Genomic DNA, 53991 nt, shown 5'->3' on the forward strand with positions numbered 1-53991 from the left:
GCCCAACTGCTCATACCCCACGGCTATCATGCTGGATTCAAACAGTGAATCCTTCAGCCGATTTGTGCAACAAAGCCCCGCCGGCCACCAAGAGGCTCTACGCCTCGCAGCGAACCTCGGCTGGAAAAAAGATAAACATTCTGCGGAACAGATCGAAAAGACACTGGAGTGGATCTATACAATTGACGCTTTCGCCTGCCACTTCCTCACCGACCTCTTTTCAGCAGGACACATGCGCACACCTCGCAAGGCGCTGTACGAGATGCGCTCCGACTTTGCACGTTCCGGATACCCGGCGCAGGTAACTGGATACCTTGCGAAAGTCATGCATGATGAAGACAGCAAAAATGGACTGCTCGTCACCAACGCAAAAAATATGGAGTGGAAAGCTTACGGCGACAAAAAACTTCTCGACACAGACGACAGGACCAACGACCACATAGCACAAAAAGCCGTTCAGGCTTCTGCCAACGATATCTGGACAGCCTTTGAAAGCCATGAAGAGCCTACTCACTATGAAGCTCTCTCTTTGATTCCAGACCTTGGCGACGTTGAAAACCCACTGAATAAACAGAACAACGCGGCGCTCTTCGTGCCTCGGCCCGACCGAGTCGTCGATTGTCGGAAACCGATGTTGGATACCCACAGTTACCACTGGGACAATGATTGGTGGATTGAGCAGGTGGTCAGGAACTTTGGCCTCTGAAAGGCTGGTTCCGCAACGGACGGTGTTTGTTCAAGTCCCCAATGTCCCGCGGAGCCTGGTTCATGATTTTGCTCGCCATAGTGCGCGACCGCCACATGATGCCATCAGATAAGCGTCCGGCGCTTATCTGAAAAGTGCGCCACACGCCCGGGAACGTGTTCACGAGCCCCGGCTTGAATGGGGTCTGGTCAACTCATGTCACGGGCTTTTCGAGTAGGAGTAAAGTGGTAATCGCGAACGCGTCGAATTGCCAAAACCCGTAGGTTTCTGTCAAACCCAATAACGACCGTTTTTGCCACTGGCCTTGAACCGCTTTGCATGTTGTCGTGATCCTCCAGAGCGCCGCCATGTGCCGGTCGGAACATGCTGCGGTAAGACTGTTTGCCGTGACATAATGCGATTTCGCGTGCCAGAGCGATGCGGCAACAGGGCAATCCGACCCGAAATTGAACCGTCTCGCACAAATTGTTGCCCGCTGGGTCCCATCCCCCCACCGCACGCATCGCCCACCATCCCTCTGGACCGCCCCGCGCAGCGCCCCTAACGTGGCGGCGATGCTGCGCTATGCTCTCAAACGTCTGGCCTCGCTCGCCGTCTCGCTGCTGGTGGCGAGCCTGGTGATCTTTCTGGTGGTCGAGGTCGCCCCCGGGGACCCGGCCTCCTACATGCTGGGTATCAATGCCCAGCCCGAGACCGTCGCCGCGCTGCGGACCGAACTTGGGCTCGACGTACCGAAATACCAGCGTTACCTCGACTGGGTGACGGGCATGGCGACGGGCGATTTCGGCACCTCCTACACCTATCGCGCGCCGGTTTCGCAGATGATCTCAGACCGGCTCTGGGTGTCGCTGCCGCTGGCGCTTTATGCGCTGACGCTGTCGACGCTGATCGCGTTTCCCGCCGGGATCTACGCCGCCGCGCGGCGCGGGCGATTGGGCGACATGGGCGTGATGGCCGCGACCCAGCTGGGCGTCGCAGTGCCGAACTTCTGGTTCGCAATGCTGCTGGTGCTGCTTTTTGCCATCAACCTGCGCTGGTTCAGCGCCGGGGGCTTTCCGGGCTGGGACGATCCCTTGCAGGGGATCAAGGCCCTGACCCTGCCCGCCATCGCGCTCGCCCTGCCCCAGGCCGCGATCCTGGCCCGCGTCATGCGCTCTTCGCTGCTCGACATCCTGGGCGAGGATTTCATCCGCACCGCCCGCGCCAAGGGTCTGTCGCGCCGCCAGGCGCTGTGGCGGCACGGGCTGCGCAACGCGCTGATCCCGGTGCTGACCATCATCGGCCTGCAATTCTCGTTCCTGCTGGCGGGGGCGATCATCATCGAGCAGGTGTTCTTCCTGCCGGGCCTCGGACGGCTGATCTTCCAGTCGATCACCCAGCGCGACCTGATCGTGGTCGAATCCGTGGTGATGCTGCTCGTCTTCGCGGTGATCGTGGTGAATTTCGCCGTCGACCTGGCCTATGCCGCCGTCGACCCGCGCCTGAGAACCCGCTCATGAACCGTTCTCTGATCCTCGGTCTCGCCCTGACGCTGCTCTTCGTCGGCGCCGCTTTGGTGTCGTTCCTCTGGACCCCGGGCGACGTCGAGGCGATCAACATCGCCAGCCGCCTGCAGCCGCCCAATGCCGACAACCTCCTCGGCACCGATCACTTCGGCCGCGACATCCTCAGCATGATCATGGTCGGCGCGCGCACCTCCATCGCGGTCGCGCTGGTGGCGGTCGGCATCGGCATGGGCGCGGGCGTGCCGCTGGGCCTGACCGCTGCCGCGCGCAAGGGCGGCTGGCTGGACGAACTCATCATGCGCGGCAACGACCTGATCTTCGCCTTCCCCAGCCTCGTCATCGCGATTCTGATCACCGCCGTCTTCGGCCCCTCCGCGCTAAACGCGATCATCGCCATCGGCATCTTCAACATCCCCGTTTTCGCCCGCCTCAGCCGTGGCGCGGCGCTCTCGCTCTGGCAGCGCGACTTCATCCTCGCCGCCCGCGTCGCCGGCAAATCCGGCGCCCGCATCAGCGCCGAGCACATCCTGCCCAACATCGCCAACCTGCTGATCGTGCAAGGCACGATCCAGTTCTCGCTGGGTATTCTGGCCGAGGCCGGCCTCAGCTACGTGGGCCTCGGCGCACAGCCGCCCGTCCCGTCCTGGGGTCGGATGCTCGCGGATGCCCAGACCATGGTGGCACTCGCCCCGCATGTGGCCATCATCCCGGGCCTCGCCATCGTCGGCATGGTGCTCGGCCTCAACCTGCTGGGCGATGGCCTGCGCGACGCGCTCGACCCGCGCCTCAGAATCCTGCGCACATGACTTCATCTGGTCACAAATATCCCGGGGGAGGCCGCAGGCCGGGGGCAGAGCCCCCTCTTCTCGCCCTCGACGGCCTCGGCGTCGCGATCCACGGCAAGCCGATCCTCAAGGACCTCTCCCTCACCCTCCAGCCCAGCGAGATCCTGGCCATGACCGGTGAATCCGGCTCCGGCAAGTCGATGACCGCACTCGCCGCCATGGGGCTTTTGCCGCACAGCGCCCAGATCACCGGCCGGATCTCCCTGGGCGACACCCTCCTGACCGACCTCTCCGAACCGCAGCTCTGCGACATCCGCGGGCGGCAGATCGGTATGATCTTCCAGGAACCGATGACCGCCCTCAACCCGGTCCAGACCATCGGCCACCAGGTGACCGAGACGATCCTGATCCACCGCGCGATGACGCCCGCAAGGGCGGAAGAGCGGGCCCGCGACGTGCTGGCACGGGTCGGCCTGCCGCCGGACCGGTTCCCGCTCACACGTTACCCGCACGAACTCAGCGGCGGCCAGCGCCAGCGCGTCTGCATCGCCATGGCCATCGCCCTGCGCCCGCGCCTGCTCATCGCCGACGAACCGACCACCGCGCTCGACGTCACCACCCAGGCGCAGATCCTCGAGCTCATCCGCACGCTCGTCCGCGAAGAGAACATGGCGCTCCTGATGATCACCCACGACCTCGCCGTGGTCTCGGGCATGGCCGACCGTATCGCGGTGATGAAGGCGGGCGAGATCGTCGAGCAAGGCCCAACCGCCCAGCTCTTCGCAAAGATGCGCCACCCCTACACCCGCGCTCTCTTCGAGGCGTCGCGCCACCGCGCCGACCTGCACGGCCTCACCCCCGGTGCGCCGCTGCTCGCGCTGCGCGACGTCACCCGCGACTACCCGCTGCCCAAGACCCGGCTCTTTCAGCCACGCCAGAACTTCCGCGCCGTCGACGGCGTCAGCTTCGACATCCGCGAAGGCGAACGCGTCGGGCTGGTGGGGGAATCGGGTTGCGGCAAGTCCACCCTCACCCGTGCCATCCTGGGGCTCGAGCCGGTGCAATCCGGCTCCATCACCCTGAACGGCGCGCCGGTCTATACGGGCGGCCATCCCAACCTCGACGTGCGGCGGCAGATGCAGGTGGTGTTCCAGGACCCCTACGGCAGCTTCAACCCCCGCCACCGCGTGGCGCGGCTGATCACCGAACCGTTCCATCTGCTGCCCGATCCGCCCAAAGGCCAGGCCCGCGACAACGCCATCTCCGAGGCGCTGACCGCCGTCGGCCTGCACCCCGACGACGCCGGCAAATACATCCACGCCTTCTCGGGCGGCCAGCGCCAGCGCATCGCCATCGCCCGCGCCCTGATCATCCGCCCCCGGTTGATCCTCTTCGACGAGGCGGTCTCGGCGCTCGACGTGCGGGTGCGGGCGCAGATCCTCGACCTGATGGCCGATCTCAGCCGCCAATACGGGCTGACCTATCTCTTCATCAGCCACGACCTGTCGGTCGTCCGCTCGATCACCGACCGCGTGCTGGTGATGCGCGCGGGGCGGATCGTCGAGCACGGCCCCACCGACGCTGTCTTTGATGCGCCGCAGGACCCGTATACCCGGGAACTGATCCGCGCCGCCCCGAAACTGCCCGACCTGAAAGGAGAGACCGATGCTGCCCGACCTGCCCTTTGACCCCGGCCATGTGCTGATCGGCGGTGCCTGGCGCGCCACGTCCGCGAAGCTGCCGCTCGACAACCCCTCGACCGGCGCGCCTCTCTGCGAGATCGCCCGCGGCGGCGGGGCCGAGATCGACGCCGCCATTGCCGCCGCCCAGGCCGCCCGCGCGGGTGATTGGGGCCGGATGACCGCCGCCGAGAGGGGCCGCATCCTTCTGCGGCTCTCGCAGCTCGTGCTCGACAACGCCGACCTGCTGACCACGCTCGAATCCCTCGACGTCGGCAAACCGCTGGCGCAGTCGCGCGCCGACGCGCTGGCGCTGGCCCGGTACTGCGAATTCTACGGCGGCGCGGCGGACAAGCTGCATGGGCAGACCATCCCCTATCTCGACGGCTACACCGTCTATACCCTGCGCGAACCGCATGGGGTGACCGGCCATATCGTGCCCTGGAACTACCCGATGCAGATCATCGGGCGCTCGGTCGGCGCGGCTTTGGCCACCGGCAACGCCTGCGTCCTGAAACCAGCCGAGGACGCCTGCCTGACCGCTTTGATGTTTGCCTTTCTCGCCCAAGAGGCCGGCCTGCCCGACGGCGCGCTGAACGTGGTCCCCGGCCTCGGGTCCGAGGCGGGCGCGGCGCTCTCCGCCCATCCCGGCATCGACCACATCAGCTTTACCGGCTCGGTCGCCACCGGATCGGCGGTGCAGGCCGCCGCCGCCCCCAACGTGGTGCCGGTGACGCTCGAGCTGGGCGGCAAATCCCCGCAACTGGTCTTTGACGACGCCGATATCGACGCGGCCCTGCCCTTCCTGGTGAACGCCGGGCTGCAGAACGCCGGGCAGACCTGTTCGGCGGCCTCGCGGATCCTGGTGCAGCGCGGCGTGCTGGACGAGGTCACGCAGCGCATGGCCGCCGCCTATGCCGCGAAACGCGTCGGCCCGGCCACCGGCGACGCCGACATCGGCCCGCTCATCAACGCCCGCCAGAAGACCCGGGTCGAGGGCTATCTGGCCCGCGCCGAGGGCCTGCCGCTGATCGCCGCCGCCGAGCTGCCCGCGGACCTGCCCGAGGGCGGGCATTACGTCCGCCCCAGCCTCTACGGCCCCGTGCCCCCCGATCATCCCCTGGCGCAGGACGAGATCTTCGGCCCCGTGCAGGTGATCATCCCCTTCGACACCGAGGCCGAGGCCCTGGCCATCGCCAACGGCACCGATTACGGCCTTGTCGCCAGCGTCTGGACCCGCGACGGCGCGCGCCAGATGCGGCTGGCGCGCGCGCTGCGCTCGGGTCAGGTGTTTCTCAACAATTACGGCGCCGGCGGCGGGGTCGAACTGCCCTTCGGCGGCACCGGCAAATCGGGCTTTGGCCGCGAAAAGGGGTTCGAGGCGCTCTACGGTTTCTCCACCCTCAAGACCGTGGCGGCCTTTCATGGATAAGGAAATGGGCATGATATTCGAAAACAGGTTCGCGGGCCGACGCGCGGTGGTGACCGGCGGCGCGTCCGGCATCGGCAAGGGCATCGCCGACCGGCTGGCCGCCGAAGGGGCGGACGTCATCGTCTGGGATCTCGCCGATACCGCCACCCGCCGGATCGACGTCACCGACGCCGACGCCGTCACCGCCGCCATGGCCGAGGACGCGCCCGATATTCTGGTCTGTTCCGCCGGGATCACCGGGCCCAACACCACCGTCGCCGACTATCCGCTGGACGCCTGGCACAAGGTCTTCACGCTCAACGTCCACGGCCTGTTCTATTGCAACCGCGCGGCGGCCTCGGTCATGCCCGCAAAGGGCTGGGGCCGCATCGTCAACATCGCCTCGGTCGCCGGCAAAGAGGGCAACCCCAACGCCTCGGCCTATTCCGCCTCCAAGGCCGCCGTGATCGGCCTGACCAAGTCGCTGGGCAAGGAACTGGCCACCACCGGCGTCACCGTCAACGCCGTCGCCCCGGCGGCCGTCGAGACCGCGATCTTCGAGCAGATGAGCGCCGAGCACATCGCCTATATGAAGTCGAAAATCCCCATGAACCGCTTCGGCAGCATCGAGGAAATCACCGCAATGGTCTGCTGGCTGGCCTCGGACGAGGCCAGCTTCGCCACCGGCGCTGTGTTCGATCAATCCGGCGGGCGGGCAACCTACTGACGACACGTCTTGATCACGTGACGGTTGCAGGACTAAGCTGGATCAGGGCGGTGTTCGCGCGCCGCCGCGCCAGGCAAAAGGACCCCGCGCCATGAGCAAACCCGCCGCTTTCGTCATGCTTCTGGCCCTGGCGGCGCTCTGCGCCGGGGTCTTCGGGGCGCTGCACAATCAGCTCAGCTATTCTGTCGGGGCCAGCTACTTCCATGACTTCAAGTTCGCGCAGTTCGGCATCGCCGAGGCGTCGCAGAACCGGATCGGCGCGGCCTGGGTCGGCTGGCGCGCAAGCTGGTGGATGGGGCTTTTGATCGGCCTTCCCGCCTTCGGGCTGGGGCTGGTGATGATCGGCAAACCGTCGCATCTGGTCGCCGCCGGGATCGGCGCCATCGGCGCGGTGCTGTTCGTGACGCTGCTCTTTGCGATGGGCGGGCTGATGCTGGGCATGTTCGGCAGCGGCACGTCCTTCGCCGCCGCGCATGACATTCCCGCCGGGGTCACCGACCGCGACAGCTTCCTGCGCGCGGCCTTCATGCACGAGGGCGCTTATATCGGTGGGCTGGTGGGCCTCTTGGCCGCGCTGGCCACCATGTGGCGCGCTGGTAAGGTCGAGCGCCGCATGTCCGGTGCCCCGGCATGAGACTGCCCGGCAAGATCGCCATCGTCACCGGCGCGGGCTCGGGGTTCGGCGCCGGGATCGCCCGACGCTTTGCCGCCGAGGGCGCGCAGGTCATGGTCGCCGACATCAACGCCGAGGCCGCCCGCAGCGTCGCCACCCAGATCGGCGGCCTGGCGCAGCCTGTCGATGTCGCCGACGGCGACAGCGTCGCCGCGATGATCGCCACCGCCGAGGAAAGCCTCGGCCCGGTCGACATCCTGGTGAACAACGCCGGCGTGACCCATCTGCCCGGCCCGATGGAGACAATTTCCGAGGACGATTTCGACCGCGTCTTCGCGGTGAACTGCAAATCGGTCTACCTCGGCGCGCGGGCTCTGGTGCCGCTGCTGAAGGAACGCGGGCGCGGCGCGATCCTCAACATCGCCTCGACCGCGGGCGTCTCGCCGCGCCCGAACCTGAACTGGTACAACGCTTCCAAGGGCTGGATGATCACCGCGACCCGGGCCATGGCCGTCGAACTGGCCCCGCACGGCATCCGCGTAAACGCGCTGAACCCGGTGGCGGGCGAGACGCCTCTGCTGAAATCCTTCATGGGCGAGGACACGCCCGAGATGCGCGCCAAGTTCCTCGCCACCATCCCCCTGGGCCGCTTCTCGACGCCCGAGGATCTGGCCAATGCCGCGCTCTATCTCTGCTCCGACGAGGCCTCGATGATCACCGGCGTCTGCATGGAAGTCGACGGCGGCCGCTGCATCTGACCATGCCGCCCGCACTGCCGCCATATCTTTTGGGCCCCCCGGCCCACCCTCCCGCCGCCGCGGGCGCGCGCCAGCGCGCCCGCCCCCCGGCGACGCGCGAAAGCGCGGCGCAACCATGATCCCCGGCCCGCGAAATCTCATCACCGACGTGGCCGGTCTGCGGGTCGGCAACGCCCAGGATCAAACCCTCCGCTCCGGCACCACCGTGCTGGTGGGCAACGCCCCTTTCACGGCCTCCTACGCCGTCATGGGCGGCGCGCCCGGCACCCGCGAAACCGACCTCCTGGAACCCGACAAGAGCGTGCCGGGCGTCGATGCGCTGGTGCTCTCGGGTGGCAGCGCCTTCGGCCTCGCCGCAGCACAAGGCGTGATGGAGGCGCTGCACGAACAGGGGCGCGGCTTTTCCGTGGGCCGGGCGCGCGTGCCCATCGTGCCCGCGGCCATCGTCTTCGATCTGCTCAACGGCGGCGACAAGGACTGGACGGAAAACCCCTATCCCGCCCTGGGCCGCGCGGCCCTGGCCGGGGCGGCAGAGGACTTCGCCCTGGGCAGCGTCGGCGCGGGCACGGGGGCGCTGGCCGCGATGCACAAGGGCGGGCTGGGATCGGCCTCCCTGGTATTGGCGAGCGGCCACACGGTCGGCGCGCTTGTCGCCGCCAACCCGGTCGGCAGCGTGACCACGCCCTCCGGTCGTCACTTCTGGGCCGCGCCGTTCGAGGTCGGGGACGAATTCGGCGGTTTGGGCCCGGACCCGGCGCGCGGCCTGCAGCCGTTGCCGCCCAGCCGCAAAACCAGCGCCATGCACGGGCCGACGAATACCGCCGTCGCCATTGTCGCGACCGACGCGGACCTCAGCAAGGCGCAGTGCAAGAGGCTGGCGCTGGTCGCGCATGACGGCATCGCGCGGGCCGTGGTGCCCGCGCATCTGCCCAGCGACGGCGATCTGGTCTTTGCGCTCTCGACCTCGGTCCGTCCCGCCGACCCCGTGGCGGTCGCCCAGATCGGCCACGCCGCCAGCCTCTGCCTCGCGCGCGCCATCGCCCGCGCCGTGTGGGAGGCGACGCCGCAGGAGGGCGATCTGCTCCCGACATTGCGTGGCGAGTTGGGGTTGTACTGAACCGAGCCTCAGCGCAGGATCGGCGGTTTCGACGGGTCCGACCCGGGGGCGACGCGGTCTGCCTCCTGCGGCACTTCGGGTTCGGGCAGGTCGAAGCGCAGGCCGACCCGCGCCAGCCGCGCCGCCATCGGGTCGCTGTCGCGCAGGAACACCACGTCGAGCGCGCCCGCCTCGATCCCCGAGAACACCAGCGCCTCGTTCACCGCGCCCGCCAGCGCGGCTTCGGCGCCGGGCAGCGTGCCCGCGATGCCCAGCAGATGCCCGCGCCCGCCGCCCTCGTAAACCGCGCCGGCCAGCCAGGCGCTGCGCGCCAGCCCCGCAGCGCTGGCCAATTTCGCGTCGAGCGCGGTCAGCAGCACGTCGGGCAGACCACGCGGGGCAGTCACCTCGGCGACCCGCGCCTCGGCCTCGGCCGGGCCGTGGCCCAGCGTCTGGGCCAGCCAGTCCACCGCCTCGGCCGGAATCAGGATCGACGACGGCGCGACCTCGAGGTTGACGCCCAGCCCGACGCCCTGCCCGGCCAGCATCGACGCCACCGCCCGGCCCGACAGCGCCAGGTAGGGGGCCGCGCGCCCGGTGAAGGCGGCCAGCCGCTCCTCGCGGTCGAAGACCAGCACGAAACGCGCGTCGCCAAGGTCGAAGACCTCGGGATCGGCGCGGTCGCCCTCGGCCTCGCGGGTCAGCAGCAGGAACAGCTCGGACCCGGCCAGACGTTCGTAAAAGCGCAGGCGCGCGGCGTCGTTTTCGGGCGCGGCCTCCATCGCGGCATGGGCGGCGTCGAGCGGGGTTGTCTCAGTCATTCAGCACCTCTTGCACCCGCTGGCGCAGAACCGGCAGCAGCTCGGCCTCGAACCAGGGGTTTTTCTTCAGCCAAGCGGTATTGCGCCAGGACGGATGCGGCAAGGGCAGCCGGTCGGGCAGAAAGTCGCGCCAGGCGCGCACGGTGTCGGTGACATTGGCACGTGTCCGCAGGTGGTATTTCATCGCATAGCCGCCGATCGCCAGCGTCAGGCGCAGATCGGGCAGCGTGGGCAGGATCCGGTCGTGCCATGTCTGGCGGCAGATCGCGGGAGGCGGCAGGTCGCTGCCCGCCGCGTCATAGCCCGGAAAGCAGAAGGCCATCGGCACGATGGCGACGCGCGCGCGGTCATAGAACGTGGCCTCGTCCAGCCCGAGCCATTCGCGCAGCCTGTCACCCGAGGGGTCGGAGAAGGGCCGCTGCTTTTCATGCACCCGCAGCCCCGGGGCTTGCCCGGCGATCAGCAGGCGCGCGCCGGGTTGGAACCAGACCACGGGGCGGGGCCGGTGCGCGGTTGCGGTGGCGGCGAAGCGGTCGGCGCAGAGCCTGCATGACCGTATGTCCTGAGCGAGGTTCGTCATCCCCGCGCAATGTGGGGCGGCGGGGGCGGATTGACCAGTGCCGGGGGATATTTCGACGATATTAGAAATATGCTTTGCGTGATGTGGATATTTTGATATTTCTAAAAATATGAAAATCGAATCGATAGACGATATCGCCCTGGCGCAGGTGGCCTCGAAATTCGCGGCGCTGGGATCGGAACAGCGGCTTGCGGTGCTGCGCACGCTGGTCCGGGCAGGGCCCGAAGGGCTGAACATGGGCGCGCTGGGGGCGCGTTCGGGCATCGCCGGATCGACCCTGACGCATCATTTGAAAATCCTCGCGCAGGCCGGGCTGGTCACCCAGGCACGGCAGGGCCGCAGCATCATCTGCGCCGCCGTCGCCCATGACGCGGTGTCCGACCTGTCGCAATTCCTGCTGAGGAATTGCTGCGCCGACAGCGCCCATCCCGACAAAAGGCACGACCATGGCTGACACGACAACGACCCTGCCGCGCCTGCCGCGGATCGGACGCGCCTGGTGGGCGACGCTGGCGCTGCTGGGGCTCGTCGCGGCGCTGGACGCGGCGCAGTTTCTGCCGACCGTGATCTTTACCGCCACGGCGCTGTGGCACACCGCGCCGTTCATCCTCTTCGCCGTTCTGGCGGTGGCCTATCTCAAGGCCAGCGGGGCCGAGACGCTGCTGGCGCGGGCCTTTGAGGGGCACCCGGCGCGGATGATCGTCATGGCGGCGCTGCTGGGCGGGCTGTCGCCGTTTTGCTCGTGCGAGGTGATCCCCTTCATCGCCGCGCTGCTGGCCGTGGGCGCGCCGCTGAGCGCGGTGATGGCGTTCTGGCTGGCCTCGCCGCTGATGGACCCGGCTATGTTCCTGATCACCGGCGGCACGCTGGGGTTCGACTTTGCGGTGGCCAAGACCCTGGCCGCGGTGGCGATCGGCATGGCGGGGGGCTTCGGAACCTGGGCCTTTGCGGCGTCGCCGGTGTTCCGCGATCCGCTGCGCGCACAGCCGCAGGTCGGCGGATGCTGCGGGACGAAAAAGCCGTTCTCCGGCGCGCCGGTCTGGGCGTTCTGGGGCGATCCCGCCCGGCGCGGGGCGTTCCGCGAGACGGCGCTGACGAACGGGCTCTTCCTACTGAAGTGGCTGACGCTGGCCTATGTGATCGAAGCGCTGATGGTGACCTATGTGCCGGCAGAGGCCATCGCCTCGGTGCTAGGCGGCACGGGCGTGTGGCCGATCGTTCTGGGCGCGCTGGTGGGCGCGCCGGCCTATCTGAACGGCTATGCGGCGGTGCCCCTGGTGGATGCGCTGCTGGCGCAGGGCATGGCCCCGGGTGCTGCGATGAGCTTTGTCGTAGCGGGCGGTGTCAGCTGCATCCCGGCGGCTGTGGCGGTCTGGGCGCTGGTCAAGCCGCGGGTCTTCGCGGCCTATCTGGGCTTTGCGCTGGCCGGCGCGCTGGCGGCCGGGCTGATGTGGGGGCTTTGGGTCTGAGCCGGTTTCGCCGCCTTCGGCGGCAACCCGGGCGAGGGGCGCTGCCCCTCGCGCTCCCCGGGATATTTATGACCAGATGAAGGGGAGGCGGGCGCGCCTCTGGTTTTGACGGGTCACGAGGCGACCTGTTCGCGCAGGATCGAGGCGGTGAGCGAGACCATCAGGTAGATGCCCGAAAAGATCAGGAAGGCCAGGATCGTGTTTTCGAAGCTGCGCGGATAGCTGGCGTCTTCGGAGGCGACCGGCACCACCGACGTGGTCAGGTAGCGGGCCTGGCTGTCGGCGTCGCGGCGAGCCTGTTCGAGCCGTTCCAGCGCGCTTTGCAGCATCAGGTCGCGGGTCGCCAGATCGGCCTGCGCCAGCTGGATCTGTACCGCCAGTTCGGCCAGCGAATTCTGTCCGCTGGTGGCGGAGGTCATCTGGGTGTTGAGCTCGGCCAGGAGCGCCTCGAGCCGGCGGATGTCGCCCTCGACGCCCTGCACGCGGCTTTGGTTGGGGCGGGCGTTATCCAAAAGCGCCTGCAACTGCAGGCGTTTTTCCTGCAGCTCAAGTTCGCGGCTGTTGATCTGGCCGCGCAGGGCGGCGATGCGCGCCTCGGGGTCGACGATGGAGCCTTCCTGCTGCAGGCGGACCAGCCGTTCCTGCGCGTCCTGCCGGGCGAGCTGCGCCTCGGCCAGGCCCTGTTCGGCATCCGACACCGCGTTCGAGCGTTTGCGCAGCGACAGGTTGTCGACCCGCTCTTCGGCATAGCCGATCAGGGCGCGGCTGAAATCGGCGGCGACCTGCGGATCGGCGGCGCGGATCTCCATCCGGATGACGCCCTCGGTCGGGTCGTAGCCGATGTCGATGTTCCGCTTGTAGAGCTTGTAGGCCTCTTCGTTCGAGGGATCGTCGCCCAGCCGCTGGATCGGGTCGATGAAATCCTGCGTGTAATGCGCCTTGAAGCCTTCGTCCTCGTCCAGCCGCAGCATCGCGTCCTTGGACATCAGATAGCTTTGCACCGCGATGGCGTCCTGGTTGGTGGCGAATTGCGTGCCCGAAAAGAGGCTGCCCATCGCGCCGCCCTGGTTTTCGGCCTTGAGGATCAGGAATTCGGACTTGGTGGCGTACATCGGCGTCGCTACGGCGTAAAAATAATACCCCGCGATCAGCGTCGGCAGCAGCACGAAGGCCACCAGCCGGGTGAAAAGCAGCGCCATCTTCTTGCGGCGGCGCTGGGCCAGCTCGCGCTGGATCTGCATGATCTCGGCGGCGCGGCGTTCTGCCGGGCTGGCGGTTTCGGTCGAGGGCAGGGTCTGGCGGTCCGCGCCTGCCGGAACGGTCTGGGGCAGCTGCACCTTCGGTTCGGGCTGTTTCGGCTGGCCCTGATCGGCCCCCGCGCCGGGTACCACCAGTTCAAGCATGTTGGTGCGCTGGAACGGGTCGATCCCGCGGGCGCGCAGCAGCCGCACCGCGTCGAAATCCGAGGTCGGGGCGAGCCCGTGCTTTTGCGCCACCCGCCGCGCCATGCGCAGCTGGCGGCCGGTCAGACCCTCCTTTCGGATCGCCTCCATGTCCACCTCGCCGGCCACCTGCGCGGCAGAGCTGACCTGCCCGTCGCGCGGGGCTGCGGGGCGGGCCTGCGGGGGCGCGCTGGCCGCCACCGCGCGGACGGGGCGTGCGCTGGGCGTGGGGCCGGGCACGCCCTCGGGCTCGACCGTGCCCGAGCGGCGGATGCGGAACTTCTTAGCCTTGGGTTTCGTAGTCATAGAGCTGTTTCGCTTCTTCCAAGGTTTCAAACATGTGCAGCCTGCCGTCCATCAGGACAGCCGCCTTGCGGGCGAATTTTTCCAGAATCTGCGGCTGGTGCGACACGATGATGATCGTGGTCGTGCGCAGCCGTTCGGCCAGGATATCCCCGGCCTTGCGGTTGAATTCGACATCGGTCGAGTTCGGCATGCCCTCGTCGATGAGATACATGTCGAAATCCAGCGCCAGCATCAGCGAAAAGGTGAACCGCGCGCGCATGCCCGAGCTGTAGGTCCCCAGCGGCTGGTCGAAATACTCGCCCAGCCCGCAGAGCCAGCGGCAGAACGACTCGACGTAATCGGGATCGAGCCCGTAAAGCCGCGCGATGTAGCGCGCGTTTTCCTTGGCCGAGATCTTGCTGACCACGCCGCCCATGTAGCCCAGCGGGAACGAGATCCGGCAGTTGCGCCGGATCTCGCCCTCGTCGGGTTTTTCCAGCCCGGCCATCATGCGGATGAGGGTGGTCTTGCCGGTGCCGTTGGGGGCCAGAATGCCCAGCGACTCGCCGATATCCACGCGCAACGACACACGGTCCAGGATCACCTTGCGGTGCGATCCCGTCCAGAAGGACTTGCTGACCATGTCGAACTCTAGCATGAGCGGCTCCGGCGCGCGGGTGCCAGCGGGATATCCCGGGCTGGCGTAAAGGCTTATTAGGCGCGGAATTTGTTTACATTATGGCCCGTTTTGGAAACAAAAGACAATGTTCGAGGTCGCTGTTCGCGTCGGGCGACTAGGGCCGCAAGCGGTGCCGCAGGGCCTGCAGGGCTAAGACCAGATTGCACGGCGTTTAAGGCCAGACTAAGGTTCTCGCATGGCCATTCCCGTCCAGGCATTCCAGCTCGACCCGCGCGGTCAGGGCACCTTGCAATCGCGCATCCAGCAGATGGTCGCCGAAGGCATCCTGTCGGGCCGGTTCAGGCGCGGCGAAAAGCTGCCCTCGACCCGGGGTCTGGCGCAGCATCTGGGCGTCAGCCGGATCACCGTGACGTTGGCCTATACCGAGCTTCTGGCCAACGATTACCTGCAATCGAAGGGGCGGTCGGGCTATTACGTGTCGGATAACGCGCCCGAGCCGCCCGCCTTCGACCCCCAGACCGCGCGCGAGGATCGCGTCGACTGGTCCCGGGCCATCGGGCAGAAATTCACCGGCGGGGCCACGCCGGTCAAGCCGCAGGACTGGGCCAGCTTCCGCTTTCCGTTCATCTACGGCCAGACCGACCCCGAGCTTTTCGACCACGCCAACTGGCGGCTTTGCGCCTTGCAGGCGCTGGGGGCGCGGGATTTCGGGGCGTTGACGCGGGATTACTACGATCAGGACGACCCCGAGCTGCTGTCCTTCATCGCGCGCCACACCCTGCCCCGGCGCGGCATCCACGCCCGGCCCGACGAGATCCTGATCACCCTGGGCGCGCAGAACGCGCTATGGCTGACCGCGCAGGTGCTGCTGACCCAGCGCCGCCGCGCCGCGATCGAGGATCCCTGCTATCACGCCCTGCGCGATATCCTGACCCAGTCGCGCTGCCACCTGTCGCCGGTGGCGGTGGACGAGGACGGGATCCCGCCCGACCGGATCCCCGACCGCACCGACGTGATCTTCGCCACCCCCAGCCACCAATGCCCGACCTCGGCGACCATGCCGCTCGACCGGCGTCAGGCTTTGCTGAATCGTGCCCGGGCACTGGATGCGCTGATCGTCGAGGACGACTACGAATTCGAGATGGCCTATCTCAAGCCGCCGATGCCGGCGCTGAAATCGCTCGATACCGACGGGCGGGTGATCTATGTCGGCAGCTTTTCCAAATCGCTCTTTCCGGGGCTGCGGCTGGGCTATCTCGTCGGTTCCGCCCCGTTCATCCGCGAGGCGCGCGCGCTGCGCGCCTCGGTGCTGCGCCACCCGCCGGGGCATATCCAGCGCACGGCGGCCTATTTCCTCAGCCTCGGCCATTACGACGCTCTGATCCGGCGCACCGCGCGGGCGCTGACAGACCGCCGACGGGTGATGGAAGAGGCCATCGCGGCGCACGGTCTGACCATCGCCGGGCGCGGCGCGCATGGCGGGTCGAGCTTCTGGATGCAGGCGCCTGAGGGGGTGGACACCGAACACCTGGCCGAAACCCTGCGCGCCGAGGGCGTTCTGATCGAACCGGGGCGGCCCTTCTTCAGCGGCGCGCAGCCCTCGGGGCGCTATTACCGGCTGGCCTACAGCTCGATCCCGATGGCGCGGATCGCGCCCGGCGTCGAACGCATCGCCGCCGCCATCGCCCGGGCGCAAAGCGCGCTTGCACCTGCCCCGGCGGGCGGCTAACCGTTCGGCCCATGCGGATCATCCGGGATTATCAATACGTCGAACCCTTGGACCGGGGCGCCAGCGCCGCCATCGGCAATTTCGACGGCGTGCATCTGGGCCACCAGGCCGTGATCGACCTGGCGCGCAACGAGGCCCGCGGCGCGCCGCTGGGCGTGCTGACCTTCGAGCCGCATCCGCGCCAGTATTTCGCCCCCGACGCCCCGCCCTTCCGCCTGATGGGCCCCGAGGCGCGCGCCTCGCGGCTGCGCAAGCTGGGGGTCGAAAAGCTTTATGAGCTGAACTTCAACGCCGCTCTCGCCGCGCTGACGCCCGAGGCCTTCGCCCGCCGGGTGATCTTTGACGGGCTGGGGCTGACCAACGTGGTCGTAGGCGCGGATTTCTGTTTCGGCAAGGACCGCGCGGGCAACGTGGACGCGCTGCAACGGCTGGGGGCCGAGCTGGGCTTTCGCGTCACCGTGGCCGATCTGCTGAAAGGCGAGACCGGGCAGGTGTCCTCGACCGCGATCCGCACCGCGCTGAGCGAGGGCCGCCCCCGCGACGCCGCCGCCCAGCTGGGCCACTGGCACCGGATCGAAGGCCCGGTGATCGGCGGCGAACAGCGCGGGCGCGACCTGGGCTATCCCACCGCGAACATGTCCATCGACGGGCTGCACCCGCCCAAACACGGCGTCTATGCGGTGCTGGTCGATGTCGCCACCGGCCCCCATAAAGGCACCTACAAGGGCGCGGCCAGCATCGGCGTGCGGCCCATGTTCGGCGAAAACACCGCCAATATCGAAACCTTCCTCTTCGATTTCACCGGCGATCTTTATGGCAGCATCCTGTCCGTCGCGCTGGTCGATTACCTGCGCCCCGAGCTGAAGTTCGACAGCCTCGAGGCGCTGATCGCCCAGATGGACGCCGATTGCGCCCGCGCCCGCCAGATCCTCGCCGCGTCATGACCGATCCGATCGACCGCTCCGGCCTCGCCCCCCGCTTCTGGGAGCGCAAGAAACTGGCCGATCTCAGCCCTGCCGAATGGGAGGCGCTCTGCGACGGTTGCGGCAAATGCTGCCTCAACAAGCTCGAGGACGAGGACACCGGCCATGTCGAACTGACCCGCGTCGCCTGCCGGCTCTTCGACGACACCACCTGCCGCTGCGCGCAATACGACATCCGCCACCAGTTCGTGCCGGAATGCATCGTGCTGAAACCGTCGAACATCGACAGCCACGCCTACTGGATGCCCCGCACCTGCGCCTACCGCCTGCTGTGGGAGGGCAAGCCGCTCTACGACTGGCACCCGCTGATCTCGGGCACTCCGGAAACGGTGCACGAGGCGGGCGTGTCGATGCGCCACCGCACGGTGGCGGAATTCGAGGTCGGCGAAGACGACTGGGAAGACCACATCATAGAGGAACCCTTGTAATGCATTTCGCCAGCGACAATTCCGGCCCGGTCCCGCAGCAGGTTCTCGATGCTTTGCACGAGGCCAATACCGGCCACGTCATGGCCTACGGCGCCGACCCGCTGACCGACGAGGTGACCGGCCTGATCCGCGACCTCTTCGAGGCGCCCAACGCCGCCGTCCACCTGGTGGCCACCGGGACCGCCGGCAACGCGCTGGCGCTTTCGACCCTGTGCCAGCCTTACCAGACCGTGTTCTGCACGCCCTGCGCCCATATCCACATGGATGAGTGCAACGCGCCCGAATTCTTCACCGGCGGCGCCAAGCTGACGCTGGTGCCCGGCGACGACCGCATGACCCCCGAGGCCCTGCGCCACGCCATCCTGAACGAGGGCAATCGCGGCGTGCACGGCCCGCAGCGCGGGCCGGTGTCGCTGACCAACGCGACCGAATGGGGCAACGTTTACGATCCGGACCAGATCAAGGCGCTTGCGGCGGTCGCGCGCGAATTCGGCCTGCCGGTGCATCTGGACGGCGCGCGCTTTGCCAACGCCTGCGTCGCGCTCGGCTGCACCCCGGCCGAGATGACCTGGAAGGCGGGCGTCGACGTGGCGGTCTTCGGCGGGACCAAGAACGGGCTGATGGGGGTCGAGGCGGTGATCTTCTTCGACCCCGCCCAGGCGCAGAGCTTCGAGCTGCGCCGCAAGCGCGGCGCGCATCTCTTTTCCAAGCACCGCTATCTGTCCGCGCAGATGGCCGCCTATCTGCGCGACGACCTCTGGCGCGGCCTGGCCCTCCGCGCCAACACCGCCTGCGCCCGGCTGGTGGACGGGCTGCGCGACGCAGGCTTTGGTTTTGCCAACGATCCCGTTGCCAACATGGTCTTTATCCGGATGCCCCGTTCGGTCCACCAGCGCGCCATGGCCGCCGGCGCGGTCTATCACATCTGGGAAGGCGCTCTGGAAGGCGACGACCCGGACGAGATCCTGACCGGACGTCTGGTCTGCGACTGGTCCACCAGCGACGCCGAGATCGACGCCTTCCTCACCGTGATCGGTGAGTGACCAATTGACCAGGAGGACCCGGCGCAAGGCCGGGTCTGCGCCACGCCGGGAAACGGCGGTCAGTTCATCTGGAAGTGAAGCTCGTAGCTGCCATCCTGGAACGCGCCGAAGAGATCGGGGATATCCGGGTGGTCCACCGGTTCGCCGGAATAATCGGCCACCAGGTTCTGTTCCGACACATAGGCCACGTAAAAGCTCTGGTCGTTTTCCGCCAGCAGGTGGTAGAACGGCTGCTCCTTGGCAGGCCGCGCCTCTTCGGGAATGGCCTCGTACCATTCGTCGGTATTGCTGAATTCCGGGTCGACATCGAAGACCACGCCGCGGAACGGGTGCTTGCGGTGACGGACGACCTGGCCCAGATGATATTTCGCGCGATGTGTGTTCATGACGTGCCTCTACAAGTCCGTTTTAGACCTTTCAATGGCAAGTTGTCCAACTTTTAGCCACAATTCGGCGGAAACACTCTGTGCCCCGGACCCCAACAGTACGGCTTTGGCAGCGCGTCAATGCCGCCCGGGGGCGCGTTTTGCAATTGTGATTTCCCATGCGGCCCCGATCGGTTAGACTGTGAAAAAAAGCAAAACGAACCGGCGAGAGGCAGATGAGCAGATCCCTTCGCGCCCTGGTGGTGATCCTGTTGCTGGCGTCCTGTGGCGGCGGCGGGTCCTCCACGGCCCCCCGAAATCTCGACAACGCCTGTTCGATCCTCGAACAGCGCCCGAAGTATTTTCGCGCCTTCCGCGCCGCCGAACGCAAATGGGGCGTGCCGGTGCATGTGCAGATGGCGACGATGTACCAGGAAAGCAAATTCATCGGCAATGCGCGCACGCCCTTGCGGTTCGCTCTGGGCGTCATTCCGGTGGGGCGGCAAAGCTCGGCCTATGGCTACAGCCAGGCGCTGGACGGCACCTGGGACGAATACGTGAGGGCCACGCGCAGCCGCCGCGCCAAGCGCGACAATATCCGCGACGCCGCCGATTTCATGGGCTGGTATATGGCGGGCTCCCGCGACCGGCTGGGGATTTCGCTGTCGGACGCGCGCAACCAGTACCTGGCCTACCACGAGGGCCGCAGCGGCTTTGCCCGCGGCACCTACAATCGCAAGAGCTGGCTTCTGCGGGTGGCCAACGAGGTCGGCGAACGTTCGGTGATCTACCAGTCGCAGCTGCGCCGCTGCCGCGCCGCGCGGCGCTGATCGCGGGTAGAGGTCCCGGGTCAGGCCCGGGACCGCGCCGCGCCCGGCCTCAGCGGCGCAGCTTCTCGACCTCGGCCCTGATGTCGAAGAGCCTGTTGGACAGGGTCGCGCGGTCCAGCGCGCCCAGCACGACCGTGGTCTGCTGGCCGTCGCCATCGGTGATCACCCATTGCCGCAGCTCCACCGGATCGCCGGTGAACTTCAGCTGGATGGTGCCGTATTCCGGCCTTTCGGGATCGCGCGCGGTGACGATCGTCGAGGTGCCGTCATAATCATGCGCCGTCACCATCCCGGCCCGCGCCAGATCCACATTACGCGCCAGGATGATCGACAGCGGCGTCTGGTTCAGCGGATAGGTGTCCGGCACCGCCCCCAGCTTGCGGTCGAGGATATGCACCGCGCCCGCGCCCACCAGCACCAGCGCCCGCTCCGGCGGATCATAGTCGAACCGCATCTTGCCGGGCCGCTTGATGTAAAGCGTGCCTGTGCTCAGCGTGCCGTCGGAATTGATCTGTGTGATCTTGCCCTCCGCCGACTGGATCCCGTTGAGATACCGCGACACCTCGTTCAGCGACAGCTTTTCGGCCGCAGCCGGCAGCGCCAGCGTCACCAGAAACGCCGCGGCGGTCAGAATACGAAACATCTGCGTGGTCCTTGCTGCTCTCGTCGCCCGCCTTGTCGCACGAACCTCGCGGTTATGCGATAGCAGGCCCCTTCAAGCAGATATCGTCAGCAAGCCTCCGCCATTCAACCGCCCCCTGAAACCAACGCGCCCCGCCCCCTGCTTCTTCTTGGCGAAAATACTCCGGGGGTTTGGGGGCTGGCCCCCAATCGAACCTGCGAGCGGGGGGCCAGCCACCTACTGCTCGGGCACCAGGATCTCACGCTTGCCCACATGGTTGGCCGAGGACACGACGCCCTCGTCCTCCATCTGCTCGACCAGCCGCGCGGCCTTGTTGTAGCCGATGGCCAGCTTGCGCTGGATATAGGAGGTCGAGCATTTGCGGTCCTTGATCACGATGGCCACCGCCTGATCGTAAAGCGCGTCCTCGCCATCGGTATTGCCGCCCGTCGACAGGCCCAGCACCGCGTCGATGTTCTCGGCCTTCTCGTCGTCCGGCCCCTGCACCACGCCCGAGACATATTCCGGCGGGCCGAAGGCCTTGAGGTGGTTGACCACCTCCTCGACCTCTTCGTCCGACACGAATGGCCCGTGGCAGCGGGTGATCTTGGCCCCGCCCGCCATGTAAAGCATGTCACCCATGCCCAGCAGCTGCTCGGCGCCCATTTCGCCCAGGATCGTGCGGCTGTCGATCTTCGACGTCACCTGGAAGGAAATCCGGGTGGGGAAGTTGGCCTTGATCGTGCCGGTGATCACGTCGACCGACGGGCGCTGCGTGGCCATGATCAGGTGAATGCCCGACGCCCGCGCCATCTGCGCCAGGCGCTGGATGCAGGCCTCGATCTCCTTGCCCGCGACCATCATAAGGTCGGCCATTTCGTCGACGATGACGACGATATAGGGCATCTTCCTGGGCTCGAATTCCTCGGTCTCGAAAATGGGCTCGCCGGTGTCGTCGTCGAACCCGGTCTGCACGGTGCGCTCGAACATCTCGTTGCGGCTCAGCGCGTCGGCGACGCGGCCGTTGTAGCCGTCGATGTTGCGCACGCCCATCTTCGACATCTTGCGATAGCGCTCCTCCATCTCGCCCACGACCCATTTCAGCGCCACGACAGCCTTCTTGGGGTCGGTCACCACCGGGCTCAGCAGATGCGGGATGCCGTCATAGACGCTCAGTTCCAGCATCTTGGGGTCGATCATCACCAACCGCAGATCGTTCGGCGTCAGCTTGTAGAGCAGGCTCAGGATCATTGTGTTGATCGCCACCGACTTGCCCGACCCGGTGGTCCCCGCGATCAGCAGGTGAGGCATCTTGGCCAGGTTGGCGACCATCGGATCGCCGCCGATATCCTTGCCCAGCGCCAGCGGCAGCTTGTGGTTGCCGTCGCCGTATTCGCGGCTCGACAGGATCTCGCGGAAGCCCACCATCTCGCGGTTGTCGTTGGGCAGTTCGATCCCGATCACCGACCGCCCCGGCACGGTCGAGACCCGCGCCGACAGCGCCGACATCGACCGCGCGATATCGTCCGCCAGCCCGATCACGCGGCTGGCCTTGAGGCCCGGCGCGGGCTCCAGCTCGTACATGGTCACGACCGGGCCGGGGCGGACGCTGACGATCTCTCCCTTGACGCCGTAATCGTCCAGCACCGCCTCGAGCATACGCGCGTTTTCCTCCAGCGCCTCATCGCTGAGGTGGTGACGCTCGATCCGGTCGGGGTTCATCAAAAGGTTCAGCGGCGGCAATTCGTAATCCACCGCGTTATCCTCGAATTGCAACTGAGGCTGCGCCTCGGCCTTGGCGCGGCGCGACGGCTGCACGGTCTTGCGCGCGGGCTGCTGCACGACCTTCTTGGGCTGCGGCTGCGGCACAGCCACGGGGACGGGCGCGCGGGTGAACGCGACGGGCGGCGTGTCCTCGGGCGCGCCGTAATCGTCGGCGTCGCCGTAATCGCCGTAATCGTCGAAATCGCGGAAATCGTCCAGATCGTCGGTCAGCTCCATCGCCTCGGGCTCGGGCGGCAGCGCGGGCGCGGCGGGGGCCGCCGCGCGGGATGCGGTCAGCGGCGGCTCGGGCGGCAGGTTGCCGGGCTGCGGCTTGACGATCAGCGGATCTGGGCCGCGCCCGCGGCCTTTGGTCAGCGGCTTCGACGGGTCCGGCTGCGGCGCAATCGCACCGGGCTGCTCGCGCACGCGGGACTTGATGACATCGGCGATCTTGGCGCGGATGCGATCCTCGCCCGGCGCCTCGACGTCGTGATCCACCGCGCCTGTCGGCACCAGCTCGGGTTCCGGCAAGACTTCGGGCCGCTTGATCAGCGCGGGCATCCGCGACAGAAAGCCGGTCTTTTCAGGCATGGCTGCAGGGGCCGCGGGCACGGGGGCGCGCGGCTGCGGGGCCGGAACGGCCTCTTGCGCGGCGGCCCAAGCGGCGGCCTCGGCCGCCTCGGCGGCGCGCTTTTCGCGGCGCTGCGCCTGCGCGGCCTGCATCCTCTGCGCGGCGACCACGGCGCCGCTGGCGCCTCGGCCCAGCACGGTCAACAGCGTGGCATAGACCATGACAACCCCCACCACGAGGAACCGCAGGATGCGGCGCAGCTCGGCCAGGGTGAAGCCCAGCACAAAGGCCCCCATCGCGACGATGGCAACCCCCAGCACCACCATCGCCAGCTTCAGCGACAGCCCGATACCCAGCGGCACGAGGTTCAGCAGCGACCCCATCATCATGTCGCCGAAAAGCCCGCCGAGGCCGAAGGAATGGCTCCACTCCGGGCCGACGGTCTGGCCGGCGGCATAGACGGCGGCGACAGCGATCCAGATCGGTGCGAAGATCACCCGCGCCAGCGCGCGGCCCTCTCCCAGATGCAGCGCGAACCGCACCCCCCAGATCAGCAGCACCAGCGCCAGACCCCAGCTGCCCCAGCCCACGATCATGAAAAGCGGCGCGGCCACCGACGCGCCCAGGCGGCCCATCCAGTTCTGCACCGGCGCATCCGTCGCCGACAGCCAGCTGGGATCGTCCGGCGTGTAAGACGCGATCATCGCGGCAGCGGCGAGGCCCAGGCCGATCAGCACAAGGCCGATCAACTCCTTGCCGCGCTTTTCGATCGCGGCCGCCATGTTGCTGTCGAAAAGGGGATCGCGCCCCCGTGCCTGATATGCCATTTACTCGCCTCGTCTTTTTATTCTTGTCCGTAGAGACAATCCCGGATGCGGATCAGTCCCTTTTCGGTCTCGTCTTTCGGGGCCACCATGGCGACCCTTATGAAGGGTTTGCCCGGATTGCCCATGCCAGTGTCTGTCCCCGTGTCGCGCGACAGATAGGCCCCCGGCAGCACGCGCACGCCGGTCTCTTGCCAGAGCTTCAGCGCCGCCGCCTCGCCATCCTCGACAGGCAGCCACAGGAAGAACCCCGCCTGCGGCGGCATGTAGCCCGGCACGTTGCCGAAGATGCGGTCGGCCATGGCGTATTTCTCGGCGTAAAGCGCACGGTTCTCGATGACGTGGTCCTCATCCGCCCAGACCGCCTCGGCCACCTTCTGCAGCGGCAGCGGCAGCGGCGCGCCGGAATAGGCGCGCAGCTGCTTGATCCGCTTGATGCTTTCCGGCCCGCCGGCGACGAAACCCGACCGCAGCCCCGGCAGGTTCGACCGCTTGGACAGCGAATGAAAGATCACCACGCGCTCGGGATGCGCGCCCATCCGCCGCGCCACCTGCAGCGCGCCGGGGGGCGGGGCGTCGCGGTAGATCTCGGAATAGCATTCGTCGGCAAGGATCTGGAAATCGTGCCGCTCGGCCAGTGCGATCAGGGTCTCCCAATAGGCCTCGCTTGCGATGGCGCCCTGCGGGTTGGCGGGCGAACAGATATAGACCAGCGCAGTGCGGTCCAGCACCTCTTCGGGCAGGGCGCCGTAATCCGGCAGATGATCGGTTGCAGCGGTGGCGGGCACCATGATCGGCTCGGCCCCGACCGAAATCGCGGCCACCATGTAGACCTGGTAGAAGGGGTTGGGCGTCAGCACGGCCGGGGTCTGGCCATGCTTGACCTCGGGGCAGAGCGCCATGGCCGCGTTGTAAAGCCCCTCGCGCGTGCCGTTGAGCGGCATGATCTGGCTGTCCGCATCGACGTTCACGCCATAACGCCGGGCGATCCAGGCGGCGATGGCCGCGCGCAGCTCGGGCGTGCCGTCGTTGGGCGGGTAGCGGTTGAAGCCGTCGACGTTGCTGGCGAGAATCGCGGCGATCCAGGGCGGAAAGGCGTGTTTGGGCTCGCCGATGGTCATGTGAATGACCTCGCCGCCCGGCGCGTGCACGTCCAGCAGCGCGCGCAGGCGCGGGAATGCATAGGCCGGTAGGTTCGAGAACCGCTCGGGAAACATGAATGACTGCCTCTGGATGCGGGATCATTGGCGCCCCGCGTTGCGTGCAGGATACGGAATGGCGCTGCCCGCGTCCAGAAAAAGCCTGCGCCGTCAGGGGGCTGTGGCGCGAAAGCCGCAGGTGGGGCCCGGGCGGCAGCTCCTCCGCCCTGCGGGCGTCCTCGCGAGGAAGACCCGCAAGGGACTGACGAGCGCCCCGCCCCTCAGCCCAGCGCCGCCTCGGCGACCGCGGCGACCTGCAAAAGCGCCTCTTCCCCCATCGCCCGGCCCATCAGCATGACCCCGCAGCTGGGCGTGCCGGAGGGCAGGGTGATCGCGCTCAGCCCCATCAGGTTGCCCACCCTTGTGTTGCGCAGGGTCAGCAGGTTCTCGGTCACGTAATACTCCCCCTGCTCCATCAGCTTGTCGAGCTTCGGCGGCAGGTTCGGCGCGGTCGGGCAGAGCACCGCGTCATACTCTGCCATGCGCGCCGCCCAGAGCTTGCGCGCCGCCTCCAGCCGCTGCCACCCAGCCACGTAATCGGCGCCCGAAAACGCCTTGCCGCCTTCGAACCGTTCGCGGATCGGCGCGAACATCAGTTCGGGCTGCGCGGTGATCTCGTCGCGCCAGGTGCCCCAAGCCTCGGTCGTGTAGAGCAGGCCGGCGTCGGCCATCGGCCCTTCGATCTCCGGCGCGTCGATCCAGTCGATCGCCGCGCCCGCCCGCTCCAGCCGCTCCAGCGCGCCGGCATAGGCCGCGCGCGGAGCGTCGCGCAGATCGTCCATGACGATGGTGCGCAGCGCCGCCAGGCGGCGGCCGCGCAACGGCAGCGCGCCCTCCAGATCCACCGCCCCGGTGCCTTCCAGCGCCGCCAGCATCAGCGCCGCGTCCTCCACGGTCCGGCACAACGGCCCCACCGTGTCGAACCGCGCCGCCAGCGGCACCACCCCGTCGAGCGGGATCCGCCCCGACGTGGTCTTGAGCCCAACGAGGTCGTTCCAGGCCGCCGGGATCCGCACCGATCCGCCTGTGTCCGACCCCACCGCTGCCGCCGCCAGCCCAAAGGCCACCGACGCCGCCGCCCCCGAGGACGACCCGCCCGCCACCGCCTCGGCGTCGTTGACGCAGGGCGGCGTCGCTGTGACCGGGTTCAGCCCCAACCCCGAGAACGCCAGTTCCGACATATGGGTCTTGCCCAGGCACACCAGCCCCATCCGCGTCGCCGTTTCCAGCACCGGCGCGTCGGCCTCGGGCACCCGGCCCTTGAGCAAGGCCGATCCCGCCTCGGTCGCCACCCCGGCCGTGTCGAAGAGATCCTTCCAGCTGACAGGCACCCCGTCCAGCGGCGACAGCCGTTCGCCCTTCCACGCGCGTTCCGATGCGGCCGCGGCCTCGGCCAGGGCGCGCTCGGGCGTCAGGCGGGCGTAGATGCGGTCGCGCAGAGGATACGCCTCGATCTTGTCGAGATAGGCCTGCGTCACCTCGCGCGGGTCGGCCTCGCCCCGGTCATAGGCGCGTCCCAGGTCGGCGGCGGTTGTCGTGGTCCAGTCGGTCATGCGGCCCTCCGTTGCGGTCGGTGCCGCGACGGTAGCGGCACGCGGGCGCATGGACAATCCCGCCCGGGCGGCCATATTGCGCCCCATGACGCATGACACCGATATCGCGATCGTCGGCGGCGGCCTCAACGGCGCCGCCCTGGCGCTTGCCCTGGCGCAATCCGGGCTGACGGTCACCATGATCGACGCCCTGCCGCTGGACACCCGCAAGGACCCCGGCTTTGACGGGCGCTCCTACGCGATGGCGCTGGCCTCGGTGCGGATGATGGCGGCGCTGGGGCTTTGGGAGCGGCTGCGCGACGACGCCCAGCCGATGCACGAGATCAAGGTGACGGATGGCCGTGTCGGCGACGGCGCGGCCTTTCTCGGCCTGCATTTCGACAGCGCCGAGATCGAGGAAGGCCCGATGGGCCACATGGTCGAGGACCGCCACCTGCGCGCCGCCCTGCTCGACGCCGTCGCCGCCGAGGACCGGATCGCCCATCTGGCTGGCCAAACCGTGGTGGCCCAGGACACCGGCGCACGCGCCGCCACCCTGCAGCTCGCGGGCGGCGGCACCTTGACCGCGCGGCTGATCGTCGGGGCGGACGGACGGCAGAGCGGCACCGCCGCGCGGGCCGGGATCACCCGCACTGGCTGGAGCTATGACCAGACCGCTTTGGTCTGCGCCATCGCCCATGAAAAGCCGCACCACGGCGTCGCGCATCAGTTCTTCATGCCGCCCGGCCCGCTGGCGATCCTGCCGCTCAAGGGCAACCGCAGCTCGATCGTCTGGAGCGAGCGCAGCGCCCTCGCCCGGCAGATCAACGCCCTGCCCGACGAACGGTATCTCGAGGTGCTGCGCCCGCGCTTCGGCGACTTCCTGGGCGAGATCAGCCTCGCAGGCGCGCGCTTCACCTACCCGCTGGGGCTGACCATCGCCAATGCCTTCGTGGCCGAGCGGCTGGCGCTGGTGGGCGACGCCGCGCACGGGCTGCACCCCATCGCCGGGCAGGGGCTGAACGCCGGTCTGCGCGACGTGGCCGCGCTGGCCCATGTCATAGCCCACGCCACCCGGCGGGGCGAAGATTTCGCCAGCGCCCCGGTGCTGGCGCGCTACCAGTCCTGGCGGCGCTTCGACACCGCCGCGCTGGCCGCCGCGACCGATCTCTTCAACCGGCTCTTCTCGAACGACAACCCGATCCTTCGGCTGGGGCGCGATCTGGGCATGCACCTGGTGCAATCCGCCCCCGGCCTGCGCCGCGGCTTCATCCGCGAGGCGGCGGGGCTGACCGGCGATCTGCCCGACCTGATGCGCGCCTGACATCTTCCCTCCGCCCGCGCGCCGTGCCAGACAGGGCACGACCAGGGGGAGGACCGCATGACCAGTCAAACAGCCACCAAGACGGCCATCGTCACCGGCGCCGCGCGCGGCATCGGGCTCGCCACGACCGATCTGTTCCGCGCCGCAGGCTGGCAGGTCGCGATGATCGACCGCGATACAGAGGAACTGACCCGCGCCGCCGGGTCGCGCGACAACGTGCTGGCGGTGGATTGCGACGTCTCCAACCCGCAGGCCGTCAACTCCATGGTGCGCGAGGTCGAGGGGTGGGCCGGGCGGCTCGATGCGCTGGTCAACAACGCGGGCGTGGCCGATTTCGGCCCCATAGCAGACCATGACTTCGCCATGTGGCGCCGGGTGATGGAGACCAACCTCGACGGGGTGTTCCTCTGCTCGCAGGCCTGCGCCCCGCTCTTGCAGGCCAGCAAGGGGGCCATCGTCAACATCGGCTCGATCAGCGGGCTGCGCGCCTCGACCCTGCGGGTGGCCTATGGCACCTCGAAGGCGGCGGTGATCCAGCTGACCCGGCAGCAGGCGGCCGAACTGGGCGAACACGGCATCCGCGCCAATTGCGTCTGCCCCGGCCCGGTGCGTACCAAGCTGGCCATGGCCGTGCACACGCAAGAGATCATCGACGCCTATCACGACGCCATCCCGCTGAACCGCTACGGCTCGGAACAGGAGATCGCCGAGGTGATCGTCTTCCTGTGCTCCGACAAGGCGTCCTACGTGACCGGCCAGATCATCGCCGCCGACGGCGGCTTTGAATCGACCGGCGTCGGCCTGCCCGCTTTGCGGGGGTAGGGGCGCGAGGAGACGATCCTTCACCGCCCCAAAGTCGCGGAATCAAGGCCAAAGGCCGCCTGCTGTCAGCGCCTGCCCGTCCCGGCGGGCTGGCGCTTTGCCGGGTGAACGCGCACCGATCATTCGTAGCAATGACTGGGCAGAGATAAAGCGCACAGAACCCGGGAAGCAGCGCCATCCCACGGGCAGGCGCTGGTCGCGGCTCATCTCCAGGGACCGCGCGCAGCCGTAACGCCCAGTCAATTCACCCTAATAAATCAATAAGTTAAACGTCAGCCTGACTGCCCCAATGTTTCGCGCGCGAAACATTGGGGCAGTCAGGCTGACCTATTTACTGGATGCGCTGTCCGTTGGCCAGGATGTGGCCTTGCTCGTTGATCTCCAGCGTCGATTTCAGCTCGTCAGGGCCATCGCCCGGCACGGCGAACATGCCCATCATCATCCGGGGGCCCATGGCGTCCTCTTCGGCCAACAGACCCATCTGGATCAGCTTGTCGATCAGCGCATTCGCGCCGGACAGGTTCAGATTGACCGCGCCGGTCGGCTTGGGCAGCCCGTCGAACGATTCAAGGTCGCTGTTGTCGAAGGTGAAATCGCCGGTGCCGGTCAGGCTCACCCCGGCCGCCTCGACCGTCAGCCCCTTCAGCGTCAGCGCATTCAGCTCACCCGGCACGCCGCCGGTCTGTTCGAGCTGGGCTAACGCCTCGGTGTCGTAGAGGCTGATGAACGGCGTCACCATGCCCGCAAGGTCGAAGGCCACAGTCGCCGGGTCGCGCGGCAGCACGTTGCCCGGATCGAAGATGTTCCACAGCAGGTCCGACATGGTGAAGCCGCCCAGCGTCACCGCCAACGCGATATCCTCGGGCGTGTCCGAGGCGGCCGTCGGCAGCTCGAGCGTCAGGCCCATTTCCGCCATCGCCACGTCCACCGGCAGCGGGATCTCGCCGCCGCTCAGGCTGACGCTCAGCCCGGTTCCGCCGATGGAATAGCGCAGGCTGTCGGCGGTGACGTCGACCGCCAGCGACCCGCTCTGCGACGAGGTCTGGCCCTGGGTCACCTCGCCGCCGTCGGTCGCCGAGAACTGCATCTGCCCGCCCTGATGCGTGAACGTGCCCGATCCCTCGACGCCCATGGCCATCATGTCGGCCAGCATCTCGGGCGTGACAATCTGCGGCATCTTGCCGGTGCCCGCGATGGCCAGCCCGGTCATCTGACCCGTGAAGGTCCCCGAATCGCCGCTGTCTGGGTCGTTGAAGGCCATGTCGTAGGTGACCGCGCCCACGGTCACGCTCTGGTCGATCTCGCGCATGCCGCCGCTCAGCGTGACGGCAGAACGGCCTTCGACCGGGCCCGAGCTGAGGGCGAACCGCGCCACCTCTGCGGGGATGGGAACGCCGTCGACCGTCAGGCCCGACAACACAAGCCCGAGGCTGTCGGCGGTATAGCTATAGACCATCGCCCCGGGATCGCCCGACACGACCATGTCCAGCCCCTCCTGGGTGTAGTCCATCACCACGTCGACCGGGTCTTCGCCGTCTGGCGTCACATTGACCGCAATGGGCATTGAGGCCGGGAAGGTGACCCGCACCGTGCCGTCGCCCGCGTCGCTCAGCAGGACCTCGGACATGGAAAAGCTGACCTCGCCCTCGTCTTCGGGCAGCGTCATCGAGATCACCGCGTCGGTGACCTGCAGATCGGATCCTTCGGCGGTTTCGGTCGCCATCACCGAATAGCCGAAGCCCTGGACATAGGCGGTGATATCGCCCCAGACATCCGCCGGCGTTACCTCGGCGGCGACGGTGTTGGCCATCAGGCCGAGCGCAAGGGCGGTGGAGCTGAAACAGGCAAATTGTCTGGTCATAATCGTTCCTTCCCGAATGAAATTCCTGAAACCAGCTTCGACCCTCCGGCGCAGAGGGTCAAGGGGCTGGACCGCCTGCCGCCGGGTCATTACCAAATGGACCGACATCAATGGGAGGTTGCAATGAACTTGACCGGGAAATCCGCGCTGATCACCGGCGCGAGCCGCGGAATCGGCGCCGAGGCGGCGCGCGTGTTCGCAGCGGCCGGGGCCAATGTGGCGCTGGTGGCGCGCAGCGGCGATGCAATTGCCGAGCTGGCCGGCGAGATCGGCGAAAAGGCGGCGGCGATCCCCTGCGACATCTCGCGCTACTGGGAGGTCGAGCAGGCGGTGCGCAACTGCCAGACGGCCTTTGGCGGGCTCGACATCCTGATCAACAACGCCGGTGTGATCGAGCCTGTGTCGCATATGGCCAGCGCCGACCCCGAGGCCTGGGGCAATGTCATCGACATCAACCTCAAGGGCGTGTTTCACGGCATGCGCGCGGCGCTGCCGGTGATGCTGGCAGCGGGCGGCGGCACGATCCTGACCATCGGGTCGGGCGCGGCGCATGGCCCGGTCGAGGGCTGGTCGCATTACTGCGCCTCGAAGGCCGGCGCGCTGATGCTGACGCGCATGGCCGACAAGGAAAACCGCGACAAGGGCATCCGCGCCTTGTCGCTGTCGCCCGGCACCGTGGCGACCCAGATGCAGCGCGAGATCAAGGCCTCGGGCATCAACCCGGTCAGCCAGCTGGACTGGTCCGCCCATGTCCCGCCGGACTGGCCGGCGCGGGCTTTGCTGTGGATGTGCGGCTCGGACGCGGATGGGTTCCTGGGCGACGAGGTCTCGCTGCGCGACGAGGACATCCGCCGCAAGGTGGGCCTGATTTGATCCGGGTCGCGGACGACGGCGCGCTGCGGCTGATCACGCTCGACCGGCCCGACAAGGCCAACGCCTTGACGTCCGGGATGCTGGAGGCGCTCTGCGAGGCGGTCGAAGGGGCGGCGGAGGCGCGGGCGCTGGTGCTGACCGGCGCGGGCAAGGTCTTCAGCGCGGGCGCCGATCTGGAGGCCGCGCGCGCGGGGCTGGCGACCTCGCCGCTCTGGGAGCGGCTGTCGGGCGCGGTGGCGGGCTTTGAGGGCCTCAGCATCGCGGCGCTGAACGGTACGGTCGCGGGCGGTGCCATGGGGATGGTGCTGGCCTGCGACCTGCGCATCGCCCCGGCCTCGGCCAAAATGTTCTATCCGGTGATGAAGCTGGGCTTCCTGCCGCAGCCCTCGGACCCGGCGCGGCTGGCGGCGCTGGCGGGCCCGGCGCGGGCCAAGATGATCCTGATGGGCGGGGTCAAGGTGGGCGCCGAAGAGGCCATGCGCTCGGGCCTGATCGACCGGCTGGCCGAAGGCGATGTTCTGGCCGAGGCCCGCGCCTTGGCCGCCGACACGCTGGCCGCCACACCCGAGCATGCCCGCGCCATCAAGGCGCTGATCCCGGCCCTGCCCGGCGCGGTGCGCTGAAGCGCACCCTACGGCGTCGTGCGGAGCTGTGTGCCGAAGGCTCAGAGGTCCATCTGGAAGAAGATCAGATGGTCCTTGGCCAGGTCCGGCACCGGTTGGTAGGGCCCGCGCAGGCGAAAACCCATGGAAAGGTAGAGCGCGGTCGCGGTTGTCAGTGGCTTGCCGGTGTCCATGAGAATGCGGCGAAAGCCCATGTCGCGGCATTGCGCGATCAGCGCCTGCATCAGTGCGCGGCCCGCGCCCCGGCCGCGGGCCGCGTCGCGCACGTAGACCCGCTTGATCTCGGCCGTGCCGGGTTCGAGCCTGTGCAGCATTCCGCAGCCCACAGCCGCGCCGTCAAGCCGGGCGAGCTTGACGCTGCCCGACGGCGGGGCGTGGTCTGTTTCGAGCCGCGCCATGACCTTTGCATAGCCGTCGCGGGGGTAGAAATGCCGGACGATCGCCGCGTCCTTCGGGCCGAGCTCCAAAAGGAAGTCGCGATAGTCCCAGCACAGGTCGCGGACCGCGTCGAAATCCTCAGGCGTTCGCGCCTCGCGGATGTCGAGCCCGGCGGTCATTCCGCCAGGCGACGCACCACGCTGTCGGCGGTCACCCGGCCCAGCGCAGCGCCGTGTTCGACCACTGTCAGCGCGCCGTCCTTGAGCTGTGGCATCAGATCGCGGATCGGGGTTTCGGCCTCGACCTCGGCGCCGCCGGTGCCGGGCTCCATCACGTCGCGGGCAGTCAGCACGCCCAGCGGGTTCATGTTCGCGACGAAATCCGCAACATAGTCCGACGCGGGGTTCGAGAAGATCTCGCGCGGGGTGCCGCATTGCACGATGCGCCCGCCCTCCATGATGGCGATGCGTCCGCCGAGTTTGAACGCCTCGTCGAGATCGTGGCTGACGAAGATGATCGTGCGCTTGAGGTCGCGCTGGTGCTGCAAGAGCTCGTCCTGCAGCCGGGTGCGGATCAGCGGGTCGAGCGCCGAGAAGGGTTCGTCCATCAGGAGGATCGGCGCGTCGGTGGCGAAGGCGCGCGCCAGGCCGACGCGCTGCTGCATGCCGCCCGAAAGCTCGCCGACCTTGCGTTCGGCCCAGTCCGACAGGCCCACCAGCGCCAGCTGACGGTCGACCTGATCGCGGCGTTCGTCGGCGGTCTGGCCCGCCAGCTCCAACCCCAGCCCGGTGTTTTCGCGCACTGTGCGCCAGGGCAGCAGGCCGAATTGCTGGAACACCATGGCGACGCGGGTCTGGCGGATGCGGCGCAGCTCACGCGCGCCGCAGGCGGTGACGTTGACCATGCGCCCGCCGTCGTTGACGCCGACATGGCCGCGCACCACCGGGTTCAGCCCGTTGACCGCCCGCAAAAGCGTGGATTTGCCCGAGCCCGAGAGGCCCATGAGCACCACGATCTCGCCTTCGTCCACGGTGAGCGAGCAATCGTGCACCCCAAGGACCTGGCCGGTGGCGGACTGGATCTCGGCCCGGGTCTGGCCCTTGTCGGCCAGAGGCAGCGCCGCTTCGGGGTGATCGCCGAAAAGGATCGTGACGTTGTTGAACTCTACCGCGGCCGTCATTTGTCGCCCACCCGCAGCATGCGGTCCAGCATGATCGCCACGATGACGATCACGAAGCCCGATTCGAACCCGAGGCCGGTGTCGACCCGGTTGAGCGCGCGCACCACCGGCACGCCCAGCCCGTCGGCACCCACCAGCGCCGCGATCACCACCATCGACAGCGACAGCATGATGGTCTGGTTCAGCCCCGCCATGATCTGCGGCAAGGCGTAGGGCAGTTCGATCTTCCACAGCGTCTGGCTGGGTTTCGCGCCGAAGGCCTCGGCGGCCTCAAGCAGCGCGGTGGGGGTGTTGGAAATGCCCAGATGGGTCAGCCGGATCGGCGCGGGGACGACGAAGATCACGGTGGCGATCAGCCCCGGCACCATGCCGATGCCGAAAAAGACGATGGCCGGGATGAGGTAGACGAAGGTGGGCAGGGTCTGCATCAGGTCGAGCACCGGGCGCATGGCGCGGTAGAGCCGGGGCCGGTGCGCGGCGGCGATGCCGATGGGCACGCCGACGCCCATGCAGACCACGCAGGCCGACAGGACCAGGGTGAGGCTTTCGGTGGTTTCCTCCCAGTAGCCCTGGTTGAGGATGAAGAGAAAGCCCAGCGCCACGAAGAGCGGGATCTTCCAGCCGCGCTGCAGGGCCCAGGTGAGGGCGGTAAACACGGCCACTACGATCAGCGGATGCGGCGATTGCAGCACCCAGAGGATGCCGTCGATTAGGGTCTCCATCGCGATGGCGAGCCCGTCGAAGAACCAGGCGCCGTTGGACTGGAGCCAGTCGAAGACGGCCTCGGCCCCGTCGCCGATGGGGATCTTGTGATCGGTGAGCCAGTTCATGCGGCGTCTCTCCGGGTTCGGGCCGTCCACTTCGGGTGGGGGGCGTGGAGGCCCCGGGGCAAGCCCGGGGCTCTGTCGCGCCGGTGCCTTCGATTTCGCAAAGGCACCGGCCGTTTCGCGCAACACGGCCCCGGGCCTGGCCCGGAACCGCGGATCGGCGCGCGGTTTACATCTTGAGCGCGTCCATCACCGCAGCCACGGCATCGCCGCCGTCCTTGGTGGTCACACCGTCGAGCCAGCCGGTCACCATGTCGGTATTGGCCGCGAGCCAGGCCTTGGCGGCATCCGCCGGGTCCTCGCCGTCATCGAGGATCGCGCCCATGATCTCGTTTTCCATCGCAAGGCTGAATTCGAGATTGGTCAGCAGCTTGCCGACATTGGGGCAGGCATCGACGAACCCGGCCGACGTGTTGGTGTAGACCGTCGCGCCGCCCAGGTCGGGGCCGAAGTAATCGTCGCCGCCGGTCAGGTAGGTCAGGTCGTAATTGGCGTTCATCGGGTGCGGTTCCCACGCGAGGAACACCACCGGCTCGTCGCGGCTGACCGCGCGGCCGACCTGCGCCAGCATCCCCTGTTCAGAGCTTTCCTTGACCTCGAAGCCCTCGAGCCCGAAGGCGTTGGCCGCGATCATATCCATGATCAGGCGGTTGCCGTCGTTGCCCGGCTCGATGCCGTAGATCGTCTCTTCGAGCGCATCGGCGGCGCCGGCGATGTCGGCGAAATCCGCGATTCCCATGGCGGCGCCGGCGGCGTTGGTGGCCAGCGTGTACTTAGCCCCCTGCAGGTTGGCGCGAACGGTGTCGACGGTACCGGCCTCGCGGTAGGGGGCGATGTCGGCCTCCATCGTGGGCATCCAGTTGCCCAGGAAGATGTCGATGTCGCCCTCGGCCATCGAGGTATAGGTCACCGGCACCGACAGCACCTTGATGTCGGTCTCGTAGCCCAGCGCCTCGAGCACGGCGGTCGTCGCGGCGGTGGTGGCGGTGATGTCGGTCCAGCCCACGTCCGAAAAGGTGATGGTGTCGCAATCGGCGAAGGCGGCGGTTGCGGCGAGGGTCAGCGATGCGGCGCTGGCGGCCGTCAGCTTGAGTGTCATTTTATGTTTTCTCCCTGAAGTGACTGCGCCGATCATCGCGCATCGGGGACGTTTTGCAACACGCAAGCCGGGGTCAATTGCCGAGAAGCGCGGGCGTGGGGCGGATTTCGCCGCAGACGATCCCGCGCCGGTTGCGCAAGGGCGGGTTCAGAAAGCGCTGCACGTCTGGGTGGGCGGGGTCGAGCACCCCGAGCCGCACGAGGATCGCGGCGATGGCGCATTCCGAGGCGCGAGTCGCGCCATCGGCGATCTTGAGCGCGACGCCCAGCCCGCGATCGGGCAGGATGGCGGTGAAAAAGCCCTCGGCCCCGGTCTTGAGCGCCAAGGGCTCGCGCGCGGCGCGCATCAGGAGCGTGCAGGCGCGGCCCTCGCCCGCCACGTATTCGGGATGGGCGATCATCGCCCCGGTCAGCTGGGTGGCCGCCTCGACCAGAGCGCCGCCCTGCCCCCCGGCGGCGGCGAAGAAGGCCATGGCGCGGGCCGTGCCCTGCATCGTGGTGGCGAAATTCGGCGCCGAACAGCCGTCGATGCCGAAGCCCTGAGTGGGCGCGCCGGTGACCTCTTCGGTTACCTCGCGCACGGCTTGCTGCACCGGGTGGTCGGGGTCGATATATTCCGGCCCCGCGCCGAGATGGCGCGCCAGCGTCAGAAAGCCGGTATGCTTGCCCGAGCAGTTGTTATGCACCTGGCAGGGCGGCTCATAGGCGCGGATCATCGCCATTTTGAGCGCCTTGTCGCGGCTGGGCTGGGGGCCGCAGCGCAGGTCGTCCTCGCCCAGCCCCAGATCGGCCAGCCAGGCGTTGACCGCATCCACATGCAGCGGCGCGCCCTCGTGCGAGGCGCAGGCCAGCGCCAGCTGCGTACCGCCCAGCCCGTGCGCCCGCGCAGCACCCGAGGCGATCAGCGGCAACGCCTGGATCATCTTGACCGAAGAGCGCGGCAGCACCACCGCGCCCGGGTCGCCCCAGGCCTCGACGATGGCGCCAGTGGCGTCGCAGATCACCGCGTGGCCGGAATGCAGGCTTTCGGCCAGCGGGCCGCGCCGGATTTCAACCATGGGAATTGCCGGGGTGGACATGGGGGCCTCACATCTGAGCGATAATCTGCCAACAGGGCTTTCAAGCGCCCGGTATTTCAGGCTAATAAAATAACGTCGAGCGAAAAAGGGCTTGCGTCAGGGGATAAGCCGGAACAGGCAGGGACGCAGGGTTGTTGTATTGAGGCTGTGGAAGCTGGAGGCAGCGGGATGAAATCACTTTTCGGGCGGGTGCTGGCAAGCGCCGCGATCGCGCTGGCGGGGACGAGCGTCCTTGCGCAGGAAGAAAGCACCAATCGCGTGGACGCGATGACCGATTGGTCCGTGTTCGAGGGCGACAATCCGCGCGAATGCTGGGCGGTCACGACCTACAAGGAAAGCGTCAACACCAAGGACGGCCGCGTGGTCGCTGTGACGCGGGGTGAGATCCTGCTGATGGTGTTCTATCGTCCCGGGGCGGACGTGCAGGGACAGGTGGCCTTTACCGGCGGCTATCCCTTCGCCAGCGGCTCGACCGTGAACGTCGACATCGGCGGCAACGAGTTCGAGCTTTTCACCGAGGGCGAATGGGCCTGGCCGGCGACGCCGCAGGACGATTCCAAGCTGATCACCGCGATGAAGCGCGGGGCGGATGCGGTGCTGACCGCGCGCTCGAGCCGGGGCACGCAGACCAAGGACACGTTCTCGCTTCTGGGGTTCACGGCTGCGGTCGAGGATGCCGAGCGGCGGTGTTCGGGCGGATAACGAGTGGGGGCGCTGCCCCCGCCGCCGTTGGCGGCTCCCCCGGAGTATTTTTGCCAAGAAGAAGACAGGGGCGCGGTTGCGATCGCGCCTTTTGCTTTTTGTCCCGAATCCTATATGAGGCGGGAGTTTCGAGCCGAGGACCGAGCCCATGTCTGCCAAAGCGCCCATCACGCAGGACGTTCTGACGATCCCCCGCAAGCTGCCGGAGGGGCCGGTGAACCTTGTGGGTCTGACGCGGGCGGCGCTGCGCGAGGCGCTGATCGCCGCCGGGACCCCGGAAAAGCAGGCGAAGATGCGGACGGGCCAGATCTGGCAGTGGATCTATCACTGGGGGGTGCGCGATTTCGCCGAGATGACGAACCTGTCGAAGGCCTATCGCGCGCTTTTGGCCGAGCATTTCGTGATCGCCCTGCCCGAGGTCGTGTCGCGGCAGGTGAGCGCGGACGGCACGCGCAAGTACCTGGTGCGGATCGCGGGCGGGCATGAGGTCGAGGTGGTCTATATCCCCGAGACGGATCGCGGCACGCTGTGTATTTCGTCTCAGGTGGGCTGCACGCTGACCTGTTCGTTCTGCCACACCGGCACGCAGAAGCTGGTGCGCAACCTCACCGCTGGAGAGATCGTCGGCCAGATCATGCTGGCGCGCGACGATCTGGGCGAATGGCCCGAACCCGGCACCGGCACCGGAGAGAGCGGGCCGCGGCTGCTGTCCAATATCGTGCTGATGGGCATGGGCGAGCCGCTTTACAATTTCGACAACGTGCGCGACGCGATGAAGATCGCCATGGACGGCGAGGGCATCGCCCTGTCGCGCCGCCGCATCACCCTGTCCACCAGCGGCGTGGTCCCCGAGATCGCCAAGACCGCCGAAGAGATCGGCTGTCTGCTGGCGGTGTCCTTCCACGCCACCACCGACGAGGTGCGCGACAAGCTGGTGCCGATCAACAAGCGCTGGAACATCGAGACGCTGCTGGGCGCGCTGCGTGAATACCCCAAGCTGTCGAATTCCGAGCGGATCACCTTTGAATACGTGATGCTGAAGGATGTGAACGACAGCGACGCCGACGCGCGCCGGCTGGTCAAGCTGATCCAGGGGATCCCGGCCAAGATCAACCTCATTCCGTTCAACGAATGGCCCGGCGCGCCCTACCAGCGCAGCGACTGGAGCCGGATCGAGGCCTTTGCGGATATCGTCTATAAGGCGGGCTATGCCTCGCCCATCCGCACGCCGCGGGGCGAGGATATCATGGCGGCCTGCGGGCAGCTGAAATCCGCCACCGAGCGCGCGCGCAAGTCCCGCGCGCAGATCGCGGCGGAGACCGGCACCTCCTGAATCCCGAAGCTTGAGGCCTGGGCCGGGCCGGGGCTTAGGCGTGCCGATTGACATACCCGATAGTTTCAGTCAGGATTTCGGGCAACCCCTCGGTGCGCCGGAGCCTGACATGAAGCACAGCCCCTTTCCCGATACGCCGACCCGGCCCCTGCGCCCGGTCGAGCGCGCCTTCGTTACCATGGTGCGGCAGTGGCGCGCCGGCGCCGATGGGCAGCAGATCGTGTGGAACGATCTGGCCGTGCGGCTGGGCCCGGCGCGGGCGCTGGAAACCCTGCTGCAGCTGATCGACACCCATGGCTGGCGCGCGCTGGATATTCTGGACCCCGACGCGCCGGCCTTCTCGGCCGACGAGGCGGATCTGGCGCGCCTGGTGATGATGGCGACCGAGCAGGACCGCGAAAGCGCGCTGGCCGAGGCGTGCTTTGTCGTGCGGCCCGCCGTTCTGTTGCAGCTCTTGATCGCGGCGGAGCGGGTCGGGCTGCCGCTGCTATGCGCCGATTGCCGGGCGCGGGTGGCGGGCCAGACGGGATTTTTCGATCGGCCCCCTTGACCTTCCAGTGACTGGAACCCCTATCTGAGCCTCAAACGGCAACAGAAAAGGGGCGACTCATGGCCCAGACACTGACATTCGACGTCACCGGAATGACCTGCGCGGGCTGCGCCGGGCGCGTGGAGCGCGCGCTGGCGGGCGTCCCGGGCGTGACCGGGGCGCATGTGAACATCGCCAACAACAGCGCGCAGGTGAGCGGCGATCCGGACCCCGGCGCGCTGGCCGTGGCGCTGAAGGACGCGGGCTATCCAGCGCGCGAGGAACGGATCGTGCTGACGATCACCGGCATGAGCTGCGCGTCCTGCGTGGGCCGGGTCGAGGCGGCGCTGAAGGCCGCACCGGGCGTGGTGGAGGCCAGCGTCAACCTGGCCTCGGAAACCGCCGAGATCGTCATCCTGGGCGGTGCGACCGAGGCGTCGTCGCTGGCGCAGGTGGTGACCGACGCGGGCTATCCCGCGCATGTGCAGGATGCCGAGACCGACGATGCCGACGCAAGGCGGGACGCCGAAACCAATGCGCTCAAGCGCGATCTTCTGATCGCCGGAGCGCTGACGCTGCCGGTCTTCGTGATGGAGATGGGTGGGCATATCTTCCCGGCGCTGCATCACTGGATCGGGCAAACCATCGGGCATCAGACCTCGTGGCTGATCCAGTTCCTGCTGACGAGCGTGGTTCTGGCGGGGCCGGGGCGGAGGTTCTACCGCATCGGCCTGCCGCTGCTGGCCAAGGGTACGCCCGATATGAATTCGCTGGTGGCGCTGGGCACGCTGGCGGCCTGGGGGTATTCCACGGTGGCGCTGTTCTTGCCCGCTCTGCTGCCCGAGGGCACCCGTGCGGTCTATTTCGAGGCGGCGGCGGTGATCGTGACGCTGATCCTGCTGGGCCGGTTCCTTGAGGCGCGGGCCAAGGGGCGCACCGGCGCGGCGATTCGGCGGCTGATGGGGCTGCGGCCCGACACCGCGCGGGTCGAGCGGGATGGTCAGATCATCGAGGTGCCGGTCGCCGACATCCGGCGCGGCGAGGTTCTGCACCTGCGCCCCGGCGAGCGGATCGCGGTGGACGGGACGGTGCTGACCGGGCGGTCCTATGTCGATGAAAGCATGATCACCGGCGAGCCGATCCCGGTGGAGAAAACCGAAGGGGCCGAGCTGGTCGGCGGTACGGTCAACGGCAATGGCGCGCTGAGCTTTCGCGCGACGGCTGTGGGTGCCGACACGGTGCTGGCGCGGATCATCGCCATGGTACAGCAGGCGCAGGGCGCCAAGCTGCCGATCCAGGCGCTGGCCGACCAGGTGGTGCGCTGGTTCGTGCCGGCGGTCATGGCCATTGCGCTGGTGACGGTGCTGATCTGGCTGACCTTCGGGCCGAACCTGACCTTTGCGCTGGTGGCGGGCGTATCGGTGCTGATCATCGCCTGCCCCTGTGCCATGGGGTTGGCGACGCCCACGTCGATCATGGTCGGCACCGGGCGCGCGGCCGAGATGGGCGTGCTCTTCCGCAAGGGCGACGCGCTGCAGCGGCTTGACGACGTGGCGGTCATGGCCTTCGACAAGACCGGCACGCTGACCGAGGGCAAGCCCGAGATGGTGCGCGCCGAAACCGCCGAGGGTTTTGACGCCGACACTGTGCTGCGGCTGGTCGCCAGCGCCGAGCAGGGATCCGAGCATCCTATCGCGCGGGCGCTGGAGCGCGCCGCCAAGGGGCCGCTGTCGCAGCCCGAGGACATGGAGGCCATCGCCGGCCACGGCCTGCGCGCGCGGGTCGACGGCAAGGACGTGCTGGTCGGCGCCGAGCGGCTGATGACCCGCGAGGGGGTCGAGATCGGTGCGCTGAGCGGTGCTTTGGAAGAAATGGCCCGGCGCGGCCAGACGCCGGTTCTGGCGGCGGTGGACGGCCGCATCGCGGCGGCCTTTGCCGTGGCCGACCGGGTCAAACCGACCAGCCGCGCGGCGGTCGAGGCGCTGCATGCCCAGGGCATCAAGGTCGCCATGATCACCGGCGACACCGAAGCCACGGCGCAGGCCATCGCCCGCGATCTGGGCATCGACCACGTCCGCGCCAGCGTCCTGCCCGAAGGCAAGGTCGACGCGATCAAGGCGCTTAGGCAGGAATTCGGCGCGGTGGCCTTCACCGGCGACGGCATCAACGACGCGCCCGCGCTGGCCGAGGCCGAAGTGGGCCTCGCCATCGGCACCGGCACCGACGTGGCCATCGAATCGGCGGATGTGGTGCTGGTGTCGGGCGACATCGCGGGCGCGGTGAACGCGCTGCACATCAGCCGCGCCACCCTGCGCAACATCCGGCAGAACCTCTTTTGGGCCTTTGCCTACAACGCCGCACTGATCCCGGTGGCGGCGGGGGTGCTCTACCCGGCGATGGGCGTGCTGCTGTCGCCGATGCTGGCGGCAGGCGCGATGGCGCTGTCGTCGGTCTTTGTGGTCAGCAACGCGCTGCGGCTGCACCGAGTGACCCCGGCCATGACCGAGCGCCCCGCAAGGGGCGGCGGGCAGCTGACGAAGGAGGCCGCGGCATGAACATCTCGGAGGTTGGAAAACGCGCGGGCCTGCCCGCCAAGACGATCCGCTATTACGAGGAAATCGGCCTGATCACGCCGCAGCGTGACGCTAACGGCTACCGCGCCTTCCGCGACAGCGACGTGCACAAGCTGGCGTTTCTGGCGCGGGCGCGGGCGCTGGGGTTCCCGATCGAGGATTGCCGGACGCTGCTGGCGCTGTACCAGGACGAAACCCGCGCCAGTAGCGACGTCAAACGCGTCGCCCTGGAGCACCTGACCCAGATCGACGACAAGATCGCCCAGCTGAGGGGGATGCGCGATACGCTCGCGCATCTGGTCGAGGCCTGCCACGGCGACAACCGCCCCGACTGCCCCATCCTCAGCGATCTGGCGGACGAAGGTTAACCCTTCAGGCCGCCTTGGCGCGGCCGCGCCCGTGCGGGGCGGTCAGGTCGAGATCGGGCCCGATAGGCACGATGCGGTGCGGGTTCACCGTCTCGTGGCTGTAGTAATAGTGCCGCACGATGTGGTCGAAATTCACCGTCTCGGCGACGCCCGGCCACTGGTAAAGCTCGCGCACATAGCCCCAGAGATTGGGGTAATCCACGATCCGCGCGCGGTTGCACTTGAAGTGGCCGTGATAGACCTTGTCGAAGCGGATCAGCGTTGTGAAAAGCCGCCAGTCGGCCTCGGTCACGCGGTCGCCCATCAGGTAGCGGTTGCCCGCCAGCCGGTCCTCGAGCCAGTCCAGCGTGTCGAAAAGCGGTTGGACGGCGGCGTCATACGCCTCTTGCGTGGTGGCGAAGCCGCATTTGTAGACGCCGTTGTTGAGCGTGTCGTAGATCCGCTCGTTCACCGGTTCGATGTCGGCGCGCAGCTCTTCGGGCCAGTAATCGTCGGAATTGCCGGTCAGCCCGTCGAAGGCGCTGTTGAACATGCGGATGATTTCCGCGCTTTCGTTCGACACGATGGTCTCGCGCTGCTTGTCCCAGAGGATCGGCACCGTCACCCGGCCCGACAGCTTGGGATCGGCCTTGAGATAGATGTCACGTGCAAAGGGCAGGCCGTAAAGCGTATCGCCGGTCGCGCCCTTGTCGTCGGTCTGAAAGCTCCAGCCGTCGCCCAGCATGTCGGGGTGCACGGCGCTGACACTGATCAGATCCTCAAGCCCCTTGAGCTTGCGGAAGATCAGCGTGCGATGCGCCCAGGGGCAGGCATAGCTGACGTAGAGGTGATAGCGCCCCGCCTCGGCCTTGAATCCGCCCTCGCCACTCGGCCCGGCGCTGCCGTCCGCGGTGATCCAGTTGCGGAACTTGGCGGCAGAGCGTTTGAACGCGCCGCCGGATGTCTTGGTGTCGTACCACTGGTCGTGCCATTCGCCGTCGATCAGAAGGCCCATGTCATGTCTCCTATTGCTTGGAAGAGAACGTAGGGCTGTGCGCGAATGATGCAATCGGCGGTCAGCGCGCAAGGACCTGCGCAAATTCGCACATCGTCACTTGCGCCGGACGTAGGTCTGCCAGAGCCAGATCAGCAGTACCGCCCCCAGCACCGCGCCCACCAGCCCCGCCAGCGCGCCGGTGACCGTGATCAGCACCCGCAGCACCAGCCCGCCGATGACAGCACCCGCCATGCCCAGAAGCACGGTTTCCACCACGCCCATGCGCACATGCATGATCCGCGTGGCCAGGAACCCCGCCGCCGCCCCGATGATGATCAGCCAGATAACCATGCCAGACGTTCCCCTTACCGTTTGCGCCAATGAGTCGGCACGATGATCAAAGCGCCGATGGACGAGGCGATGGCGTTAAGCCCCGGCGACCCGAACCCGATCCCGAACATCAGCCGCACGAAATAGGCCAGGAAGGCCCCGCCGATGCAGATGATGATGCTCTGCAGGATACCATTGCGCGTGAAGCCTGTCCGCTCCGAGACATAGCCGACAATGCCGGCGATCACGATGGTGCCGATGAGCGTGGGGAACATGGCCTAGCCTCCGAACCTTGCGCCGGCGGGCACCGGGTGGCCGCGCAGAAAGACCTCGGCATCCTGCGCGCCTTTGCCCGCCCGCTGCGCCCGGGTGATGCGTACGGCGCCCTGCCCGCAGGCCACGGTGAATTCATCGTCCAGCACCTGCCCCGGCGCGCCCTGCCCTTCGGTCACCCGCGCGCCCAAAAGCTTGATCCGCGCGCCGTCCAGCAGGCTCCACGCGCCGGGAAAGGGCGCAAGACCCCGGATCAGGCGGCTGACTTCGGCGGCGTCGCGGGTCCAGTCCACCGCCGCCTCGGCCTTGTCGATCTTGGCGGCATAGGTCACCCCCGCCTCGGGCTGTGGCTCGGGCACGAGATCGGGCAGCTTCGCCAGGGCTTCGACGATCAGCTCGGCGCCCAGAACGCTCAGCCGGTCGTGCAGCGCGCCGGTGGTCTCTTCGTCGCCGATGGATACCGATTGGCGCAGCAGCACCGGCCCGGTGTCCAGCCCCGCCTCCATCTGCATGATGCAGATGCCGGTCTCGGCATCGCCCGCCATGATCGCCCGGTGGATCGGCGCCGCCCCGCGCCAGCGCGGCAAGAGCGACGCATGAATGTTCAGGCACCCGAACCGCGGCGCGTCCAGCACCGGCTGCGGCAGGATCAGGCCGTAAGCCACCACCACCGCCACATCCGCCCCCAGCGCTGCGAAGTCCTCCTGCGCCTCCGCCCCCTTCAGCGACAGCGGATGGCGCACCGTCAGGCCCAGCGCCTCGGCTCGCGCCTGAACCGGCGTCGGGCGATCCTTCTTGCCGCGCCCTGCGGGCCGGGGCGGCTGGCAATAGACGCAGACGATCTCGTGCCCGGCCTCGGCCAGCGCCTCCAGCACCGGCACCGAAAACTCCGGACTGCCCATGAACACGACCCGCATGTCAGAAACCCCACCTTGTTTTCATCTGGTCAAAAATATCCCGGGGAGCGCGAGGGGCAGCGCCCCTCGCTCCCGAACCCGGACAAAGGCTCACCGCCCCGCCTTGCGTGCGCGGCGCAGCAGGATGTCCCGCTTGGTCCGGCTCAGATGATCGAAATACATCTGACCGTTCAGATGGTCGATCTGATGCTGCACGCTCGTCGCCCAGAGCCCGACGAAATCGCGCTCTTCCACCGCGCCCTCGGCATTGAGGAACCGCACCGTCACCGCGCGCGGGCGCTCGATCCGGGCCCAGACGCCGGGCAGGTTGGGGCTCGCCTCGTCATGGGCGCGTATCTGCACGCTGGCGTGCAGAACCTCGGGATTGGCCATTCGCACCGCGCGCGCCCGCTCCTCGGACGCATCCACCACGGCAAGCCGCCGCATCTCGCCCAGCTGCGGCGCGGCGAGGCCGACGCCCGGCATCGCCTCCATCGTATCGATCATATCGTCCCAGAGCGCGCGCACCGCGTCGTCGATCGCCTCGACCGGCGCGGCCACCGAACGCAGCCGCTTGTCGGGCCATGGGATGCAGCGCCGCGCGGTCACAGGCGGCCTTCGTACTCGGCGACCAGCTGCGCGCGGCCCTCGGCGCTCAGCCGGTCGAAATGCACCAGCCCGTCGAGGTGATCCAGCTCATGCTGCGCGCAGATCGCCTCTGCCCCGGTCAGGCGGCGCTGCTGCATGGCGCCGTTGAGATCGGTAAAGGCCAGCGTGATCGCCCGGTGCCGGGGCACCTGCGCGGTCACGCCCGGGATCGACAGGCATTGCTCCGGCCCGATCCGAATGTCGTCCGAGGCTTCGGCGATGCGCGGATTGAGACAGGCCAGCGGGCGCATGTCGCCCTCTTTCCAGCCCACGTCGATCACGAAGACCCGGGCCAGCACCCCGACCTGCGGCGCTGCCAGCCCGCGTCCCGCAGCCGCGTACATGGTTTCGAAAAGATCGCCCACCAGCGCCTCGATCCCGTCCAGCGACGCGACCGGCTCACAGCGGCGGGAGAGATGCGGATCGGGCCATTCCAGGATCGGCCTGACGCTCACGCCCGCGCCCTTTCGCGTTTCAGCTTGACCATCTTGCGGGTGATCATCTGCCGTCTGAGCGGCTTGAGGTAGTCGATGAAGAGCTTGCCATCCAGGTGGTCGATCTCGTGCTGGACGCAGGTCGACCAGAGCCCGTCGAACTCTTCCTCCTGCGGATTACCGTTCTGGTCGATCCAGCCGACCTTGACGGCGGCCGGGCGTTCGACGTCGGCGAATTGATCGGGGATGGACAGGCAGCCTTCCTCATAGACGCTGCGGTCGTCCGACACCTTCAGCACCTCGGGGTTGAACATGATCAGCGGGCGGCCGGGCTTGTCGTCGTCCTTGACGCAATCGAGCACGATCAGCCGCTTCTGCACACCAAGCTGGGGCGCCGCCAGGCCGATGCCCGGCGCGTCGTACATGGTTTCCAGCATATCCTTGGCCAGCTCGCGCAATTCGTCCGACAGGTCGGGCACCGGCGCGCAAACTTTTTTCAGCCGTGGATCGGGGTGGATGAGGATAGGCCTGATCATGCCTGTCATTTAGGCAAATCGGACGGCCGCTGCAATATCCCGCCCTTGCAGTCGCGGCCAAACTGGCTAGCGTGCGCGCTAAATCAGCCATGAGGACGCGATGACCAGCCAATTCGACAAGGAAATCGACCGCAGGGGCAGTCACAGCTCGAAGTGGGACGCGATGGAGACGCTCTATGGCGTGTCCCCCGACGATGGCCTGGCCATGTGGACCGCCGACAGCGACTATCAGACCGCCCCTTGCGTGATCGACGCGCTGCGCCGCGCCGCCGATCACGGGGTGTTCGGCTATACGCTGACCTATCCGGGTTACCTAGAGGCGATCCAATGGTGGATGCAGACCCGCCACGGCTGGCAGATCGACACCGGCTGGATTCTGACCACGCAGGGGCTCGGCAACGGCATCGCGCTCTGCCTCGATGTCTGGAGCGCACCGGGCGACGGCGTGGTCACGTTCAACCCGGTCTATCACGAATTCCGCGCCAAGGTTGACAAGTCGGGCCGCGAGGTGACCGAATGCCCGCTGAAGCGCGAAGGCGACACCTATGTGCTCGACCTCGAGGACGCGCAGGCGCGGCTGACGGGCCATGAAAAGGTGTTGCTGTGGTGCTCGCCGCAGAACCCCTCGGGCCGCGTCTGGAGCGCGGAGGAACTGCGCGCCGTCGCCGATTTCGCGGCGCGGAACGATCTGATCCTGGTTTCGGACGAGATTCACCACGATCTGGTCTACCCCGGCAACCACTTCGTGCCGATGCACATCGCCGCCCCGCATGTCGAGGACCGGCTGGTGGTGCTGACCGCCGCCTCCAAGGCCTTCAACATCGCCGGGCAGCGCACGGGGAACATGATCATCCCCGACACGACCCTGCGCGCGGCGATGAAAAAGCGCCTGACCACGCTGGATTACAAGCCCGCGGCGCTGCCGCTGATGATGATCGAGGCGGCCTACAGCCCCGAAGGCGCCGAATGGGTCGACGCGCAGATCGCCCATCTGGAGGGCAACCGCGCCGTCTTTGACGCCGCCGTCAACGCGATCCCGGGGGTGCGGTCGCTGCCCTTGCAGTCGACCTACCTCGCCTGGGTGGATTTCGCGGACACAGGCATGACATTCGACGAATTCAACGGCCGGGTCCTGAAACAGGCGCGCATCGCCGCCAGTGCCGGCCCCGGTTTCGGCCCAGGGGGCGAGACCTTCCTGCGCTTCAACCTCGCCACCACGCGCGCACGCGTGATCCAAGCCGGCAAGCGGCTGCAAGAAACCTTCGCCGATCTGCAGTAAGCCGTCCCGGGCTTGCCTAGTTACGGGGCGGGCGCGCCTTGTAGACCGGCAGGTGCCAGCCCCAGTGCAAAGAGCCCGCGCGGAATGCAAAGGTCGCCCCCGCGCAGGCCAGCGCGGCCAGCTCGGGGCCCAGCCCCAGCGCACCCGCGATCACCGTGGCCAGCGACCCGGCGAGGGCGCAGGTGACGTAAAGCTCGCCCTGTTTCAGAACCAGCGGCACCTCGTTGGCAACCACGTCACGCATCAGCCCGCCCATGCAGCCGGTGATCATCCCCATCACCAGCACGATCGGCACCGGCTGATCCAGGCTTGCCGCGATGCCCGATCCGGCGGCCACCGCCACAGCCAGCGCGCAGGCGTCCAGCCACAGAAGCACGCGGTACCGGCTTTCCACCAGGTGCGCCGTGAAGAACACCACCAGCGCCGCGCCGGTGGCAACGCCCAGATAGGTCGGCTGCGCGATCCAGAACACCGGATTGCGGTCCAGCAGAACGTCGCGCAGCGTGCCGCCACCCACCGCCGTCAGGCAGGCCATGAAGGCGAACCCCACGATGTCGAGCTGCGCCCGGCTGGCCACCAGCGCGCCGGTCAGCGCAAAGACCAGCACCGAGGCGAAATCGAGCGCGGTGAAGACGGTCATCCTGCGCCCCCTGCTGCCGTGCTGCACCGGATCACCGCCGTCACCCCCCGTTGGCCGAGCGCTTGAACGGCGCCATGCCGGCGCGGGCCAGTTCGTCGGCGCGTTCGTTCTCGGGGTGGCCGGCGTGGCCCTTGACCCATTCCCAGGTCACGTCGTGCCGGCCCCTCGCCTCGTCCAGCCGCTGCCAGAGCTCGACGTTCTTCACCGGCTTCTTCGCCGCCGTCTTCCAGCCGTTGCGCTTCCAGCCGTGGATCCAGCCGGTCACCCCGTTCTTTACATAGGCGCTGTCGGTCACGATGGTGATCGCCGAAGGCCGCGCCAGCGCCTCGAGCGCGTTGATCGCGGCCAGAAGCTCCATCCGGTTGTTGGTGGTCTCGGCCTCGCCGCCGCTCAGTTCGCGCTCCTTGAGGATCGTATCGCCCTCCACCGCGCGCATCAGCACGCCCCAGCCGCCGGGGCCGGGATTGCCGGAACAGGCGCCGTCGGTATAGGCGAAAAGCTCAGCCATGGGCGGTCACCGAAATCCACGGGTCCATCGAGCCCGAAAGGCCCTTGTCAACACCGCGTTTGAACGGCCCCGGCGTCAGCCCGGCGTCCTGCAAGAGCCGCGTCAGCCCGGCTTCGGTGAAATACGTGTAGCCCCGGCCCAGCGCGTCGCGCGCTTCGCCCTTGCCCTCCTTCACCGCGATATGAAAGAGCCCGCCCGGCCGCAGCGCCCGGGCAATCGCCGACAGATGCCGCGGAATGTCGGCGCGTGGCGCGTGCAGCAGGCTGAAGTTGGCCCAGATCGCATCATAGGCCGCAATCGCCGTCAGATCGTCGAACACGGCCTGCCGCGCGGCGACCCCAGGCTGGCGCGCCGCCAGCGCCACCATCTCGGCCGAGGCGTCCCAGGCCTCGACCTGCAGGCCCGCCGCCGCCATGTGGCGCGCCGACCCGCCCGGCCCGCAGCCGAGATCGAGCACGCGCCCCCCCGGCACGACACGCGCGATGAAATCGGCCAGTGTCCGGTCCGGGCCATCGCGCCCGGTAAGCGCGGCGTATTCCCCCGCCCTGGCGTCGTAGACGCGGATCGTCTCTGGGTCGGTCACAGGATCACCCCCACCGCCAGGCAGGCCACCACCAGCGCGGTCAAGAGGCCGCGCAGCCGCATCCACCACTCCGGCGCCAGCCCCCAGCGCCAGAACGCCCAGTCCAGCAGCAGAAGCCCCAGAAAGCCGAAGATCAGGTTCATCCCCGCCGACACCGGCCCGCCGCCGGTCATGAAGAACGCCCAGAGCGCCGGGATCACCGACAAGGCATAGCCCGTCGCCGCGCGCCCGCCTTGGGCCTTGGTGGCAAAACCCCAAAGCACGCCCGACATGAACGACAGAATCACCGACCCGTAGAAAAGCTGCACATAAGGCCCGATGAAACGAGCCCCGAGATTGGCCTGCCCCCAGCTTGCCGCGCCGTCCGACAGCAGCGTCAGCGCGCCCCAGGCAAAGGGGATCACACCGGCCAGGCCCAGGATCAGGGCGGAGCGGGGTATCTGGCGCAAGCGTCTTCCTCCTGTCGGTCGGTTCCTCGGGGGTTCTAGGGCCAAATGCCGCGCGGGGCCAGAGCCCCGGCGCGCCTCAGGCCCGCTCCAGCGCCAGCCGCCCCGCCAGCGCCGCGAAAAGCGCGGCGAACGACCGGTTGAGCCAGCGCATCGCCCGCTCGCTGGCCAGGATCCAGTCGCGCGCCGCGGCGGCAAAAAGCCCGTAAAGCACGAAGACGACAAAGGTCATCGCCATGAACACCGCCCCCAGCATCATCATTTCGCCCGTGGCGCTGGCCGGATCGCCTGACAGGAACGGCGGCAAGAGCGCCAGGAAGAAAAGCGACAGCTTGGGATTGAGGATGTTGATCAGCGCCCCGCGCCGGGCGGTTTTCGCCCAATGCTCGACCGGGGCCGTGCCATCGACCGACACCGCGCCCCCGGATTTCAGCGATTGCCAGGCGAGGTAGAGCAGATAGGCGACCCCGGCGAATTTCACCGCGTTGAAAAGCAACGCCGAGGCATGCAGCAGCGCCGCCAGACCGAGCGTCGCCGCCAGCAGATGCGGCACGATGCCCAGCGTGCAGCCCAGCGCCGCCGCGACCGAGACCAACGGCCAGCGTGTAGATCACGCCCGTTCCGGGGGCCAGAACGACGACGAAGGCGGTCAGAAGAAACTGCAGGGACATGGGCGTGAAACCCTTCGATGAACCGGGGGCGCCAGAATCGCGACAACACGCGTCATGTCAACCACAGCTTGTCATGACTTGTGCCTCACGGGACGGCGGGCGGGGCGATGCGCCTTGGCGCGAGCGGCGCTCGGCGGTCCGTCAGGCCGGCTCGCGCAGCACCCGGGGGACCTTGAACTCGACGTTTTCCTGCGCGGTCTCGACCTCTTCGACCGTCACGTCATAGCGGGCGCGAAAGGCGTCGATCACCTCTTCGATCAGCACCTCGGGCGCGCTGGCCCCGGCGGTGATCCCGACTGACCCGATCCCCTCCAGCGCGCGCCAGTCGATATCGCCTGCCCGCATCACCAGCTGCGCATAGGCGCAGCCGGCGCGGCGGCCGACCTCGACCAGCCGCTGGGAGTTCGACGAATTCGGCGCACCCACCACCAGCATCGCATCGGCCCTGGGCGCCATCGCCTTGACCGCCTCCTGCCGGTTGGTGGTGGCATAGCAGATGTCTTCCTTGTGGGGCCCGACGATGGCCGGGAACCGCGCCTGAAGTGCTGCGACGATACCCGCCGTGTCATCCACAGAAAGCGTGGTCTGGGTCACAAACGCCAGCCGCTGAGGATCGCGCACCGCGACCCGCGCCACGTCCTCGACCGTTTCCACCAGCAGCACCTCGCCCTCGGGCAGCTGGCCCATGGTGCCCACGGTCTCGGGGTGGCCGGCATGGCCGATCATGATCATCTGAAGACCGTTCTCATGGTGGCGCGCGGCCTCGATATGCACCTTGCTGACCAGCGGGCAGGTGGCGTCCACATAGACCATCTCGCGCCGGGCGGCCTCGGCGGGCACCGCCTTGGGCACGCCGTGGGCCGAGAAGATCACCGGGCGGTCGGGCGGGCATTCTTCCAGCTCTTCGACAAAGACGGCACCCTTTTCGCGCAGCCCGTCCACGACGAACTTGTTGTGCACGATCTCGTGGCGGACATAGACCGGCGCGCCCCATTTCCGCAGCGCCATCTCGACGATCTTGATCGCGCGGTCGACACCGGCGCAGAACCCGCGCGGCGCGGCCAGATAGAGCGTGAGGGGGGGCTTGGTCATGGCGTCAACTCCGGTCGTTGTCCCAGACCTAAGCGCTTGTCCCCGGCCCGTCCAGTGCCGCCGGAGGTATTGATCCGCGAGGGTTGCAAACTAAAATACTCGGTACCGCATACGATGGCATGCCGACGGGGGGAGGCTGACGCGACATGCACGATCTGGACGACGCATTCTTTCAGAATTCCGAGCGCCGGATGCAGGCGCTGCGCGAACGTTTGTCCGAGGCGGCGCTGGAGTCGCTGGCGCGCGACGTCGTGCAGCGCCTGTCGACCCGGACCCTGTCGGGCCGGGACGGCGATCTGGAAAACCCCGACGCCGCCGATATCGAGGCGCTGACCACCGCGCTGATCAGCGCCGAACCCGAAGTCGCGCGGCGGATGATGCAGCGGTTGCAGAAGCGCGGTCTGACGCTGGACACGCTCTATTCGAAATACCTCGCGGCGGCGGCGTCGCGGCTTGGCACGCTCTGGAACGACGACGTGATCACCTTCGTCGAGGTCACCGCGGGCGTCGGGCGGGTGTTCGAGCTGATCAACATGCTGCGCCGCGCGCTGCCGCCGCCGCGCATCACGAGGGCCGAACCGGTGCTCTTCACCTCGGTCCCGGGCGAGGATCACGGCGTCGGCGTCGAGATGGCGGCCGAGCTTTTCCGTCAGCACGGGTGGGACGTGCAGGTGCTCTTCGGCGCCGATCAGGATACGATCCTGGCCGAGATCGGCAAGGTATCGGCGGTGGTGCTGGGCCTCTCGTCAGGCGGGCAGCGCACGGCAGAGGCGCTGGCGCGGCTGATCCACTGCGTGCGGCTGATCTATCCCAATGTCTACATCATCGTCAGCGGCCAGATCGTCAGCGAAGAGCCCGAACTGGTCGAGCTGATGATGCCCGACAGCGCCGTGGCGACAGTCGAGGACGCGCTGGCGACCATCGAAACCCTGAGATTCGGCTGACGGATTTGTGTGTTTCGCGCCGCAGCGTGTTCCGATACCCCTTTGGGCAACAACGAAAAGACCTGGCAAGGATTGAAGATGAAGAAAATCTATTGCGCCGCAGCAGCGGTCGCGACGTTAGGGTTCGGCGGGTTTGCCTGGGCGCAGATGAATGCCGGCCAAAGCCCCGGCATCCTGCCCTATGACGAGCCCGCGCGCGTGGCCAACGGCGCCACGATCTATGCCGAGAATTGCGCGGCCTGCCATGGCGCCGATCTGGAAGGCCAGCCCAACTGGAAGGACCGCGACGCCGCCGGCTATCTGCCCGCCCCGCCGCATGACGAGACCGGCCACACCTGGCACCACGACGACATTCTTCTGGTCCGGATCACCGCGCTTGGCACCGAGGCCATCGTCGGCGGCGGTTACAAATCGAACATGATGGGCTTTGCCGAGGTCCTGTCGGCGGACGAGATCCTGGACGTGCTGGCCTATATCAAGAGCACATGGCCGCCGCAGGTCGTCGAGACGCACAACCAGATCAACGCGCGGGCGCAGGTCTTCCGCAACTGAGGCGCGACGGCCCCGGGTCAGGTGGCCGCCGCGGTCAGCCAGGCCAGAACGATGTAGCGCCCGGTCTTGGCGATGGTGACCAGCAGCAGAAAGAGCCACCAGGGCGTGCGCATGATCCCGGCAATGACGGTGAAGGCATCGCCGAACGGCGCCCAACTGAGCAGCAGCGTCCAGACGCCCCAATGCGCATACCAGCGCTGCGCCCGGGCCAGCGAGGCCTGGGAGGCGGGGAACCAGCGCCGTTCCCTGAACCGCTCCGCCCCGCGCCCCAGCGCATAATTCACCACCGCGCCCAGCGTGTTGCCGACGCTGGCCACCGTCACCAGCAGCCACAGCGGCACCAGCGCCTCGAGCTGCAGGGCGACGAAGACGATTTCCGACTGGAACGGAAGAATGGTCGCCGCCCCGAAGGCGGCGAGAAAAAGGCCGCCTAGAGCGGCGGCCTCAGCAAGCATCGGTCACGCGGATCAATTTCCGTTGGCAACCTCGAACGAGCGTTCCGCCACCGCTTCGCGCGGGGGGCGGCCGATGACTTCGCGCAGTTCGTCGAGCTCAATGAAGTTGTCGGCCTGGCGGCGCAGCTCGTCGGCGATCATCGGCGGCTGGCTGCGGATGGTCGACACGACCGACACGCGCACGCCCTGACGCTGCAGCGATTCCACCAGAGGCCGGAAATCGCCATCGCCCGAGAACAGCACGATGTGATCGATACGCGGCGCGAGTTCCATGGCATCGACCGTCAGCTCGATGTCCATGTTTCCCTTCACCTTACGGCGGCCCTGACTGTCGGTGTATTCCTTGGCCGGCTTCGTCACCATGGTGAAACCGTTGTAGTGCAGCCAGTCCACCAGCGGGCGGATCGGCGAATACTCGTCATTCTCGAGCAGCGCGGTGTAGTAGAAAGCGCGAACCATCTTTCCGCGACGCACGAATTCCTGGCGCAACAGCTTGTAGTCGATGTCGAACCCCAGCGCCTTCGCGGCCGCGTACAGGTTTGATCCGTCGATGAACAGCGCCAGCCGTTCGTCCTTGTAAAACATAAAATTTCCTTTCGGTAATTGGCCCCGCTTTTCCGTGAGTGTGTAATGTGCGGCGGAACCGGTTAAGCAAGGGTAAGTATTTTCGCAAGCCTTTCAAGGGATCAATAGGATGGTTTACAATACCTCTTTTACCGTTTTCGGACAAGAAACGCTGGTTGCCGTGGGG

Annotated in this window: 58 protein-coding genes and 1 pseudogene (1 of these 59 only partly in view); 29 read left to right on the forward strand and 30 right to left on the reverse strand. The window is 67.6% G+C overall.

Going from position 1 to position 53991, the window contains the following annotated elements; all coding sequences use genetic code 11:
* The 9 genes from RXV88_RS15645 to RXV88_RS15685 form a co-directional block, all read left to right on the forward strand.
* A partial coding sequence (locus tag RXV88_RS15645; RefSeq protein WP_316294429.1) for a hypothetical protein occupies nucleotides 1–706 on the forward strand: 706 nt, incomplete at its 5' end.
* A gap of 554 nt (nucleotides 707–1260) precedes the next feature.
* The gene (locus RXV88_RS15650; RefSeq protein ID WP_316294430.1) at nucleotides 1261–2205 is read left to right on the forward strand and encodes an ABC transporter permease; all 945 of its coding nucleotides are present in this window, start codon (nucleotides 1261–1263) and stop codon (nucleotides 2203–2205) included.
* Nucleotides 2202–3017, forward strand: a complete 816-nt coding sequence (locus RXV88_RS15655; RefSeq protein ID WP_316294431.1) for an ABC transporter permease — start codon at nucleotides 2202–2204, stop codon at nucleotides 3015–3017. The genes RXV88_RS15650 and RXV88_RS15655 overlap by 4 nt, the downstream gene beginning before the upstream one ends.
* Entirely contained in the window at nucleotides 3014–4684 is a 1671-nt protein-coding gene (locus RXV88_RS15660; RefSeq protein ID WP_316294432.1) for an ABC transporter ATP-binding protein, read from the forward strand. Before RXV88_RS15655 ends, RXV88_RS15660 begins: the two co-directional genes overlap by 4 nt.
* The gene (locus RXV88_RS15665) at nucleotides 4662–6107 is read left to right on the forward strand and encodes an aldehyde dehydrogenase family protein (protein WP_316294433.1); all 1446 of its coding nucleotides are present in this window, start codon (nucleotides 4662–4664) and stop codon (nucleotides 6105–6107) included. Before RXV88_RS15660 ends, RXV88_RS15665 begins: the two co-directional genes overlap by 23 nt.
* A gap of 10 nt (nucleotides 6108–6117) precedes the next feature.
* Nucleotides 6118–6813 carry an SDR family NAD(P)-dependent oxidoreductase gene (locus RXV88_RS15670; protein WP_316294434.1) on the forward strand — a complete coding sequence of 232 codons (696 nt, stop codon included), beginning with the start codon at nucleotides 6118–6120 and terminating at the stop codon, nucleotides 6811–6813.
* A 91-nt stretch (nucleotides 6814–6904) separates the two neighbouring features.
* The gene (locus RXV88_RS15675; RefSeq protein ID WP_316294435.1) at nucleotides 6905–7447 is read left to right on the forward strand and encodes a hypothetical protein; all 543 of its coding nucleotides are present in this window, start codon (nucleotides 6905–6907) and stop codon (nucleotides 7445–7447) included.
* Entirely contained in the window at nucleotides 7444–8184 is a 741-nt protein-coding gene (locus RXV88_RS15680) for an SDR family oxidoreductase (protein ID WP_316294436.1), read from the forward strand. The genes RXV88_RS15675 and RXV88_RS15680 overlap by 4 nt, the downstream gene beginning before the upstream one ends.
* A 115-nt stretch (nucleotides 8185–8299) precedes the next feature.
* On the forward strand, nucleotides 8300–9301 hold the full coding sequence (locus RXV88_RS15685) for a P1 family peptidase (RefSeq protein ID WP_316294437.1): 1002 nt from the start codon (nucleotides 8300–8302) through the stop codon (nucleotides 9299–9301).
* Between the two features lie 8 nt (nucleotides 9302–9309).
* Here RXV88_RS15685 and RXV88_RS15690 read toward each other — a convergent pair whose 3' ends face one another.
* Together RXV88_RS15690 and RXV88_RS15695 are read right to left on the reverse strand one after the other, a co-directional pair.
* Nucleotides 9310–10101: an SseB family protein gene (locus tag RXV88_RS15690; protein WP_316294438.1), complete on the reverse strand. Its 792-nt coding sequence runs from the start codon at nucleotides 10099–10101 to the stop codon at nucleotides 9310–9312.
* Complete coding sequence (locus RXV88_RS15695; protein ID WP_316294439.1) at nucleotides 10094–10681, reverse strand: uracil-DNA glycosylase family protein; 588 nt, start codon at nucleotides 10679–10681, stop codon at nucleotides 10094–10096. Before RXV88_RS15695 ends, RXV88_RS15690 begins: the two co-directional genes overlap by 8 nt.
* Nucleotides 10682–10790: 109 nt before the next feature.
* Here RXV88_RS15695 and RXV88_RS15700 point away from each other — a divergent pair, with 109 nt between their 5' ends.
* Both RXV88_RS15700 and RXV88_RS15705 read left to right on the forward strand, forming a co-directional pair.
* Nucleotides 10791–11135 (forward strand): helix-turn-helix transcriptional regulator, encoded by a 345-nt coding sequence (locus RXV88_RS15700; RefSeq protein WP_316294440.1) that lies wholly within the window; start codon nucleotides 10791–10793, stop codon nucleotides 11133–11135.
* Nucleotides 11128–12150, forward strand: a complete 1023-nt coding sequence (locus RXV88_RS15705; protein ID WP_316294441.1) for a permease — start codon at nucleotides 11128–11130, stop codon at nucleotides 12148–12150. The genes RXV88_RS15700 and RXV88_RS15705 overlap by 8 nt, the downstream gene beginning before the upstream one ends.
* A gap of 113 nt (nucleotides 12151–12263) precedes the next feature.
* On the opposite strand, the gene RXV88_RS15710 is transcribed toward RXV88_RS15705, so the two are convergent.
* Together RXV88_RS15710 and RXV88_RS15715 are read right to left on the reverse strand one after the other, a co-directional pair.
* Nucleotides 12264–13898, reverse strand: a complete 1635-nt coding sequence (locus tag RXV88_RS15710; RefSeq protein WP_316294442.1) for a capsule biosynthesis protein — start codon at nucleotides 13896–13898, stop codon at nucleotides 12264–12266.
* Nucleotides 13876–14535 (reverse strand): ABC transporter ATP-binding protein, encoded by a 660-nt coding sequence (locus RXV88_RS15715; RefSeq protein ID WP_316294443.1) that lies wholly within the window; start codon nucleotides 14533–14535, stop codon nucleotides 13876–13878. Before RXV88_RS15715 ends, RXV88_RS15710 begins: the two co-directional genes overlap by 23 nt.
* Before the next feature lie 217 nt (nucleotides 14536–14752).
* On the opposite strand from RXV88_RS15715, the gene RXV88_RS15720 reads away from it, so the two are divergent.
* The 4 genes from RXV88_RS15720 to RXV88_RS15735 are packed head-to-tail and all read left to right on the forward strand — an operon-like array spanning nucleotide 14753 to nucleotide 18700.
* Nucleotides 14753–16246: a PLP-dependent aminotransferase family protein gene (locus tag RXV88_RS15720; RefSeq protein WP_316294444.1), complete on the forward strand. Its 1494-nt coding sequence runs from the start codon at nucleotides 14753–14755 to the stop codon at nucleotides 16244–16246.
* A gap of 11 nt (nucleotides 16247–16257) precedes the next feature.
* The gene (locus RXV88_RS15725) at nucleotides 16258–17190 is read left to right on the forward strand and encodes a bifunctional riboflavin kinase/FAD synthetase (RefSeq protein ID WP_316294445.1); all 933 of its coding nucleotides are present in this window, start codon (nucleotides 16258–16260) and stop codon (nucleotides 17188–17190) included.
* A complete protein-coding gene (locus tag RXV88_RS15730; RefSeq protein ID WP_316294446.1) occupies nucleotides 17187–17657 on the forward strand; it encodes a YcgN family cysteine cluster protein in 471 nt (156 codons plus the stop codon). Before RXV88_RS15725 ends, RXV88_RS15730 begins: the two co-directional genes overlap by 4 nt.
* A complete protein-coding gene (locus RXV88_RS15735; protein WP_316294447.1) occupies nucleotides 17657–18700 on the forward strand; it encodes a threonine aldolase family protein in 1044 nt (347 codons plus the stop codon). Before RXV88_RS15730 ends, RXV88_RS15735 begins: the two co-directional genes overlap by 1 nt.
* Before the next feature lie 59 nt (nucleotides 18701–18759).
* Here the strand turns inward: RXV88_RS15735 and hspQ are convergent, their stop codons facing one another.
* Complete coding sequence (hspQ, locus tag RXV88_RS15740) at nucleotides 18760–19086, reverse strand: heat shock protein HspQ (RefSeq protein ID WP_316294448.1); 327 nt, start codon at nucleotides 19084–19086, stop codon at nucleotides 18760–18762.
* A gap of 215 nt (nucleotides 19087–19301) precedes the next feature.
* Between hspQ and RXV88_RS15745 the strand changes: the two genes are divergently transcribed.
* A complete protein-coding gene (locus RXV88_RS15745) occupies nucleotides 19302–19895 on the forward strand; it encodes a lytic transglycosylase (protein ID WP_316294449.1) in 594 nt (197 codons plus the stop codon).
* 49 nt (nucleotides 19896–19944) lie between these two features.
* Here RXV88_RS15745 and RXV88_RS15750 read toward each other — a convergent pair whose 3' ends face one another.
* The 4 genes from RXV88_RS15750 to RXV88_RS15765 form a co-directional block, all read right to left on the reverse strand.
* On the reverse strand, nucleotides 19945–20538 hold the full coding sequence (locus tag RXV88_RS15750; protein WP_316294450.1) for an outer membrane lipoprotein carrier protein LolA: 594 nt from the start codon (nucleotides 20536–20538) through the stop codon (nucleotides 19945–19947).
* A 216-nt stretch (nucleotides 20539–20754) separates the two neighbouring features.
* Nucleotides 20755–23679 (reverse strand): DNA translocase FtsK, encoded by a 2925-nt coding sequence (locus RXV88_RS15755; RefSeq protein WP_316294451.1) that lies wholly within the window; start codon nucleotides 23677–23679, stop codon nucleotides 20755–20757.
* A gap of 17 nt (nucleotides 23680–23696) precedes the next feature.
* Entirely contained in the window at nucleotides 23697–24893 is a 1197-nt protein-coding gene (locus tag RXV88_RS15760) for an aminotransferase class I/II-fold pyridoxal phosphate-dependent enzyme (RefSeq protein WP_316294452.1), read from the reverse strand.
* A gap of 203 nt (nucleotides 24894–25096) precedes the next feature.
* Complete coding sequence (locus RXV88_RS15765; RefSeq protein WP_316294453.1) at nucleotides 25097–26428, reverse strand: amidase; 1332 nt, start codon at nucleotides 26426–26428, stop codon at nucleotides 25097–25099.
* A gap of 49 nt (nucleotides 26429–26477) precedes the next feature.
* On the opposite strand from RXV88_RS15765, the gene RXV88_RS15770 reads away from it, so the two are divergent.
* Both RXV88_RS15770 and RXV88_RS15775 read left to right on the forward strand, forming a co-directional pair.
* Entirely contained in the window at nucleotides 26478–27731 is a 1254-nt protein-coding gene (locus RXV88_RS15770) for an FAD-dependent monooxygenase (protein ID WP_316294454.1), read from the forward strand.
* Nucleotides 27732–27788: 57 nt separating this feature from the next.
* Entirely contained in the window at nucleotides 27789–28553 is a 765-nt protein-coding gene (locus RXV88_RS15775) for an SDR family oxidoreductase (protein WP_316294455.1), read from the forward strand.
* A gap of 331 nt (nucleotides 28554–28884) precedes the next feature.
* On the opposite strand, the gene RXV88_RS15780 is transcribed toward RXV88_RS15775, so the two are convergent.
* Entirely contained in the window at nucleotides 28885–30414 is a 1530-nt protein-coding gene (locus RXV88_RS15780; RefSeq protein WP_316294456.1) for a DUF2125 domain-containing protein, read from the reverse strand.
* Between the two features lie 123 nt (nucleotides 30415–30537).
* Between RXV88_RS15780 and RXV88_RS15785 the strand changes: the two genes are divergently transcribed.
* Both RXV88_RS15785 and RXV88_RS15790 read left to right on the forward strand, forming a co-directional pair.
* Nucleotides 30538–31287: an SDR family oxidoreductase gene (locus RXV88_RS15785; protein ID WP_316294457.1), complete on the forward strand. Its 750-nt coding sequence runs from the start codon at nucleotides 30538–30540 to the stop codon at nucleotides 31285–31287.
* Complete coding sequence (locus RXV88_RS15790) at nucleotides 31284–31910, forward strand: enoyl-CoA hydratase/isomerase family protein (protein WP_316294458.1); 627 nt, start codon at nucleotides 31284–31286, stop codon at nucleotides 31908–31910. Before RXV88_RS15785 ends, RXV88_RS15790 begins: the two co-directional genes overlap by 4 nt.
* Nucleotides 31911–31951: 41 nt before the next feature.
* On the opposite strand, the gene RXV88_RS15795 is transcribed toward RXV88_RS15790, so the two are convergent.
* From RXV88_RS15795 to RXV88_RS15815, 5 genes are all read right to left on the reverse strand, one after another.
* Nucleotides 31952–32467: a GNAT family N-acetyltransferase gene (locus RXV88_RS15795; RefSeq protein WP_316294459.1), complete on the reverse strand. Its 516-nt coding sequence runs from the start codon at nucleotides 32465–32467 to the stop codon at nucleotides 31952–31954.
* Entirely contained in the window at nucleotides 32464–33468 is a 1005-nt protein-coding gene (choV, locus tag RXV88_RS15800; RefSeq protein ID WP_316294460.1) for a choline ABC transporter ATP-binding protein, read from the reverse strand. Before choV ends, RXV88_RS15795 begins: the two co-directional genes overlap by 4 nt.
* On the reverse strand, nucleotides 33465–34298 hold the full coding sequence (choW, locus tag RXV88_RS15805) for a choline ABC transporter permease subunit (RefSeq protein ID WP_316294461.1): 834 nt from the start codon (nucleotides 34296–34298) through the stop codon (nucleotides 33465–33467). The genes choV and choW overlap by 4 nt, the downstream gene beginning before the upstream one ends.
* 166 nt (nucleotides 34299–34464) lie before the next feature.
* Nucleotides 34465–35394, reverse strand: coding sequence for a choline ABC transporter substrate-binding protein (choX, locus tag RXV88_RS15810; protein ID WP_316294462.1), 930 nt, complete (start codon nucleotides 35392–35394; stop codon nucleotides 34465–34467).
* A gap of 73 nt (nucleotides 35395–35467) precedes the next feature.
* Nucleotides 35468–36472, reverse strand: a complete 1005-nt coding sequence (locus tag RXV88_RS15815) for an asparaginase (RefSeq protein ID WP_316294463.1) — start codon at nucleotides 36470–36472, stop codon at nucleotides 35468–35470.
* A gap of 168 nt (nucleotides 36473–36640) precedes the next feature.
* Here RXV88_RS15815 and RXV88_RS15820 point away from each other — a divergent pair, with 168 nt between their 5' ends.
* From RXV88_RS15820 to cueR, 5 genes are all read left to right on the forward strand, one after another.
* The gene (locus tag RXV88_RS15820) at nucleotides 36641–37174 is read left to right on the forward strand and encodes an invasion associated locus B family protein (RefSeq protein ID WP_316294464.1); all 534 of its coding nucleotides are present in this window, start codon (nucleotides 36641–36643) and stop codon (nucleotides 37172–37174) included.
* Nucleotides 37175–37322: 148 nt separating this feature from the next.
* On the forward strand, nucleotides 37323–38507 hold the full coding sequence (gene rlmN / locus RXV88_RS15825; RefSeq protein ID WP_316294465.1) for a 23S rRNA (adenine(2503)-C(2))-methyltransferase RlmN: 1185 nt from the start codon (nucleotides 37323–37325) through the stop codon (nucleotides 38505–38507).
* Between the two features lie 109 nt (nucleotides 38508–38616).
* Entirely contained in the window at nucleotides 38617–39057 is a 441-nt protein-coding gene (locus RXV88_RS15830) for a hypothetical protein (RefSeq protein ID WP_316294466.1), read from the forward strand.
* A gap of 59 nt (nucleotides 39058–39116) precedes the next feature.
* Entirely contained in the window at nucleotides 39117–41591 is a 2475-nt protein-coding gene (locus RXV88_RS15835) for a heavy metal translocating P-type ATPase (RefSeq protein WP_316294467.1), read from the forward strand.
* Nucleotides 41588–41977 carry a Cu(I)-responsive transcriptional regulator gene (gene cueR / locus RXV88_RS15840; protein ID WP_316294468.1) on the forward strand — a complete coding sequence of 130 codons (390 nt, stop codon included), beginning with the start codon at nucleotides 41588–41590 and terminating at the stop codon, nucleotides 41975–41977. The genes RXV88_RS15835 and cueR overlap by 4 nt, the downstream gene beginning before the upstream one ends.
* A gap of 4 nt (nucleotides 41978–41981) precedes the next feature.
* Here cueR and RXV88_RS15845 read toward each other — a convergent pair whose 3' ends face one another.
* The 7 genes from RXV88_RS15845 to def (RXV88_RS15875) form a co-directional block, all read right to left on the reverse strand.
* Entirely contained in the window at nucleotides 41982–42971 is a 990-nt protein-coding gene (locus tag RXV88_RS15845) for a glutathione S-transferase family protein (protein WP_316294469.1), read from the reverse strand.
* Nucleotides 42972–43067: 96 nt separating this feature from the next.
* Nucleotides 43068–43304: a GlsB/YeaQ/YmgE family stress response membrane protein gene (locus tag RXV88_RS15850; protein ID WP_316294470.1), complete on the reverse strand. Its 237-nt coding sequence runs from the start codon at nucleotides 43302–43304 to the stop codon at nucleotides 43068–43070.
* 14 nt (nucleotides 43305–43318) lie between these two features.
* Nucleotides 43319–43558 (reverse strand): hypothetical protein, encoded by a 240-nt coding sequence (locus RXV88_RS15855; RefSeq protein ID WP_316294471.1) that lies wholly within the window; start codon nucleotides 43556–43558, stop codon nucleotides 43319–43321.
* Nucleotides 43559–43561: 3 nt separating this feature from the next.
* A complete protein-coding gene (gene fmt / locus RXV88_RS15860) occupies nucleotides 43562–44473 on the reverse strand; it encodes a methionyl-tRNA formyltransferase (RefSeq protein ID WP_316294472.1) in 912 nt (303 codons plus the stop codon).
* A gap of 90 nt (nucleotides 44474–44563) precedes the next feature.
* Nucleotides 44564–45061 (reverse strand): peptide deformylase, encoded by a 498-nt coding sequence (def, locus tag RXV88_RS15865; protein ID WP_316294473.1) that lies wholly within the window; start codon nucleotides 45059–45061, stop codon nucleotides 44564–44566.
* Entirely contained in the window at nucleotides 45058–45555 is a 498-nt protein-coding gene (gene def / locus RXV88_RS15870) for a peptide deformylase (protein ID WP_316294474.1), read from the reverse strand. The genes def (RXV88_RS15865) and def (RXV88_RS15870) overlap by 4 nt, the downstream gene beginning before the upstream one ends.
* The gene (def, locus tag RXV88_RS15875) at nucleotides 45552–46070 is read right to left on the reverse strand and encodes a peptide deformylase (protein ID WP_316294475.1); all 519 of its coding nucleotides are present in this window, start codon (nucleotides 46068–46070) and stop codon (nucleotides 45552–45554) included. The genes def (RXV88_RS15870) and def (RXV88_RS15875) overlap by 4 nt, the downstream gene beginning before the upstream one ends.
* A 100-nt stretch (nucleotides 46071–46170) precedes the next feature.
* Here def (RXV88_RS15875) and RXV88_RS15880 point away from each other — a divergent pair, with 100 nt between their 5' ends.
* The gene (locus RXV88_RS15880) at nucleotides 46171–47349 is read left to right on the forward strand and encodes a PatB family C-S lyase (RefSeq protein WP_316294476.1); all 1179 of its coding nucleotides are present in this window, start codon (nucleotides 46171–46173) and stop codon (nucleotides 47347–47349) included.
* 16 nt (nucleotides 47350–47365) lie between these two features.
* Here the strand turns inward: RXV88_RS15880 and RXV88_RS15885 are convergent, their stop codons facing one another.
* The 6 genes and pseudogenes from RXV88_RS15885 to ispH all read right to left on the reverse strand — a co-directional run bounded on the left by RXV88_RS15885 (nucleotide 47366) and on the right by ispH (nucleotide 51289).
* Nucleotides 47366–47989: a trimeric intracellular cation channel family protein gene (locus RXV88_RS15885; protein WP_316294477.1), complete on the reverse strand. Its 624-nt coding sequence runs from the start codon at nucleotides 47987–47989 to the stop codon at nucleotides 47366–47368.
* Between the two features lie 40 nt (nucleotides 47990–48029).
* Nucleotides 48030–48497, reverse strand: coding sequence for a ribonuclease HI (gene rnhA, locus RXV88_RS15890; RefSeq protein WP_316294478.1), 468 nt, complete (start codon nucleotides 48495–48497; stop codon nucleotides 48030–48032).
* Complete coding sequence (locus tag RXV88_RS15895; protein WP_316294479.1) at nucleotides 48490–49080, reverse strand: class I SAM-dependent methyltransferase; 591 nt, start codon at nucleotides 49078–49080, stop codon at nucleotides 48490–48492. The genes rnhA and RXV88_RS15895 overlap by 8 nt, the downstream gene beginning before the upstream one ends.
* Nucleotides 49077–49529, reverse strand: coding sequence for a DUF3429 domain-containing protein (locus tag RXV88_RS15900; RefSeq protein WP_316294480.1), 453 nt, complete (start codon nucleotides 49527–49529; stop codon nucleotides 49077–49079). Before RXV88_RS15900 ends, RXV88_RS15895 begins: the two co-directional genes overlap by 4 nt.
* A gap of 76 nt (nucleotides 49530–49605) precedes the next feature.
* Nucleotides 49606–50197 (reverse strand): annotated as a pseudogene (locus RXV88_RS15905) (LysE family translocator).
* A 141-nt stretch (nucleotides 50198–50338) separates the two neighbouring features.
* A complete protein-coding gene (ispH, locus tag RXV88_RS15910; RefSeq protein ID WP_316294481.1) occupies nucleotides 50339–51289 on the reverse strand; it encodes a 4-hydroxy-3-methylbut-2-enyl diphosphate reductase in 951 nt (316 codons plus the stop codon).
* Between the two features lie 146 nt (nucleotides 51290–51435).
* On the opposite strand from ispH, the gene RXV88_RS15915 reads away from it, so the two are divergent.
* Both RXV88_RS15915 and RXV88_RS15920 read left to right on the forward strand, forming a co-directional pair.
* Nucleotides 51436–52233, forward strand: a complete 798-nt coding sequence (locus tag RXV88_RS15915) for a cobalamin B12-binding domain-containing protein (protein ID WP_316294482.1) — start codon at nucleotides 51436–51438, stop codon at nucleotides 52231–52233.
* 78 nt (nucleotides 52234–52311) lie between these two features.
* Nucleotides 52312–52785 carry a cytochrome c gene (locus RXV88_RS15920; protein WP_316294483.1) on the forward strand — a complete coding sequence of 158 codons (474 nt, stop codon included), beginning with the start codon at nucleotides 52312–52314 and terminating at the stop codon, nucleotides 52783–52785.
* Nucleotides 52786–52802: 17 nt separating this feature from the next.
* Here the strand turns inward: RXV88_RS15920 and RXV88_RS15925 are convergent, their stop codons facing one another.
* Both RXV88_RS15925 and RXV88_RS15930 read right to left on the reverse strand, forming a co-directional pair.
* A complete protein-coding gene (locus tag RXV88_RS15925) occupies nucleotides 52803–53240 on the reverse strand; it encodes a YqaA family protein (RefSeq protein WP_316294484.1) in 438 nt (145 codons plus the stop codon).
* 12 nt (nucleotides 53241–53252) lie between these two features.
* Nucleotides 53253–53825, reverse strand: a complete 573-nt coding sequence (locus RXV88_RS15930) for an NYN domain-containing protein (RefSeq protein ID WP_316294485.1) — start codon at nucleotides 53823–53825, stop codon at nucleotides 53253–53255.
* Nucleotides 53826–53934: 109 nt separating this feature from the next.
* On the opposite strand from RXV88_RS15930, the gene folK reads away from it, so the two are divergent.
* Nucleotides 53935–53991 carry the start of a 2-amino-4-hydroxy-6-hydroxymethyldihydropteridine diphosphokinase gene (gene folK, locus RXV88_RS15935; RefSeq protein ID WP_316294486.1) on the forward strand. Its footprint extends 531 nt past the window's final position, so the window shows 57 of its 588 coding nt (coding positions 1–57); the start codon lies at nucleotides 53935–53937; the stop codon falls past the right edge of the window.

The organism is Aestuariicoccus sp. MJ-SS9 (assembly GCF_032586235.1).
Classification (GTDB): Bacteria; Pseudomonadota; Alphaproteobacteria; order Rhodobacterales; family Rhodobacteraceae; genus Aestuariicoccus.

Excerpts from the sequence above, each read along its gene's own strand:
- RXV88_RS15650 (WP_316294430.1), top strand. The coding sequence starts at position 1,261 with ATGCTGCGCTATGCTCTCAAACGTCTGGCCTCGCTCGCCGTCTCGCTG.
- RXV88_RS15655 (WP_316294431.1), top strand. The coding sequence starts at position 2,202 with ATGAACCGTTCTCTGATCCTCGGTCTCGCCCTGACGCTGCTCTTCGTC.
- RXV88_RS15660 (WP_316294432.1), top strand. The coding sequence starts at position 3,014 with ATGACTTCATCTGGTCACAAATATCCCGGGGGAGGCCGCAGGCCGGGG.
- RXV88_RS15665 (WP_316294433.1), top strand. The coding sequence starts at position 4,662 with ATGCTGCCCGACCTGCCCTTTGACCCCGGCCATGTGCTGATCGGCGGT.
- RXV88_RS15670 (WP_316294434.1), top strand. The coding sequence starts at position 6,118 with ATGATATTCGAAAACAGGTTCGCGGGCCGACGCGCGGTGGTGACCGGC.
- RXV88_RS15675 (WP_316294435.1), top strand. The coding sequence starts at position 6,905 with ATGAGCAAACCCGCCGCTTTCGTCATGCTTCTGGCCCTGGCGGCGCTC.
- RXV88_RS15680 (WP_316294436.1), top strand. The coding sequence starts at position 7,444 with ATGAGACTGCCCGGCAAGATCGCCATCGTCACCGGCGCGGGCTCGGGG.
- RXV88_RS15685 (WP_316294437.1), top strand. The coding sequence starts at position 8,300 with ATGATCCCCGGCCCGCGAAATCTCATCACCGACGTGGCCGGTCTGCGG.
- RXV88_RS15690 (WP_316294438.1), bottom strand. The coding sequence starts at position 10,101 with ATGACTGAGACAACCCCGCTCGACGCCGCCCATGCCGCGATGGAGGCC.
- RXV88_RS15695 (WP_316294439.1), bottom strand. The coding sequence starts at position 10,681 with ATGACGAACCTCGCTCAGGACATACGGTCATGCAGGCTCTGCGCCGAC.
- RXV88_RS15700 (WP_316294440.1), top strand. The coding sequence starts at position 10,791 with ATGAAAATCGAATCGATAGACGATATCGCCCTGGCGCAGGTGGCCTCG.
- RXV88_RS15705 (WP_316294441.1), top strand. The coding sequence starts at position 11,128 with ATGGCTGACACGACAACGACCCTGCCGCGCCTGCCGCGGATCGGACGC.
- RXV88_RS15710 (WP_316294442.1), bottom strand. The coding sequence starts at position 13,898 with ATGACTACGAAACCCAAGGCTAAGAAGTTCCGCATCCGCCGCTCGGGC.
- RXV88_RS15715 (WP_316294443.1), bottom strand. The coding sequence starts at position 14,535 with ATGCTAGAGTTCGACATGGTCAGCAAGTCCTTCTGGACGGGATCGCAC.
- RXV88_RS15720 (WP_316294444.1), top strand. The coding sequence starts at position 14,753 with ATGGCCATTCCCGTCCAGGCATTCCAGCTCGACCCGCGCGGTCAGGGC.
- RXV88_RS15725 (WP_316294445.1), top strand. The coding sequence starts at position 16,258 with ATGCGGATCATCCGGGATTATCAATACGTCGAACCCTTGGACCGGGGC.
- RXV88_RS15730 (WP_316294446.1), top strand. The coding sequence starts at position 17,187 with ATGACCGATCCGATCGACCGCTCCGGCCTCGCCCCCCGCTTCTGGGAG.
- RXV88_RS15735 (WP_316294447.1), top strand. The coding sequence starts at position 17,657 with ATGCATTTCGCCAGCGACAATTCCGGCCCGGTCCCGCAGCAGGTTCTC.
- hspQ (WP_316294448.1), bottom strand. The coding sequence starts at position 19,086 with ATGAACACACATCGCGCGAAATATCATCTGGGCCAGGTCGTCCGTCAC.
- RXV88_RS15745 (WP_316294449.1), top strand. The coding sequence starts at position 19,302 with ATGAGCAGATCCCTTCGCGCCCTGGTGGTGATCCTGTTGCTGGCGTCC.
- RXV88_RS15750 (WP_316294450.1), bottom strand. The coding sequence starts at position 20,538 with ATGTTTCGTATTCTGACCGCCGCGGCGTTTCTGGTGACGCTGGCGCTG.
- RXV88_RS15755 (WP_316294451.1), bottom strand. The coding sequence starts at position 23,679 with ATGGCATATCAGGCACGGGGGCGCGATCCCCTTTTCGACAGCAACATG.
- RXV88_RS15760 (WP_316294452.1), bottom strand. The coding sequence starts at position 24,893 with ATGTTTCCCGAGCGGTTCTCGAACCTACCGGCCTATGCATTCCCGCGC.
- RXV88_RS15765 (WP_316294453.1), bottom strand. The coding sequence starts at position 26,428 with ATGACCGACTGGACCACGACAACCGCCGCCGACCTGGGACGCGCCTAT.
- RXV88_RS15770 (WP_316294454.1), top strand. The coding sequence starts at position 26,478 with ATGGACAATCCCGCCCGGGCGGCCATATTGCGCCCCATGACGCATGAC.
- RXV88_RS15775 (WP_316294455.1), top strand. The coding sequence starts at position 27,789 with ATGACCAGTCAAACAGCCACCAAGACGGCCATCGTCACCGGCGCCGCG.
- RXV88_RS15780 (WP_316294456.1), bottom strand. The coding sequence starts at position 30,414 with ATGACCAGACAATTTGCCTGTTTCAGCTCCACCGCCCTTGCGCTCGGC.
- RXV88_RS15785 (WP_316294457.1), top strand. The coding sequence starts at position 30,538 with ATGAACTTGACCGGGAAATCCGCGCTGATCACCGGCGCGAGCCGCGGA.
- RXV88_RS15795 (WP_316294459.1), bottom strand. The coding sequence starts at position 32,467 with ATGACCGCCGGGCTCGACATCCGCGAGGCGCGAACGCCTGAGGATTTC.
- choV (WP_316294460.1), bottom strand. The coding sequence starts at position 33,468 with ATGACGGCCGCGGTAGAGTTCAACAACGTCACGATCCTTTTCGGCGAT.
- choW (WP_316294461.1), bottom strand. The coding sequence starts at position 34,298 with ATGAACTGGCTCACCGATCACAAGATCCCCATCGGCGACGGGGCCGAG.
- choX (WP_316294462.1), bottom strand. The coding sequence starts at position 35,394 with ATGACACTCAAGCTGACGGCCGCCAGCGCCGCATCGCTGACCCTCGCC.
- RXV88_RS15815 (WP_316294463.1), bottom strand. The coding sequence starts at position 36,472 with ATGTCCACCCCGGCAATTCCCATGGTTGAAATCCGGCGCGGCCCGCTG.
- RXV88_RS15820 (WP_316294464.1), top strand. The coding sequence starts at position 36,641 with ATGAAATCACTTTTCGGGCGGGTGCTGGCAAGCGCCGCGATCGCGCTG.
- rlmN (WP_316294465.1), top strand. The coding sequence starts at position 37,323 with ATGTCTGCCAAAGCGCCCATCACGCAGGACGTTCTGACGATCCCCCGC.
- RXV88_RS15830 (WP_316294466.1), top strand. The coding sequence starts at position 38,617 with ATGAAGCACAGCCCCTTTCCCGATACGCCGACCCGGCCCCTGCGCCCG.
- RXV88_RS15835 (WP_316294467.1), top strand. The coding sequence starts at position 39,117 with ATGGCCCAGACACTGACATTCGACGTCACCGGAATGACCTGCGCGGGC.
- cueR (WP_316294468.1), top strand. The coding sequence starts at position 41,588 with ATGAACATCTCGGAGGTTGGAAAACGCGCGGGCCTGCCCGCCAAGACG.
- RXV88_RS15845 (WP_316294469.1), bottom strand. The coding sequence starts at position 42,971 with ATGGGCCTTCTGATCGACGGCGAATGGCACGACCAGTGGTACGACACC.
- RXV88_RS15850 (WP_316294470.1), bottom strand. The coding sequence starts at position 43,304 with ATGGTTATCTGGCTGATCATCATCGGGGCGGCGGCGGGGTTCCTGGCC.
- RXV88_RS15855 (WP_316294471.1), bottom strand. The coding sequence starts at position 43,558 with ATGTTCCCCACGCTCATCGGCACCATCGTGATCGCCGGCATTGTCGGC.
- fmt (WP_316294472.1), bottom strand. The coding sequence starts at position 44,473 with ATGCGGGTCGTGTTCATGGGCAGTCCGGAGTTTTCGGTGCCGGTGCTG.
- def (WP_316294475.1), bottom strand. The coding sequence starts at position 46,070 with ATGATCAGGCCTATCCTCATCCACCCCGATCCACGGCTGAAAAAAGTT.
- RXV88_RS15880 (WP_316294476.1), top strand. The coding sequence starts at position 46,171 with ATGACCAGCCAATTCGACAAGGAAATCGACCGCAGGGGCAGTCACAGC.
- RXV88_RS15885 (WP_316294477.1), bottom strand. The coding sequence starts at position 47,989 with ATGACCGTCTTCACCGCGCTCGATTTCGCCTCGGTGCTGGTCTTTGCG.
- rnhA (WP_316294478.1), bottom strand. The coding sequence starts at position 48,497 with ATGGCTGAGCTTTTCGCCTATACCGACGGCGCCTGTTCCGGCAATCCC.
- ispH (WP_316294481.1), bottom strand. The coding sequence starts at position 51,289 with ATGACCAAGCCCCCCCTCACGCTCTATCTGGCCGCGCCGCGCGGGTTC.
- RXV88_RS15915 (WP_316294482.1), top strand. The coding sequence starts at position 51,436 with ATGCACGATCTGGACGACGCATTCTTTCAGAATTCCGAGCGCCGGATG.
- RXV88_RS15920 (WP_316294483.1), top strand. The coding sequence starts at position 52,312 with ATGAAGAAAATCTATTGCGCCGCAGCAGCGGTCGCGACGTTAGGGTTC.
- RXV88_RS15925 (WP_316294484.1), bottom strand. The coding sequence starts at position 53,240 with ATGCTTGCTGAGGCCGCCGCTCTAGGCGGCCTTTTTCTCGCCGCCTTC.
- RXV88_RS15930 (WP_316294485.1), bottom strand. The coding sequence starts at position 53,825 with ATGTTTTACAAGGACGAACGGCTGGCGCTGTTCATCGACGGATCAAAC.